The 56,705-nt window shown below is 71.0% G+C and carries 53 protein-coding genes; 27 read left to right on the top strand and 26 right to left on the bottom strand.

Annotation, left to right across the window (positions count from 1 at the left end; translation table 11 throughout):
* Positions 1-44: 44 nt before the first annotated feature.
* Together OO014_RS11015 and OO014_RS11010 are read right to left on the bottom strand one after the other, a co-directional pair.
* The gene (locus tag OO014_RS11015; protein ID WP_272462363.1) at positions 45-1,628 is read right to left on the bottom strand and encodes a substrate-binding domain-containing protein; all 1,584 of its coding nucleotides are present in this window, start codon (positions 1,626-1,628) and stop codon (positions 45-47) included.
* A gap of 222 nt (positions 1,629-1,850) precedes the next feature.
* On the bottom strand, positions 1,851-3,092 hold the full coding sequence (locus tag OO014_RS11010; RefSeq protein WP_272462362.1) for a DNA recombination protein RmuC: 1,242 nt from the start codon (positions 3,090-3,092) through the stop codon (positions 1,851-1,853).
* 82 nt (positions 3,093-3,174) lie between these two features.
* Between OO014_RS11010 and OO014_RS11005 the strand changes: the two genes are divergently transcribed.
* Positions 3,175-4,014 (top strand): thioesterase family protein, encoded by an 840-nt coding sequence (locus OO014_RS11005; RefSeq protein WP_272462361.1) that lies wholly within the window; start codon positions 3,175-3,177, stop codon positions 4,012-4,014.
* A gap of 97 nt (positions 4,015-4,111) precedes the next feature.
* Positions 4,112-5,197: a redox-regulated ATPase YchF gene (gene ychF / locus OO014_RS11000; protein WP_272462360.1), complete on the top strand. Its 1,086-nt coding sequence runs from the start codon at positions 4,112-4,114 to the stop codon at positions 5,195-5,197.
* Positions 5,198-5,259: 62 nt separating this feature from the next.
* On the opposite strand, the gene OO014_RS10995 is transcribed toward ychF, so the two are convergent.
* On the bottom strand, positions 5,260-5,727 hold the full coding sequence (locus tag OO014_RS10995) for a phage tail protein (protein ID WP_272462359.1): 468 nt from the start codon (positions 5,725-5,727) through the stop codon (positions 5,260-5,262).
* 170 nt (positions 5,728-5,897) lie between these two features.
* Here OO014_RS10995 and OO014_RS10990 point away from each other — a divergent pair, with 170 nt between their 5' ends.
* Complete coding sequence (locus OO014_RS10990; RefSeq protein WP_272462358.1) at positions 5,898-6,452, top strand: GNAT family N-acetyltransferase; 555 nt, start codon at positions 5,898-5,900, stop codon at positions 6,450-6,452.
* Between the two features lie 441 nt (positions 6,453-6,893).
* Here OO014_RS10990 and OO014_RS10985 read toward each other — a convergent pair whose 3' ends face one another.
* From OO014_RS10985 to OO014_RS10965, 5 genes are all read right to left on the bottom strand, one after another.
* Entirely contained in the window at positions 6,894-8,216 is a 1,323-nt protein-coding gene (locus tag OO014_RS10985; RefSeq protein ID WP_272462357.1) for a PP2C family protein-serine/threonine phosphatase, read from the bottom strand.
* Positions 8,217-8,329: 113 nt separating this feature from the next.
* Positions 8,330-9,007 carry a cation diffusion facilitator family transporter gene (locus OO014_RS10980; protein ID WP_272462356.1) on the bottom strand — a complete coding sequence of 226 codons (678 nt, stop codon included), beginning with the start codon at positions 9,005-9,007 and terminating at the stop codon, positions 8,330-8,332.
* Complete coding sequence (locus OO014_RS10975) at positions 9,004-9,363, bottom strand: ArsR/SmtB family transcription factor (protein WP_420485501.1); 360 nt, start codon at positions 9,361-9,363, stop codon at positions 9,004-9,006. Before OO014_RS10975 ends, OO014_RS10980 begins: the two co-directional genes overlap by 4 nt.
* A 92-nt stretch (positions 9,364-9,455) precedes the next feature.
* Positions 9,456-11,033: a serine/threonine-protein kinase gene (locus OO014_RS10970; RefSeq protein ID WP_272462355.1), complete on the bottom strand. Its 1,578-nt coding sequence runs from the start codon at positions 11,031-11,033 to the stop codon at positions 9,456-9,458.
* A 150-nt stretch (positions 11,034-11,183) separates the two neighbouring features.
* Complete coding sequence (locus OO014_RS10965; RefSeq protein WP_272462354.1) at positions 11,184-11,471, bottom strand: hypothetical protein; 288 nt, start codon at positions 11,469-11,471, stop codon at positions 11,184-11,186.
* Positions 11,472-11,728: 257 nt separating this feature from the next.
* Between OO014_RS10965 and OO014_RS10960 the strand changes: the two genes are divergently transcribed.
* The gene (locus OO014_RS10960) at positions 11,729-12,268 is read left to right on the top strand and encodes an ester cyclase (RefSeq protein WP_272462353.1); all 540 of its coding nucleotides are present in this window, start codon (positions 11,729-11,731) and stop codon (positions 12,266-12,268) included.
* 21 nt (positions 12,269-12,289) lie between these two features.
* Here the strand turns inward: OO014_RS10960 and OO014_RS10955 are convergent, their stop codons facing one another.
* From OO014_RS10955 to OO014_RS10925, 7 genes are all read right to left on the bottom strand, one after another.
* Positions 12,290-13,255: an alpha/beta fold hydrolase gene (locus tag OO014_RS10955; protein ID WP_272462352.1), complete on the bottom strand. Its 966-nt coding sequence runs from the start codon at positions 13,253-13,255 to the stop codon at positions 12,290-12,292.
* A 118-nt stretch (positions 13,256-13,373) separates the two neighbouring features.
* A complete protein-coding gene (locus tag OO014_RS10950) occupies positions 13,374-14,084 on the bottom strand; it encodes a DsbA family oxidoreductase (protein WP_272462351.1) in 711 nt (236 codons plus the stop codon).
* Between the two features lie 271 nt (positions 14,085-14,355).
* On the bottom strand, positions 14,356-15,546 hold the full coding sequence (locus tag OO014_RS10945; RefSeq protein WP_272462350.1) for an ABC transporter ATP-binding protein: 1,191 nt from the start codon (positions 15,544-15,546) through the stop codon (positions 14,356-14,358).
* A complete protein-coding gene (locus OO014_RS10940; protein ID WP_272462349.1) occupies positions 15,543-16,571 on the bottom strand; it encodes an ABC transporter ATP-binding protein in 1,029 nt (342 codons plus the stop codon). The genes OO014_RS10945 and OO014_RS10940 overlap by 4 nt, the downstream gene beginning before the upstream one ends.
* A 5-nt stretch (positions 16,572-16,576) precedes the next feature.
* The gene (locus tag OO014_RS10935) at positions 16,577-17,596 is read right to left on the bottom strand and encodes an ABC transporter permease (RefSeq protein WP_272462348.1); all 1,020 of its coding nucleotides are present in this window, start codon (positions 17,594-17,596) and stop codon (positions 16,577-16,579) included.
* A 7-nt stretch (positions 17,597-17,603) separates the two neighbouring features.
* Complete coding sequence (locus OO014_RS10930) at positions 17,604-18,614, bottom strand: ABC transporter permease (protein WP_272462347.1); 1,011 nt, start codon at positions 18,612-18,614, stop codon at positions 17,604-17,606.
* A gap of 104 nt (positions 18,615-18,718) precedes the next feature.
* Positions 18,719-20,401: an ABC transporter substrate-binding protein gene (locus tag OO014_RS10925; protein WP_272462346.1), complete on the bottom strand. Its 1,683-nt coding sequence runs from the start codon at positions 20,399-20,401 to the stop codon at positions 18,719-18,721.
* Between the two features lie 274 nt (positions 20,402-20,675).
* Here OO014_RS10925 and OO014_RS10920 point away from each other — a divergent pair, with 274 nt between their 5' ends.
* The 5 genes from OO014_RS10920 (at position 20,676) to OO014_RS10900 (ending at position 27,671) form a co-directional block, all read left to right on the top strand.
* Positions 20,676-21,137 carry a (deoxy)nucleoside triphosphate pyrophosphohydrolase gene (locus OO014_RS10920; RefSeq protein ID WP_272462345.1) on the top strand — a complete coding sequence of 154 codons (462 nt, stop codon included), beginning with the start codon at positions 20,676-20,678 and terminating at the stop codon, positions 21,135-21,137.
* 13 nt (positions 21,138-21,150) lie between these two features.
* Entirely contained in the window at positions 21,151-23,049 is a 1,899-nt protein-coding gene (gene typA, locus OO014_RS10915; protein ID WP_272462344.1) for a translational GTPase TypA, read from the top strand.
* A gap of 7 nt (positions 23,050-23,056) precedes the next feature.
* Positions 23,057-24,880, top strand: coding sequence for an ABC transporter substrate-binding protein (locus OO014_RS10910; RefSeq protein ID WP_272462343.1), 1,824 nt, complete (start codon positions 23,057-23,059; stop codon positions 24,878-24,880).
* Positions 24,881-24,954: 74 nt separating this feature from the next.
* Positions 24,955-25,839 (top strand): N-acetyl-1-D-myo-inositol-2-amino-2-deoxy-alpha-D-glucopyranoside deacetylase, encoded by an 885-nt coding sequence (gene mshB, locus OO014_RS10905; RefSeq protein WP_272462342.1) that lies wholly within the window; start codon positions 24,955-24,957, stop codon positions 25,837-25,839.
* Between the two features lie 134 nt (positions 25,840-25,973).
* Positions 25,974-27,671, top strand: coding sequence for a VanW family protein (locus tag OO014_RS10900; RefSeq protein ID WP_272462341.1), 1,698 nt, complete (start codon positions 25,974-25,976; stop codon positions 27,669-27,671).
* Between the two features lie 167 nt (positions 27,672-27,838).
* On the opposite strand, the gene OO014_RS10895 is transcribed toward OO014_RS10900, so the two are convergent.
* Entirely contained in the window at positions 27,839-28,879 is a 1,041-nt protein-coding gene (locus OO014_RS10895) for a GNAT family N-acetyltransferase (RefSeq protein WP_272462340.1), read from the bottom strand.
* A gap of 64 nt (positions 28,880-28,943) precedes the next feature.
* Between OO014_RS10895 and fdxA the strand changes: the two genes are divergently transcribed.
* From fdxA to OO014_RS10880, 3 genes are all read left to right on the top strand, one after another.
* The gene (gene fdxA, locus OO014_RS10890) at positions 28,944-29,270 is read left to right on the top strand and encodes a ferredoxin (protein WP_272462339.1); all 327 of its coding nucleotides are present in this window, start codon (positions 28,944-28,946) and stop codon (positions 29,268-29,270) included.
* The gene (gene dapC, locus OO014_RS10885) at positions 29,267-30,379 is read left to right on the top strand and encodes a succinyldiaminopimelate transaminase (protein ID WP_272462338.1); all 1,113 of its coding nucleotides are present in this window, start codon (positions 29,267-29,269) and stop codon (positions 30,377-30,379) included. Before fdxA ends, dapC begins: the two co-directional genes overlap by 4 nt.
* A gap of 361 nt (positions 30,380-30,740) precedes the next feature.
* Positions 30,741-32,021 carry a citrate synthase gene (locus OO014_RS10880; RefSeq protein WP_272462337.1) on the top strand — a complete coding sequence of 427 codons (1,281 nt, stop codon included), beginning with the start codon at positions 30,741-30,743 and terminating at the stop codon, positions 32,019-32,021.
* Positions 32,022-32,153: 132 nt separating this feature from the next.
* Here the strand turns inward: OO014_RS10880 and OO014_RS10875 are convergent, their stop codons facing one another.
* Both OO014_RS10875 and dapD read right to left on the bottom strand, forming a co-directional pair.
* Positions 32,154-33,032 (bottom strand): hypothetical protein, encoded by an 879-nt coding sequence (locus OO014_RS10875; protein WP_272462336.1) that lies wholly within the window; start codon positions 33,030-33,032, stop codon positions 32,154-32,156.
* A gap of 84 nt (positions 33,033-33,116) precedes the next feature.
* Entirely contained in the window at positions 33,117-34,046 is a 930-nt protein-coding gene (gene dapD, locus OO014_RS10870; protein ID WP_272462335.1) for a 2,3,4,5-tetrahydropyridine-2,6-dicarboxylate N-succinyltransferase, read from the bottom strand.
* A 90-nt stretch (positions 34,047-34,136) separates the two neighbouring features.
* Here dapD and dapE point away from each other — a divergent pair, with 90 nt between their 5' ends.
* Genes dapE through OO014_RS10850 form a run of 4 tightly spaced genes read left to right on the top strand, consistent with a single transcriptional unit; the run spans position 34,137 to position 37,682 of the window.
* Complete coding sequence (gene dapE / locus OO014_RS10865; protein ID WP_272462334.1) at positions 34,137-35,228, top strand: succinyl-diaminopimelate desuccinylase; 1,092 nt, start codon at positions 34,137-34,139, stop codon at positions 35,226-35,228.
* An 8-nt stretch (positions 35,229-35,236) separates the two neighbouring features.
* Complete coding sequence (locus tag OO014_RS10860; protein ID WP_420485500.1) at positions 35,237-36,097, top strand: TIGR00730 family Rossman fold protein; 861 nt, start codon at positions 35,237-35,239, stop codon at positions 36,095-36,097.
* Positions 36,094-36,465, top strand: a complete 372-nt coding sequence (locus tag OO014_RS10855) for a DivIVA domain-containing protein (RefSeq protein ID WP_272462333.1) — start codon at positions 36,094-36,096, stop codon at positions 36,463-36,465. The genes OO014_RS10860 and OO014_RS10855 overlap by 4 nt, the downstream gene beginning before the upstream one ends.
* Positions 36,462-37,682 carry a hypothetical protein gene (locus OO014_RS10850; protein WP_272462332.1) on the top strand — a complete coding sequence of 407 codons (1,221 nt, stop codon included), beginning with the start codon at positions 36,462-36,464 and terminating at the stop codon, positions 37,680-37,682. Before OO014_RS10855 ends, OO014_RS10850 begins: the two co-directional genes overlap by 4 nt.
* A gap of 82 nt (positions 37,683-37,764) precedes the next feature.
* On the opposite strand, the gene OO014_RS10845 is transcribed toward OO014_RS10850, so the two are convergent.
* Positions 37,765-38,577, bottom strand: a complete 813-nt coding sequence (locus tag OO014_RS10845) for an enoyl-CoA hydratase/isomerase family protein (RefSeq protein WP_420485502.1) — start codon at positions 38,575-38,577, stop codon at positions 37,765-37,767.
* A 162-nt stretch (positions 38,578-38,739) separates the two neighbouring features.
* Here OO014_RS10845 and OO014_RS10840 point away from each other — a divergent pair, with 162 nt between their 5' ends.
* Positions 38,740-38,913 carry a DUF3117 domain-containing protein gene (locus OO014_RS10840; protein ID WP_013493416.1) on the top strand — a complete coding sequence of 58 codons (174 nt, stop codon included), beginning with the start codon at positions 38,740-38,742 and terminating at the stop codon, positions 38,911-38,913.
* Positions 38,914-39,008: 95 nt separating this feature from the next.
* Here the strand turns inward: OO014_RS10840 and OO014_RS10835 are convergent, their stop codons facing one another.
* A complete protein-coding gene (locus tag OO014_RS10835; RefSeq protein WP_272462330.1) occupies positions 39,009-39,632 on the bottom strand; it encodes an O-methyltransferase in 624 nt (207 codons plus the stop codon).
* 217 nt (positions 39,633-39,849) lie between these two features.
* Here OO014_RS10835 and sigE point away from each other — a divergent pair, with 217 nt between their 5' ends.
* From sigE to tatB, 4 genes are all read left to right on the top strand, one after another.
* The gene (gene sigE / locus OO014_RS10830) at positions 39,850-40,479 is read left to right on the top strand and encodes an RNA polymerase sigma factor SigE (protein ID WP_272462372.1); all 630 of its coding nucleotides are present in this window, start codon (positions 39,850-39,852) and stop codon (positions 40,477-40,479) included.
* Between the two features lie 37 nt (positions 40,480-40,516).
* The gene (locus OO014_RS10825) at positions 40,517-41,233 is read left to right on the top strand and encodes an anti-sigma factor family protein (RefSeq protein ID WP_272462329.1); all 717 of its coding nucleotides are present in this window, start codon (positions 40,517-40,519) and stop codon (positions 41,231-41,233) included.
* Complete coding sequence (locus OO014_RS10820) at positions 41,230-42,774, top strand: S1C family serine protease (RefSeq protein WP_272462328.1); 1,545 nt, start codon at positions 41,230-41,232, stop codon at positions 42,772-42,774. Before OO014_RS10825 ends, OO014_RS10820 begins: the two co-directional genes overlap by 4 nt.
* Positions 42,775-42,844: 70 nt before the next feature.
* On the top strand, positions 42,845-43,192 hold the full coding sequence (tatB, locus tag OO014_RS10815; RefSeq protein WP_272462327.1) for a Sec-independent protein translocase protein TatB: 348 nt from the start codon (positions 42,845-42,847) through the stop codon (positions 43,190-43,192).
* Between the two features lie 100 nt (positions 43,193-43,292).
* On the opposite strand, the gene OO014_RS10810 is transcribed toward tatB, so the two are convergent.
* The 4 genes from OO014_RS10810 to OO014_RS10795 form a co-directional block, all read right to left on the bottom strand.
* Entirely contained in the window at positions 43,293-44,435 is a 1,143-nt protein-coding gene (locus tag OO014_RS10810) for an Mrp/NBP35 family ATP-binding protein (RefSeq protein WP_272462326.1), read from the bottom strand.
* A gap of 174 nt (positions 44,436-44,609) precedes the next feature.
* A complete protein-coding gene (locus tag OO014_RS10805; RefSeq protein WP_272462325.1) occupies positions 44,610-45,188 on the bottom strand; it encodes a DUF1003 domain-containing protein in 579 nt (192 codons plus the stop codon).
* Positions 45,185-46,489: a magnesium transporter MgtE N-terminal domain-containing protein gene (locus tag OO014_RS10800; RefSeq protein ID WP_272462324.1), complete on the bottom strand. Its 1,305-nt coding sequence runs from the start codon at positions 46,487-46,489 to the stop codon at positions 45,185-45,187. Before OO014_RS10800 ends, OO014_RS10805 begins: the two co-directional genes overlap by 4 nt.
* Before the next feature lie 73 nt (positions 46,490-46,562).
* Positions 46,563-47,099 (bottom strand): hypothetical protein, encoded by a 537-nt coding sequence (locus tag OO014_RS10795; protein ID WP_272462323.1) that lies wholly within the window; start codon positions 47,097-47,099, stop codon positions 46,563-46,565.
* A gap of 96 nt (positions 47,100-47,195) precedes the next feature.
* On the opposite strand from OO014_RS10795, the gene OO014_RS10790 reads away from it, so the two are divergent.
* Together OO014_RS10790 and OO014_RS10785 are read left to right on the top strand one after the other, a co-directional pair.
* Positions 47,196-48,278: an HpcH/HpaI aldolase/citrate lyase family protein gene (locus tag OO014_RS10790; RefSeq protein ID WP_272462322.1), complete on the top strand. Its 1,083-nt coding sequence runs from the start codon at positions 47,196-47,198 to the stop codon at positions 48,276-48,278.
* Positions 48,275-49,174: an HpcH/HpaI aldolase/citrate lyase family protein gene (locus OO014_RS10785; RefSeq protein WP_272462321.1), complete on the top strand. Its 900-nt coding sequence runs from the start codon at positions 48,275-48,277 to the stop codon at positions 49,172-49,174. The genes OO014_RS10790 and OO014_RS10785 overlap by 4 nt, the downstream gene beginning before the upstream one ends.
* Positions 49,175-49,240: 66 nt before the next feature.
* On the opposite strand, the gene OO014_RS10780 is transcribed toward OO014_RS10785, so the two are convergent.
* The gene (locus OO014_RS10780) at positions 49,241-49,666 is read right to left on the bottom strand and encodes a hypothetical protein (protein WP_272462320.1); all 426 of its coding nucleotides are present in this window, start codon (positions 49,664-49,666) and stop codon (positions 49,241-49,243) included.
* A 138-nt stretch (positions 49,667-49,804) separates the two neighbouring features.
* Between OO014_RS10780 and OO014_RS10775 the strand changes: the two genes are divergently transcribed.
* A complete protein-coding gene (locus OO014_RS10775) occupies positions 49,805-50,719 on the top strand; it encodes an extensin family protein (protein WP_272462319.1) in 915 nt (304 codons plus the stop codon).
* A 123-nt stretch (positions 50,720-50,842) separates the two neighbouring features.
* A complete protein-coding gene (locus OO014_RS10770; protein ID WP_272462318.1) occupies positions 50,843-51,199 on the top strand; it encodes a hypothetical protein in 357 nt (118 codons plus the stop codon).
* Positions 51,200-51,294: 95 nt separating this feature from the next.
* Here the strand turns inward: OO014_RS10770 and OO014_RS10765 are convergent, their stop codons facing one another.
* Positions 51,295-52,158, bottom strand: a complete 864-nt coding sequence (locus OO014_RS10765; RefSeq protein WP_272462317.1) for a serine protein kinase RIO — start codon at positions 52,156-52,158, stop codon at positions 51,295-51,297.
* A 230-nt stretch (positions 52,159-52,388) separates the two neighbouring features.
* Here OO014_RS10765 and OO014_RS10760 point away from each other — a divergent pair, with 230 nt between their 5' ends.
* Together OO014_RS10760 and OO014_RS10755 are read left to right on the top strand one after the other, a co-directional pair.
* The gene (locus OO014_RS10760; RefSeq protein WP_272462316.1) at positions 52,389-55,736 is read left to right on the top strand and encodes a DUF7379 domain-containing protein; all 3,348 of its coding nucleotides are present in this window, start codon (positions 52,389-52,391) and stop codon (positions 55,734-55,736) included.
* A 46-nt stretch (positions 55,737-55,782) separates the two neighbouring features.
* Entirely contained in the window at positions 55,783-56,655 is an 873-nt protein-coding gene (locus OO014_RS10755) for a caspase family protein (RefSeq protein WP_272462315.1), read from the top strand.
* Positions 56,656-56,705 lie beyond the last annotated feature (50 nt).

Raw genomic sequence — 56,705 nt, 5'->3', positions numbered from 1 at the left:
GTTCACCCGCTGGTCAACCGGCGTTCTGCAGCCCTGGGGGCGTCTCAGCCGCCCAGGGCCGCCCGCAGCGCCGGCAGGAGATCCCCGGGCTCGGCGGCGCTGCGGTATCGCCCGCCGGTCATCGTGGCGAAGGACTCCAGCGCCTCGGCCTTCGGCTCACTGCCAAAACCGATGATCTCCATCCGGATCGGGTTGCGGGCGTCGACCAACCGCTTGAGCTTGGCGCGAGCGTCGTTGAGCGAGGCGCCGTAGTCGTCGTCGTTGGGCCCGTCGGCGATCACCACGACGGTGTTCTGCTGGCCCGGGGCATAGATCGACCGCGCGCGCTGGTAGCTCGCCACGATGGTGTCGTAGAGTCCGCGGCCACCGCCCACGACGCGCGTGAGACCGGCCATCTGCTTGCGCACGTCACGCAGGTGCTCCGTGTCGCCGATGGGCGCAGCGCCCAGCAGCTGGCGGAAGTCGTCGCCCTTGTTGCCGATGTGCAACGAGTAGGCCCACAGGCCCACCCGGTTGGTGGGCGGCAGCGAAGCGACTGATTCGAGGGCGGCGGCCTGAATGACCTCGAGGCGCGTGCCCTGGTCCGTGCGCCGGAGCATCGAGCCGGAGACGTCGAGCACGAGGAGCGTCTGGCGCTTCGGGCTGGCGGCCGCCCACGTCGACCGGACCGTCTTGAGGGCCTGTGCATCGGGAGCCGATGCCTCGACGACCTGGCCATAGAGCGGCGAGGGCAGCTCTGGATCAGGGCCTCCGGGTGTCGTGAAGCCGGCCGTCGAGAGGGCCGACTTGGCGTCCTCGGTGCCGAGGTAGGCAGCCAGGTCGGCGATGAGCCCGGCCACCTTCGGCTCGTCGGTCACGGTGATGAGGCGGTAGTTGAGGGATGGTGCGCCGTCGACGGGAGCGACGGCCGCGAGGGCCCGCCCGCCGTTGGACTCGTTGAAGGCGAGCAGCTGCGCGGCGGAGACGACCACCCCGAGGGGCGTCTGCGAGTCGGCCACCGCGGCCAGGCCCGGGGCGGGGGAGGCCGCGCTGGCCCGGATCACCTCGGTGAGCCGGTCGGCCGGCAGACCCGCAGCGGCCGCCCCGAGCGCCCAGGCGCCCGCGGCAGAGCGCGTCGGGTCCGGCACGCGGACGGGGGTCCCAGCTGTGAGCGCCGAGGCCCACTTCGCCTCGGCGCCGACCTGCTCGGCGCCGGCGCGCGGCATGGCCACCACGATGCCGGTCGACGCGAAGGGCTCAGCCACCGTGAGCTGCCCACCGGCGAGCGAACCGGCTCGCGCGACCCACTCGGTCGAGTCCGTAACCCACGCATCCGGAGCGGCCGCCGTGCCGATCGTGCCCGAGACGGCGAAGGGCTCCACCGACTGGATCGTGAACGCCGCACAGGGCCCGGTCTCCTCGGTGCTCAGTGTCTCGGCGAGCGCCGCGAGCACCGGCGCGACGGCAGGTGCCGCAGCCACGGTGACCGCTGTGGCGTCGGAGCAGGAGATCGGGGAGGCCGCAGTCGACGGGACGGAGGTGGGCGGCGCGGCAGGAGTGAGCAGGCGCCAGCTGACGAAGCCGGCCGCGGCCACCGCCACTGCTGTGACCGCCGAGATGACGACACGGCGGCGACGTGCTGCCTGCACTCTCGCGCGGTGAGTGGCCTCGGCCTGGCTGGCCGACTCACGCAGTGATGCCTCGTAGGGGCCGATGCGTCGCTCCGGCCTCGTTGGTCCCTCTTCCGGGGTGGGGCCCCCACCCACCGTCACTGCGCACCACCTGTCACGGGGGCAATTCTCGGGGGCGACGAGGTGGAAGTCCACCGTATCGGGCGCGCGTCAAATGTGCAGTTCGCCGCTTCCACGACGTCAGGCGCTCTCCTCGCGTTCACCCACGCGCCCCTCGCCGTGCACGGGGTCCACGACGCGCTCGCGGGCGAGGTGAACTTCGTCACGTGCCGCGCGGCCGACATCGCCGAGCCCGGCCTCATCGCCGAGCAGCTCGGGCGCGCTCAGCGTCCTCGGCGCTGCCTCGAGCGGCAGGGTCTCCGGCTGCTCGTCCTGCTGGGCGATCCCCAGCTCCCGCAGCCGGCGCGCCGTGACGAACACGCGAGACTCGAGCGTGCCGACGAACCGGTTGTAGTTCTCCACGCTGCGGGCGAGTGACTGGCCCATCGCCGAGACGTGGCCGCCGAGGGTCGAGAGCCGGGCGTGCAGCTCCTGGCCGAGGGCGAGGAGGTCTCGGGCGTTCTGCTCCAGCGCGTCCTGCTGCCAGACTGCGCCGATCGTGCGCAGCACGGCGAAGAGCGTGCCGGGGGAGGCGAGGACGACCTTGCGGTTCAGCGCGTGCTCATAGAGCCCCGGGTCGTCGGCGAGCGCCGCGCCGAGGATGGCCTCCCCGGGGACGAAGCACACGACGACCTCGGGCGAGCGGCTGAAGGCGCTCCAGTAGGCCTTGCCCGCCAGCGCGTCGACGTGCCGGCGCAGGGACGTCGCGTGGGCGCCCAGCAGCTCCGTGCGCTCCTGGGCGCTGACCGACTCGCCCTGTGCCTGGAGGAAGTGGGACATCGGCGCCTTGCTGTCGATGACGACGTGCCGCCCGCCGGGCAGGTTGACGACGGCGTCGGGTCGGATCGTCGCGCCGTGGCTCGACGTCCGGGTCACCTGCTCGTCGAAGTCGCAGCGGGCGAGCAGCCCCGACAGCTCGAGCACCCGACGCAGCTGCACCTCGCCCCAGGCGCCCCGGACCGAGGAGGCGCTGAGGGCGCTCGCCAGGGTCGCAGTCTCGGAGCGCAGGGACTCGGTCGACCGGCTGACGGAGTTGAGGCGCTCACCGAGCTCGCCGAACTGCTCGACGCGGTCGCGCTCCAGAGCCCCCACCTGCCGCTCCACGCGGCCGATGGTGTCGCGCAGCGGCGCGAGCAGGGCTGCCGTGTCGGCCGACTCGGCCCGCGCCAGCTCGAGGTCGTCGAGCCGTTGGCGCAGGACGTCACGCTCGGCCTCGGCGGCGGTCGCCCGGGACAGGAGCGACCCACGCACCCAGAGGAAGCCGAGCAGGCCACCGAGGAGCAGGCCGGTGACGAGACCGGTGAGCAGTGCGGCTGAGTCCATGCCGCAACCGTGGCAGAGGCCACTGACAGCGTCCGGCAGGGCACGCCGTTGGGGGCGGCGTCGGGGCAGTCTGCTAGACACCGTGGTTGTGAGTGAGTACGACGACGTGATCCGGCTCGAGCCGACCGACCAGCCCGCGACCCGGCGGGGCGCCTTCACGCAGGACTGGATGATCGGCAACGCCGTCAACGGTGGTGTCGTGATGGCTGCGGCCCTCAACGCCCTGCGCGAGCACCTCGCGGCCGACCCCGACGAGGTGACCGAGCACCTCGACCCCGTCGTCGTCAGCGCCTACTTCATGACGGCCTCGGCACCCGGGGCGTTCACCGCCTCGACGGAGCTCATGCGCGCCGGCCGCCGGCTCACGACCGGACAGGTGAGTGTCCACCAGGAGGTCGACGGCGGGCAGGTCGAGCGGATGCGCGCCATCGCCTCCTTCGGCAACCTCGACGGCACCGACACCTACCGCCAGTCGGCCGCGCCCGACCTCCCCCCGCCGGACGAGTGCGTCTCCGCACAGCAGGCGCCGCCGGACTTCCTGCGCCACAACCACTTCCTCGACCGGGTCGACATCCGCCTCGACCCGGCGACCGCGGGCTGGGCCGTCGGCAAGCCCTCGATGCGCGGGCTCATCCAGGGCTGGCTCCGGCTCCGCGACCAGAGAGAGCCCGACACGACGATGCTCGCGCTCGCCCTCGATGCCTTCCCGCCCGTGGCGTTCGACCTGGGCCTCTACGGCTGGACGCCCACCCTCGAGTTCACCGGCCACATCCGGCGTCGTCCCGCACCCGGTTGGCTCCGGGTCATGCTGACCACCCAGAACGTCGGCGGCGGACTCCTCGAGGAGGACGCGCAGATCTGGGACTCGACCGGAGCACTCGTCGCCCAGTCGCGCCAGCTCTGCGGTGTCCGGCCTGCCTGAGCGCGGGAGGGCTGGGGCTGCGGGTGCGCTGGGAGCGAGCTCAGCGGCATACGGGATGGTCGGGAGCCGGCCACGCGGCCACTAGACTCTTGACCCCGTGGCACTCACCATCGGAATCGTCGGGCTCCCCAACGTCGGCAAGTCGACGCTCTTCAACGCCCTGACCAAGAACAGCGTCCTCGCCGCGAACTACCCGTTCGCGACGATCGAGCCCAACATCGGTGTCGTGCCGCTGCCCGACGGGAGGCTCAACACGCTCGCCGAGATCTTCGGCTCGGAGCGGATCCTGCCGGCCACGGTGAGCTTCGTCGACATCGCCGGCCTCGTCCGCGGCGCCAGCGAGGGGGAGGGGCTCGGCAACAAGTTCCTCGCCAACATCCGCGAGTCCGACGCGATCTGCCAGGTCGTGCGCGTCTTCACCGACGACGACGTCGTCCACGTCGACGGCAAGGTCGACCCGCGCGGCGACATCGAGACCATCGAGACCGAGCTCGTCCTCGCTGACCTCCAGACCCTCGAGAAGGCCGTCGCCCGCCTCGAGAAGGAGTCGCGCGTCAACAAGGACCGCAAGGGTGCCCTCGACAACGCGCTCGCCGCGCAGAAGGTGCTCGAAGAAGGCAAGACGCTGTATGCCGCTGGGCCGGCTTCCGGGGTCGACCTGGCCGAGGCGAAGGGGCTGGGTCTGCTGACCACCAAGCCCTTCATCTACGTGTTCAACCTCGACGAGGACCAGCTCGCCGACGAGGAGCTCAAGACGACGCTGGCCGCCTCGGTGGCCCCTGCCGACGCGGTCTTCCTCAACGCGAAGCTCGAGATGGACCTGATGGACATGGAGCCCGAGGAGGCGCTCGAGCTGCTCCAGTCGTTCGGTGCTGAGGAGTCGGGGATGAACCAGCTCGCACGGCAGGGCTTCCACACGCTGGGCCTGCAGACCTACCTGACCGCCGGGCCCAAGGAGACGCGCGCCTGGACGATCGGCAAGGGCTGGACCGCGCCGCAGGCCGCCGGGGTCATCCACACGGACTTCCAGCGTGGCTTCATCAAGGCCGAGGTCGTGTCCTTCGACGACCTCGTCGCGGCGGGGTCAATGGCTGCGGCCAAGGCGGCCGGCAAGGTGCGCATCGAGGGCAAGGACTACGTCATGCAGGACGGCGACGTCGTGGAGTTCCGCTTCAACGTCTGATCGGGGCTGCGCCGACAGGTGGGGACCACGGTCCGCAGCTTTGGCGTGGCGGGCCACATCGGTTAGTACGGGTAGTCGCCCTTGATCACGAAGAAGGACCCCCGAATCGTCCCGGCGAGCTTCGACTTCTGCCGGGCGAACTTGAAGGCCGCAAGCTCCTCAGGCACGTCCATCCCTTCGCACAGCTTGAAACCGACGGCGCGCTTGCCACCGTCCGCGATCGTCCACAGGACGTTGAGCGCCAGCCCGGACTCGTAGAAGACGTGGACCCAGTGGATGCCGTCAACGTCGTTGATGCTGATCTGCAACGGACGGGCGGCGAACTTGATGCCGCGGTCCTCTTCCAGGATGCGCTCCACCCAGGCCAGCGTCGCAGCCTCATCGGTTGCGGGAGAGACCTCGAAGGTGTGCCCGTACTTCGTGGAGAAGTAGCGGGCCTCGTTGGCTCTCAGGCCAGCCAGTGCATCAGCGTGGGGGGAGGACTCCACGCCATCGGTGGAGACGTTCGTGAAGTCGACAGGGACACCCATGGCGGACATCTTGCCCAAGAGGACCGGCCGTCGCAGTGCCCGGGGCGTCGCGAGATCGAGAGCCCGGGCAGGGACCACGTGGCGGGATCACGCGCTCGAAGAGGGCGAGCCAGCCGAGCCAGCCGTTTTCTCGGTGGCGAAGGCCTGGTCTTCCGTGCAAGGTGGCCGTCGTGACCCTCGAGACGCCGACCCTGGAGACGGAGCGACTGCTCCTGCGTCCCTTCGCCGACAGCGATGCAGACGACATCTTCGCCCTGCAGAGCAACGCGCACGTGCTGCGCTACTGGGACTCCCCGCCGTGGGTGGACAGGGCCTCGGTCGAGCGCTTCCTGGCCAGGTGCCAGGAGATGGCCGACGAGGGAAGCGGCACGCGCCTCGTGATCGAGCGCCGGGCCGATCAGGTCTTCGTCGGCTGGATCAGCCTCAACAGCTGGAACCCGGACTTCCGCAGTGCCTCCCTCGGTTACTGCCTCACCGAGCGGGCGTGGGGCCACGGTTTCGCCACAGAGGCGGCGCGCGCCCTGCTCCGGTGGGCCTTCGACACGCTGGATCTCAACCGGGTGCAGGCAGAGGCCGACACGCGCAACGTCGCGTCGGCGCGAGTGCTGGAGAAGCTGGGCTTCGTGCGTGAGGGGACTCTGCGCGAGGACTGCATCGTCAATGGTGACGTGTCCGACTCATGGGTCTACGGCCTGCTGAGGCGCGAATGGGTGGCCAACGCGTGAGGTGAGTGCAGGACCGTCGACTGCGTGCTGCAGCTGTCGACGGCGGCGAGCGGCCGTGGTCTCGAGGCCGGTGCTGAGACGTGCATCACATGGCCGTGCCTTACGGCACCGTGGGAGTCCCGGGATCGCTAGCGTTTTGCTACCCCCGAAACGTTCGGCCGTTTCCCTGTCTGCCGAACGCGAAGCACCCCCGGACGCATCGTCCGGGGGTGCTGTCGTTTCGCTGGGCGCGCGCAGGGTCGGCCAACCCGCCCTCAGGAAAACCTGCATGCGTCGCCTGAACCCGACGCATCCAGGCCCAACCGGACCATGGCTCCGACGCAGGCAGCCGAGCCCGACGCATCGAGGTCAACCCACACACAACGCGCCTCGACCCCAGAGCGCCCGGCGGAACCCGAGAGCCACGACACCGTCAACAACCTCCAGTCAGGTTCGACGACCTCACCGGCGAGCGCGGTCAGCGCTGGTGCGCCACTGCTCGGCGCCGGCGATCGTCCGCCGGGGCGTGCCGTGCCCGCCGTGCCAGTCGACGACCAGGATCGTGGCGTCGTCGGCGAGCGACTGGCCGCAGAGGCGCAGCACCATCTCGGTCAGGCTGCGGGTGGCCTCGCGTGGATGGAGGTGCCGCGTCCCGACGATCGCCTCCATCAGGTCAAGATTCGAGGCTTCCCGCTCGAGCATCCCGTCGGTCACCATCACGAGTCGGTCGCCGGCCTGCAGCGCGACCTCGGTGGCCTCGAATGTGGTGTCGGCGAAAAGCCCCAGCGGAAGGTTGACGGGCAGGGTGATCGCCGCAGCGACGCCGTCGCGCCAAAGATAGGGAGCGACGTGGCCGGCGTTGACCATGGCGAGCGTGCCGGTGCTGAGGTCGAGCCGGCCCAGCATGCCGGTGACGAAGCGGTCCGCCCCGCTCGCTGCGGCGTGCTCGAAGAGGGCGAGGTTGGCTGTGTGCGCCTGCTCGGTGAGCGACGCGCCCATGCGCCGGCTGTTGCGGATGCTGCTGACGCAGAGCGTGGCGGTGAGGGCGCTCGCGACGCCGTGCCCCATCGCGTCGGTCAGGGACAGGTGCAGCACGTCGCGCCCGAGGGAGTAGTCGAAGGTGTCCCCGCCGACGGAGGCGGCTGGCTCGAGCCAGCCGGCGAGAGCAAAGGCGCCCGCTTCGCAGGTGAACGATGCAGGCAGCAGCCGGTGCTGGATCTCCGCGGGCAGCGAGAAGCGGGTCCCCCGCTCGGCCCGGTCGAAGACGTCGGTGTGGCGCCGGTTGGCGATGACGACGAAGGCGAGCATGTGACCGACGCGCCCGATCCGCTCGAGGGTCTCGGCGTCGGGCGCCACCGGGAGCGATAGCTGGAGCAGCCCGAGGACCTCGCCCCGCTGGGTCACGGGAGCGAGGACGACCCAGCGGGCTCCGTCCGTGCCCCGCCCCCAGGACGAGGAAGGCGGGACGACCTGCGGCGTCTGCGTCCGCAGCGCGACCTCGACGAGGCCCTCGATCGGCACGGACACGGACTGCTCGCCGTCGTCGAGCCGGGTCAGCCCCTCGAGACCACCGAGGCCCTGCGCCACCAGTGCCTCTGCTGAAGCGCCGTGGGACATCCGGACGAGCTGGCCACCGGCCGTGTCGGCGATGAGGAAGTACGCGCCCGAGGCCCGGAGCTCTGCCGCCAATGACGCCGTGACCGCTTCGACGGCGTCGAGCGGTGAGGCGTTCTCTGCGGCATCAAACACCGCGCTGAGGAGCTGGTCAGTCTGGACGACGCCCACAGAGCGACATTACGACGCGGGACGTCACGATGCCGTGAGCATCGAACAAAAGGCCAGAGTCGCCGATCACACAGCCGAGACAGCATCGCCATGAGCTCGCCGGCACGCCCGTCTCAGTCGTCGTCCTCGTCGTCATCGTCGTCACACACCAGCTCGCCCTCCCACGCCTCACGCCCCTCGTTGATGGCGAACAGCGCGATGACGAAGCCGGCCACCGGGTCGAGCCAGGCCGCGCCCGTGAGGGCATAGAGGCCGAGCCCCAGCAGGGTCGAGACGCTGAGCAGCACGCAGATCTTCGTCTCGGCGGCGTCGGCGAGGATCAGGCGGTCGCCGCCGAGCTGCTCGCCGACCCGTTGCTTCGCGGCGGCCAGCAGCGGCATGACGATGAGCGAGGTCGACAGCAGGACGACCCCGACGATCGACTGGTCGGGCTCTCCACCGCTCAGCAGCGAGCGCACGCCCTCGACGACCACATAGCCGGCGAGGAGGAAGAAGGTGATCGCCACGCCGCGCAGCGCCCGCTTCTCCTTGCGCTCGTCGGCCTCCCCGTGGCGCAGCCGCGCGGCGAGCCGCAGCCCGACGAGGATCGCGGCGGTCGACTCGATGCCGGAGTCGAGGCCAAAGCCGATGAGCGACACGAGCCCCGCCATGACTCCAGCGGTGACGCCGACGACTCCTTCGATGACGTTGTAGCCGACCGTGAACTGGGCCAGCCGCAGCGCTCGCCGGGTCAGCCGCTCGGTCTCGGCGGCGCTGGTCGCGGTGCGGGAGGCTGCGGGCCGGGTGGTCATGAGGCCGACTCCGTCCGGGCGGTGCCGTATCTCGGGCACAGGGTCACTGCGTCGCCGGTCAGCGCGAGGAGTCGCTCGGCCGCCGCGAGCAGGTCGAGGAGGGCTTCGGAGTGGTTGAGGGAGAAGACGGAGGCGCGGCCCTCGGGTCGGCTGTCGACGAGCCCGCAGTCCTTGAGGCAGGCCAGGTGCTTGGAGACGGTGCTCTGGGCCAGCCCGAGGTGCGCCGTGAGGTCGACGACGCGGTGCTCACCCAGCGCGAGGTGCTGGAGGATCGCGAGGCGGGAGGGGTCGGAGAAGCCGTGGAAGAGACAGGAGGCGGCCTTGAGGGCCGACGTCTCACGGGTCAGCATCGTCATGTGTCGATGCTATCGCTAACCCGTGTCGTATGCCGCTGGGCCCGCCCCCGCACGCCAGCACCGTCCCGCTGTGGCTGGCCAAACCGTCAGGGTCACAGCTCGCGACTGGAGAGCACCTCGCTGCCATCGATCTTGAGTACGCCGCCGTCCTCGACGAGACCGAAGGCGGTGCGCTCCTGGATCACCCGGCCGTCCTCGAACGTGTAGGTCAGCGTGGCCTCGACGCTCCCGGGCGGCGTGGCGTCGAGGTCCCGGACGGTGACCTTGTCGATGCCGTCCCAGAAGGCCTCGTAGTTGTCCTGGGTGCCCGACGTCGCACTCCGGTAGCGCTCGGTCAGCAAGGCGTAGCCCGCATCCGTGTCGTCGGGCAGCAGTGCGTAGTAGCCGCGCACCGCCTTGCTGAGTTGCGCTGCCGTGGGCGCAGTCGGTTCGGACGGCGCCGGCGTGGTCTCGGCCGGCGTCGACGGCGCTGCGGATGTTGGAGCCTCCGACGTGGTCGTCTCCCGGCTCGCGGACGGGGAGGGCGAGTTCGAGGTGACCGACGAGGTCTCCGGGGGTGCAGCGGCCGGCGTCCTCGGCTCATCTCCGCGCAGCGCCTGCCATGCGAGGAGGCCCACGACCGCGAGCGCCGCGATGGCCAGGACAACCGCGAGGCCCCGCCTGGATCGCCGCTGCTGCGGAGCCGGCCGCGCCGGCGGCACCTGCGACACCTGCGACACCTGCGTCATCGGCGTCGCCCGCGTCACGGGCCCGGGAGCCGACGGAGCAGGCTGCGCAACCGGCACCGGCCGCATCGGTTGAGTCGCCGCCGCGGTCGGCAGCGCGACCGTCGGGTCAGCACCGGCAGCCGCGCTCAGGTCGAGCCGCTCCAAGGCCTCGACCGCCGCGCTCATGGACGGCCGCTCGTCTGGCTGTGCGCCCAGCATGGCGAGCAGCACCGGCGCCAGGGCACCTGCCCGAGCGGGAGGCGCCGGCGACGTCGACGCAACGCGGTGCAGCAGGGCCATCGGGTTGTCGTCGAGGCCGAACGGCGGGACACCCTCCACGGCGGCATAGAGCGTCGCACCGAGCGAGAAGACGTCGGTCGCCGGGGTCGACTCCTCGCCTCGGGCCACCTCGGGCGCCAGGTAGGCAGGGGTGCCGGTGACCATGCCGGCGGCCGTCAAGGTCGCGTCGCCGAGCGCCCGCGAGATGCCGAAGTCAGTGATCGTGGCCGAGCCGTCATCGAGGATGAGGATGTTGGCCGGCTTGATGTCGCGGTGGACGATCCCGGCGGCATGCGCGGCCGCGAGCGCCGACCCCACCTCGGCCCCGATGAGCGCCACCTCGTCCGGTGGCAGCGGCCCGTCCTGCTGGAGCACCTGCTGGAGTGTCCTCGAGGGGAGGTACTGCATGATCAGGCACGGCTGCCCGTCGTGCTCGACGACGTCGAAGACCGGCACCGCGTGCGGATGGTGGAGCTGCGCGGTGATGCGGGCCTCGCGCATCGCGCGGTTCTTCGCCGTCTCGGCGTCCTCGGCGCTCGCACCGGGCGGCAGGTGCAGGAGCTTGGCGGCGACGGTCCGCTGCAGTCGCTCGTCGCTGGCCTCCCAGACCGATCCCATCCCGCCGACGCCCACTCGCCTCAGCAGCCGGTATCGCCCGGCGATGACGACGTCGGGCTGGGTCATGGTTCGCGGCTCCGTCCGGTGGGGGCTGGGGTGACCCTGACAACGTACCCACCCGCGAAGCTCGATGCCGTATGCCGCTGGGCTGGGTGAGCGCCCAGGCCAGCACCCAGCTCAGTGCCCCAGCTCAGTGCCCCAGCTCAGTGCCCCAGCTCAGTGCCCGACGTCGGTGACGCGCCGGAGCAGGCGCAGCTCGTCGCGGAGGCGGGGCGGGACCGGGAGGCGGAAGACCGCGAGGGCCTGCTGGTAGGCGACCATGGCGCGCAGGTAGTCGCTCCGGGCCCGCTCGAGGTCGGTGCGGCCGCTCGTCGCGCGTCGGGCTGCCATGAGGGCGGTGTGGGCCCGGTCCATGCTCTGCCGGAGGGATCCGAGCAGGTTGGCTGCATCGGGTCCCATCGCGCCGCTGACGGCGTGCCCGGCTGCTGACTGGTCCGTGGTCATGGGTCTGTGGTCATGGGTCTGTGGTCATTGCGGAGTTGGGCCGCTCATGCTTCACAACCTGCTTCCCACCGCGCCCTCGTGGACGCGATCACCTTCACCCTACGCTCGCGGAGCCGCGAGGCGGCCTTTGACGTGGTCCGGACCACGTGGAACCGGGACGTTCGCCTCTGGTGTGCGGCGCGTGCCGATCCGAGAGTGGCACCGCGGTCGCCGACCGCCGAGGTGCGGCGTCCCCGGCACCGCAGGAGGAGGACACCATGGAGTCCACCAGCAAGCCGATCACCGAAGCGCAGATGCGCACCTTCACCAAGAAGCACTTCGAAGCCTGGAACGCCCACGACGTCGACGCCATCGTCGCCCTCATCGCCGATGACGCCGTCTACGAGGACCCGGGCTTCGACAAGCCGGCCTACGGCAAGACGGAGATCGCGAGCCGCCTGCATGCAGTGTTCGCGGCTTTCCCCGACATCCACTTCCCGGACGAGCTGGCCCACGTCCACACCAACGTCGACCACTCCGAGTGCGTCCTCACGTGGACGTTCACGGCGACGATGACGGGCGACCTGATCGCGCCGGAGGGCCGGATGCCCGCGACGGGCAAGAAGGTGCAGGTCAGCGGGGCCACGTTCAACCGCTTCCGCGGCGACCTGCTCAGCCACTTCACGATGTACTACGACAGCCTCGACATGCTCCAGCAGCTCGGCTTCCTGCCGCAGAGCACCGGCGTCGGCATGCGGGCCGTGATGTTCGCGGACTACCTGACGGGCAAGGCGAAGAAGGCCCTGCACCTCGTCTGAGCCAGAGACCCGAAGGGAACCTCAGGCGGTCTTGTCCCGCTTGGGTGCGGCCGGGAGAGCGCGCTTCCGGACTGGCGCCCGGCGGGACCGAGCCCGCGTGGGTGGCTTCGTCGCGGCCCTCGCCGGCAGGCCCTCGGCCCGCTCGGTCGTGGCCATGAAGTCGCGCAGCACGTCGGCGAAGCGGTTGGGCTGGTCGAGGTGCGGGAAGTGCCCGGCACCCTCGAAGAGCTCGACCCGGCAGGTCGGGGCGAGCTCGGCGGCGCGTTGGGCGTGCTCGACGGGGATCACCATGTCGTTGGTGCCCCACACGATGAGCACGGGCACGCCGACGAGCTCGGTGAGGTATTCGAGCGCCTGGATGCGCTGACCACCGGAGTTCATGACGGACCGGGTCGTGGCGAGGAATGCGCGTCGGGCATCGGCGTCGTTCAGCTCGGTGAACCCCTCCCAGGCGGCGCGCATGTCGTGACTCGCGCGCCAGCCGAAGACGGACAGGCTGCGGCCGACGAACTCGGCTCCGACGCGGACCCAGGGGGAGGCGATCACTGGGAGCACGACGTCGGCCACGGGGAGCGTCGCCGCCCGCAGGAAGGGGCTGACCTCACGACCGAGGCCGCCCGTGCCGACGAGCACGAGGCGCTCGACGCGCTCGGGGAAGAGGTAGGAGAAGGCGAGGGAGATGCCGCCGCCCAGCGAGTGGCCGACGATGGTGACGCGCTCGAGCCCGAGCTGGTCCATCAGGTCGCGCAGGGTGCCGGCCTGGGCGGCGGGGGAGTAGTCGCCCTCGTGCTTCTCGGAGGCGCCGTGGCCGAAGAGGTCGGGGACGACGACGCGGTTGGTGTTGTCGAGCCGGTCGACGAGGTAGCGCCAGTTGCGGTGCGAGCCGAGCAGCCCGTGGACGAAGAGGATGGCCTCGCCGGTGCCGCTGTCGACATAGGACAGGGTGTGGCCGTACAGGCGTGTCTGCCGTGGGCTGAGCGGACTCACGACACCTCCTCGGGTCTGTGCTTACTTGAGAGTAACCCGAGCATGGGGGACATCCCGGCAGAAGCGGGAGGTCTCACACGTGTCGTGACCGGATCCTTACCGAACCGGCGTCGCAGGCTCAGATCGCGCAGCCGTCGGGCCCGCAGACCGGCGCGTCTGCTGCGGCGGTGTCGCTCTGGACCATGACGAGCGGGTTGGCCTCGCGCCACGCCTGCTCGAGGGCCTGGGTGAACAGCTCGGCGGGCTGGGCGCCTGAGACGCCCCACTTGTTCTCGATGACGAAGAAGGGCACCCCCTGGATCCCCAGCGAGCGGGCCTGCTGGATGTCGTCCTGGACGGCCTTGCGGAAGCGGCGCATCTCGAGGGAGTCGCGGATCTCGTCGGCGTCGAGGCCGGCGGCGACGCCGATCCGGACGAGGACGTCGCGGTCGCCGATGTCCTCACCGTGCTCGAAGTGCGCGGAGAGCAGGCTTTCCTTCACCGCGTCGCCGACGCCGTGCTCCTTGGCGAGGTGGAGCAGCTCGTGCGCGGAGAAGCTGTTGGCGACAACGAGCCGGTCGAAGTCGTAGTCGAGGCCCTCGCCCGCGGCGACCGTGGTCACGTGGTCGAGCATCTGGCGCACCTGGGCCGGGTCCATCTGCTTGACGGTGGCGAGGTAGTCGAGCTCGCTCCCGTCGTAGTGCTCGGGGATCGTCGGGTCGAGCTGGTAGCTGTGCCACGTCACCGTCACCTGGTCACGGTGCGGGAAGTCGGCCAGGGCGGTCTCGAAGCGGCGCTTGCCGATGAAGCACCACGGGCAGGCGATGTCGGACCAGATGTCGACGTTCATGCAACATTCAACTGTGAGGCCGTGCGGCTGCTTCCCGGCGCGCGAAAAAAAGTTCTGGACAGGTGTAACGGTCTGCGTGCGTCGTGCGCTGTAGGGGGTGAAAGAGGCGCCACTCGGACCCCCGAGCGAGTGGCGCCTCTTCCTTTTCCCCACGCTCGGCCAGCCCCTGCCGTATGCCGCTGGGCTCGCTCCCGACGGGCGGGACGAGTAGCGGGCTGACCTGGGTGCAGGCCACCGTGGGCACCCCTCGAGGGGTGCCCCCCAGCGTGGGTCAGCCGATCTCGCCGATCGAGGTCGGGCCGATGATCGGGGAGTCGGGCGCAAGGACCCCGGCTGTCTGCTCGACGGCGATTGCTTCGACCTCGTGCGGGCGGAGCTCGCCCGACTCGATCTGCTCGGCCCAGTGGCACGCGACCCGGTGGTCCTTGGGCACGCCGGGCAGCTCGACGGTGCGCAGCACGGGCCGCTCGGTGTCGCAGCGGGTCGGCTGGCGCCACGGGCATCGGGTGTGGAAGCGGCAGCCGGTGGGCGGGTTGGCGGGGGAGGGCAGGTCGCCGGTGAGCAGGATGCGCTCGCGCTGGTCCTCGATGACCGGGTCCGGCACCGGCACCGCGGAGAGCAGTGCTCGGGTGTAGGGGTGCAGCGGGCGGGCGTAGAGGTCCGCGGCCGGCGCCTCCTCCGCCAGGGCGCCGAGGTACATGACGCCGACCCGGTCGCTGATGTGCCGGACGACGGCGAGGTCGTGGGCGACGACGAGATACGTGAGGCCGAACTCCTCCTGCAGGTCCTCGAGCAGGTTGATCACCTGGGCCTGGACCGACACGTCCAGGGCTGAGACCGGCTCGTCGGCGACGATGAGCTTCGGGTTGACCGACAGTGCCCGGGCGATGCCGATGCGCTGGCGCTGGCCTCCGGAGAACTCGTGCGGATACTTCTTCAGGGCGGCCGGCGGTAGGCCGACGGCGGCGAGCAGCTCCCGCAGGCGCTGGTTCGCCGCGGCGTCGTTCTCGATGAGGCCGTGCGCCTTGAGGCCCTCGAGGAGCAGGGACTCGACCGACTGGCGCGGGTCGAGGCTGCTCATCGGGTCCTGGAAGACCATCTGGATGTCCTGCCGCTTGCGCCGCAGCTCCTCGCCCTTGAGGCTCGCGATGTCGACGCCGTCGAAGGTCACCGAGCCCTCGGTCGGCGGCTCGAGGTTGAGGATCGCCCGGCCGAGGGTCGACTTGCCGCAGCCGGACTCGCCCACGAGGCCGTAGGTCTCGCCGCGGCGGATCTGCAGGTCGACGCCGTCGACGGCATAGACGTAGCCGATCGTCTTGTCGAAGATGACGCCCTTCCTGATCGGGAAGTGCACCTTGACGCCGCGGACGTCGACGAGGACGTCGCGGTGGTCGGCGTCAGCTGGAACCGCGGAGTCGGCCGAGCCGGTCACGTCGTGGTCAGCGTTTGCGGTCGAGGTCATCGAGCCACCTCCACGGGGTTGAAGCAGCGCAGGGCGCGGCCGAAGTCCATCTCGAGCTGGGGCGTCTGCTCCCGGCACACCTCCAGGGCGTTCAGGCAGCGGGGCGCGAAGGCACAGGCGCTCGTCCACGGCAGGTTGTCGGCGACCGAGCCCGGGATCGGGTTGAGTCGCTCACCCCGGCCGACCTCCAGCTTGGGGATCGACTCGAGCAGGCCGTTCGTGTAGGGATGCCGCGGCTGCTCGAAGAGCGGGTGGCGCTCGGCGCGCTCGACGATGCGACCGGCATAGAGGACGTTGACCTCGTCGCACAGGCCAGCGACGACGCCGAGGTCGTGCGTGATCATGATGAGCGCCGTGCCGGTCTCCCGGACGAGGTCCTTGAGCAGGGTGAGGATCTGCGCCTGGATCGTCACGTCGAGAGCCGTCGTCGGCTCGTCGGCGATGAGCAGGCGCGGCTCGCAGGCCAGGGCGATGGCGATCAGGGCCCGCTGGCGCATCCCGCCCGACATCTGGTGCGGGTAGTCCTTGAGGCGCCGGTCCGGGTCCGGGATGCCGACCTTGTCGAGCATCTCGCGGGCGACGACCATGGCCGCCTTGCGGGACATGCCCTTGTGCCGCTCGAGGACCTCGGCGACCTGCAGACCCACCGGGACGACCGGGTTGAGCGAGCTCAGCGGGTCCTGGAAGATCATCGCGAGCTCCTGGCCGCGACGGTCGCGCATGTCCGAGTCGGACAGCTTGAGCAGGTCGGTGCCGTTGAAGAGGACCTCGCCCTCGACCCGGTTGCCCCGCTTGGGCAGCAGGCCCATGATCGCGAGCGACGTGACGGACTTGCCGCAACCGGACTCGCCGACGAGGCCCACGGTCTGGCCGGGCCGGACGTCGAAGTCGATGCCGTCGACGGCCACGAAGGGCTCCTCGCCCTGCCGCTTGAACGTGACCTTGAGGTCACGCACCTGCAGCAGCGGCTCGTCACCGTGGCGTGCGGCGTCGCTGGTCGACGCGTAAGAGGTGGTCTGGGACACCCCGGTCACCTCCTGCTCTTGGGGTCGAGGGCCTCGCGCAGGGACTCTCCCATGAGCGTGAAGCCAAGGGCGACGACGATGATGCACAGCGCCGGGTAGATGGCCAGGTGCGGGTAGTCGCTGACGTAGTTCTGCGCCTGGCCGAGCATCTGGCCCCACTCCGGCTGCCGGTCATCGGGGTTGCCGAGGCCGAGGAAGGACAGGCCGGCCGCCTCGATGATCGCCGTCGCGAGCACGAGCGTCGCCTGGACGATGACCGGGCCGAGCGAGTTGGGCAGCATGTGCCGGAAGACGATCGCATGCGGCTTGACCCCGAGGGCCCGCGCCGCGAGCACGTGGTCGCTGGCGCGCTGCGCGAGCATGGAGCCGCGCAGCAGCCGAGCGAAGATGGGGATCTGCACGACGGCGATGGCGATGATGACCGTGGTCTGGCTCGGGCTCGCGGCGATCGCGGCGATCGACACGGCAAGGATGAGGCCGGGGATCGAGAGCATGACGTCGACGATCCGCATCACCAGGGAGTCGACCCAGCCACCGATCGCGCCGGCGAGGGTGCCGAGCGTCAGGCCACCGAAGAGACCGCCGAGCGTGGCGAGCACGCCGACGATCAGCGTCTGACGGCCGCCGACCAGCAGGCGGGAGAGCAGGTCACGGCCCACGTCGTCGCCGCCGAGCGGGAAGCCCGGCTGTGGCCCGGGAACCGGGTTGGTCTGGCGCCGCACCTGGCTGAGGAGCGGCTGGGCGACCGGGTCGTAGGGCGCGATCCACGGGCCGATGATCGCGAGGACGATGAAGACGAAGGTGATCGCCGCGCCGGTGAGGAAGACGGGGTTGCGGCGCAGGCGCTTCCAGGCGCTGGCGATGAGGGACTGGCCCTCGCCACCGGACACGCGGCCCGCGTCGGCGACCGTCATGACGGTCCCGCCCTGCGCACCACCGGCGGTGCTGCCCGCGGTCTGCGCGAGGGCGTCGATGCGGTCCTTCTTGCTGTCGCCGAAGCGGCGCCGATCAGGGGATGGGGTCATCGCTGGGTCACCTCGTCCGGATGCGGGGGTCGATGATGGCATAGGTGATGTCCACGAGCAGGTTGACCACGACGTAGACGGCGGCCGCGGCCATGATCAGGACCTGGAGGACCGGGTAGTCCTTGACCTCGATCGCGATGGCGAGCGCCTGGCCGATACCGGTGTAGCTGAAGACGCGCTCGGTGAGGACGGCGCCCGCGAGCAGGGCGCCGGTCTGCAGGCCGATCGTCGTCACGACGGGCAGCAGTGCATTGCGCAGGATGTGCCGGCCGCGGATGATCCGCGAGGTGAGGCCCTTGGCGTTGGCGGTGCGGACGTAGTCCTCCTCGACGACGTCGAGCACCGACGCGCGGGTGATCCGGAAGATCACGGCGAAGGGGATCGAGGCGAGGGCCAGGGCCGGGAGGATGAGGTGCTTGAGGGCGTCCCACGCGGCGTCCCACTCCTGGGTGAGGATGCCGTCGAGGACGAAGAAGCCGGTCACGCGCGTCGCGTCCATCGTCGGGTCCTGGCGGCCGGAGACGGGCAACCAGTTCAGCTCGACGGCGAACCAGTGCTTGAGCATGAAGGCCAGGAAGAAGACGGGGACGGCGACGCCGACCAGGGAGCCCATGACCGACAGGTTGTCGATCCAGCTGTCCCGCCGGCGGGCCGCGAAGTAGCCCAGCGGGATGCCGATGAGGACGGCGATGAGGATGGCCAGCGTGGCCAGCTCGATGGTCGCCGGGAAGCGGGACAAGAAGACCTCGAAGGCGTCCCGGCCGGGGAGGACCCCGTTGGACGGGCCGAAGTTCCCGGTCGCGACGCGCTTGATGTAGTTCCAGTACTGCACCCACAACGGCTGGTCGAGGCCCAGGGCCTGCTCGAGCTCGCGGCGGCGCTCTGGGGTGGCGCGCTCACCGAGCATCGCCGAGACGGTGCCACCCGGCAGCGCCTTGAACCAGAGGAACAGCAGCAGGGAGAGAACCACGACCACGCCCGCCATCTGGATCAGGCGGCGCACGATGAATCTCAGCATGGCCAGGTGCCATCCTTTCTCACGACCAGGGGCCGTCCCACCTGGATGGGACGGCCCCCGGCTGTTGTGACAGTGTCCGGGCCTGAGGTGGCCTCAGGCAAGGATCACTTGCCTCCGACAGAGGCGGTGTTGAACTCCTCGGCGGTCATCGGCGAGGCAACGATGCCCTCGACGTCCGGGCCGACGACCAGCGCGGGCGGCGAGTGCGTCAGCGCGAGACCCGGGAGGTACTCCTCCATGATCTGCTGGTTGAGCTTCTCGTAGGCCGCGGTGCGCTCCGCCTCGTCCGGGATGCTGTCAGCGGCGACGAGGTCGTCGTTGAGCGTCTTGCCCCAGTCCTGGACGTAGGTGTGGAAGTCGTTGTTCTCGCCCTTGAAGAACGTGCCGATGAAGTTGTCGGCCGCGTTGTAGTCACCGGTCCAGCCGATGATCCACGCGTCGAACGAGCCGGCGTCGATGCCGTCGAGGTAGCCACCGTTCCACGGCTTGGCCGTGAAGTTGACCTTGATGCCAGCGGCCTCGAAGTCGGTGCGCAGCGCCTCGGCGATCTTCTGCGGGTTCGGCATGTACGGACGCGAGACCTCGGTCGGGTAGGCGAAGTTGAGCGTCATGCCCTCGGCGCCGGCCTCCTTGAGGAGCGACTTGGCCTTCTCGACGTCGTACGCGTACGGCTGCAGGTCCTTGTTGTAGCCGGCGACGGTGTCGGGCATGAACTGCGTCGCCACCGCGGCACCCTCGGGCAGCTGCGTCTGGACGAGCTGCTCACGGTTGAGGGCGTGGTAGAGGGCCTGACGGACCTTGAGGTCCTTCAGCTTCGGGTTCTTCTCCGGGTTGAGGCCCATGTAGAGGATGTTGAACGCCGGGCGCACGAGCACCTGGTTGCCCTCGTCCTCGAGACCCTTCCAGTCGACCGGGTTGGGCAGGTCGTAGCCCTGGATGCTGCCGGCCTTGAGCTCCTGGCGGCGGGTCGACTCGTCCGGGACGATCTTGAAGACGAGCTTGTCGAGCTTGGCCTTGGCGCCCCAGTAGTCGTCGTTGCGCGCGAGCGTCACGGTGCCATTGGCCTGGTCGTACTTCTCGAACTTGAAGGGACCCGTGCCGACCGGGTTCTGGGAGTTCGCCGGGTAGACGAAGCCCTCACCCTGAGCCTTGACGTCGTTGGCCTTGCCCTCGGTCAGGGCCTTCGGGCTCTGCATCGAGAAGGACGGGAGAGCCAGCATCGCCGGCCACGCCGAGCTGACGCGGTTGAGCGCGATGACGACGGTCGTCTCGTCCTTCGCCTCACAGCTCTTGTAGAGGGAGTCGGCAGCCTTGTCCTTGAACGCGCCCATCGTGTAGGACCAGTAGTCGGCCGGGCCCTTCTGGGCGTCGGCGTTCTGGTCGAACATGCGCTCGAAGTTGCTGCAGACGGCGGCCGCGTTGAAGGCCTCGCCGTCGGAGAACTTGACGCCCTCGCGGAGCTTGAACTCCCACGTGGTGCCGTCGGACGACGTCGGCATGTCGGTGGCGAGCGCCGGCTCGAGGTCGGCCGTGCCCGGCTTGAGCTGGAGCAGGCCGTCGAACATCTGCCGCGTCACGCGGAAGGTCTCGCCGTCAGTGGCGTAGAAGGGGTCGAACAGCTTCGGGGCTCCGGCGGCACCAAAGGTGAGGGTGCCACCGCTGGCCGCGCCGCCGCCGTTGGTGGCTCCGGGCGTGCCGGCGTCACGTTCGGACTGGGCACACGCCCCGAGGGTCAGCGCGACCGTCGCGAGCATCGCGACCGGTGCAGCCTTCCGGAAGAACTTCATGAGTTACCTCGCTCTAGTGCGAAGGCCGCCCGGGAATGGGCCGACCAAGAGGAGACCTTTCACGGCGGCGGGCATCGTCGCCACGATCGGTTGGGGAGCAACCTAGTCCGGATCGACCGGTGATATCCCAGATGGCGGACAATGTTTATCCGTCCGATACTCAAGGCGCGCCCCCGGGGCGGCAGGAGCGGCACCGTGCCGACGTGCGGGAGCGAGCTCAGCGGCATACGCCATGATCGACGTTGGACCGCACACCAGATGGACAGGGGACCCCATGACGACTGACCCGCGCGAAGGGCTGCGGCTCGTCGTCGGCGCCGCCATCGTCGACGACCTCGAGCACCCCACGCGGCTGCTCGCCGCCCGACGGACCGAGCCCCCTGCGCTCGCCGGCGGCTGGGAGCTGCCCGGTGGGAAGGTCGACGCGGGGGAGTCGCCCCTGTCCGCGCTCCACCGGGAGGTCCTGGAGGAGCTCGGCGTCACCATCCGCCTCGGCCCCCACTTGCCCGGCCCGCTGCCCGGCGCCACGTGGGCGGTGGGCGAGCGCTACGAGATGCTCGTCTGGATCGCCGAGGTCCGCGACGGCGTCCCCGCCCCCATCGAGGACCACGACGCCGTCCGCTGGCTCGGCGTGACCGAGCTGCGGGACGTGCCCTGGCTCCCGGCCGACCTGCCCATCGTCGACGCCCTGGAGGCCCGCCTCGGCGGCGCGTTCGGAGGCTCCGCAAAATCCTGAGAGACTGTCCCTCATGCCCCTGAAGACCCGCGCGGACATCCGCAACGTCGCCATCGTCGCTCACGTCGACCACGGCAAGACCACCCTCGTCGACAAGATGCTCTGGCAGTCCGGTGCGTTCGGCGAGCACCAGCACGTCGACGAGCGCGCGATGGACTCCGGCGACCTCGAGCGGGAGAAGGGCATCACCATCCTCGCGAAGAACACCGCGGTCCACTACCGGGGCGCCTCCGCCCAGGAGCGGGGCCTCGAGGACGGCGTGACGATCAACATCATCGACACCCCCGGCCACGCCGACTTCGGCGGCGAGGTCGAGCGCGGCCTGTCCATGGTCGACGGCGTCGTCCTGCTCGTCGACGCCTCCGAGGGCCCGCTGCCGCAGACCCGCTTCGTGCTGCGCAAGGCGCTCGCCGCGAAGATGCCCGTCATCCTCTGCATCAACAAGGTCGACCGTCCCGACTCGCGCATCGCCGAGGTCGTCGACGAGGCCTACGAGCTCTTCCTCGACCTCGACGCGACCGAGGAGCAGATCGACTTCCCGATCGTCTACGCCTCGGCCAAGGCCGGCCGCGCCTCGCTCAACCGCCCCGAGAACGGCGAGCTGCCCGACGGCGACGACCTCGAGGCGCTCTTCGCGACGATCCTCGAGACGATCCCCGCGCCGACCTACGACGACGAGGCTCCGCTGCAGGCGCACGTCACCAACCTCGACGCCTCCAACTTCCTCGGCCGCCTCGCCCTGCTCCGCGTCCACAACGGCACGATCAGCAAGGGCCAGCAGGTCATGTGGTGCCGCCACGACGGCTCCCAGCAGCGGGTCAAGATCACCGAGCTGCTCATGACCGAGGCCCTCGAGCGCAAGCCGGCCGAGAGCGCGGGCCCCGGCGACATCATCGCCGTCGCCGGCATCCCCGACATCACCATCGGCGAGACCCTCGCCGACGCCGACAACCCCATGCCGCTGCCGCTCATCACGGTCGACGAGCCCGCGATCTCGATGACCATCGGCACCAACACCAGCCCGATGGTCGGCCGGGTCCGCGGCGCCAAGGTGACCGCCCGCATGGTCAAGGACCGCCTCGACCGCGAGCTCATCGGCAACGTGTCGCTGCGCATCCTGCCCACCGAGCGCCCCGACGCGTGGGAGGTCCAGGGCCGCGGCGAGCTCGCTCTCGCCATCCTCGTCGAGCAGATGCGCCGCGAGGGCTACGAGCTGACCGTCGGCAAGCCGCAGGTCGTGACGCGCGAGGTCGATGGCAAGGTCCACGAGCCGGTCGAGCGCCTCACCATCGACACCCCCGAGGAGTTCCTCGGCCCCATCACGCAGATCCTGGCCGCCCGCAAGGGCCGCATGGAGCAGATGACCAACCACGGCACCGGCTGGATCCGGATGGAGTTCCTCGTGCCGTCGCGTGGGCTCATCGGCTTCCGCACCGAGTTCCTCACCGAGACGCGCGGCACGGGCATCGCCCACCACGTCTTCGAGGACTACGAGCCGTGGTTCGGCCCGATCGTCACCCGGATCAGCGGGTCGCTGGTGTCCGACCGCAGCGGCGTCGTCACCGCCTACGCGATGGTCAACCTCCAGGAGCGCGGCACGCTCTTCGTCGAGCCGACCACCGAGGTCTACGAGGGCATGATCGTCGGCGAGAACTCCCGCTCCGACGACATGGACGTCAACATCACCAAGGAGAAGAAGCTCACGAACGTGCGCTCCTCCACGTCCGACAACTTCGAGAAGATCGTCCCGCCGCGCAAGCTCAGCCTCGAGCAGAGCCTCGAGTTCTGCCGCGAGGACGAGTGCGTCGAGGTCACGCCCGAGGCCGTGCGCATCCGCAAGGTCGTGCTCGACGCCACTGAGCGCTCCCGCACGGCCGCGCGCGCCAGGGCGGCGGCCAAGGCGGAGGGCTGACCCTGCCGTGTCCCTCCTGCCCCGTCCGCGGAGCCTGGCTCGGGTCGGCGCTGCCCTGACGGCAGTGCTGGCCCTGGCCGCGACGGCTGCGTGCAGCCCCGAGGACCTCATGGCGGCCACGTCGGCGGACCCGACCGGGGCGGCCACGGACCGCGCTGCGCCGGCCCAGGCCGGGGGCACCCTCAACGTCCTCGTCGCGGGCAACATCGCCACGTGGGACCCGCAGGTGATGTATCCCGGGCCCGAGGCTTTCTTCGCCCAGCGCACCTTCGTGCGGACTCTGACGACCTACGGCACGGGCGAGAAGGAGCGCGACCTCGTCGGCGACCTCGCCACGACCACGGGCAAGGAGTCCAACGGCGGCAAGACGTGGCAGTTCACCCTGCGTGAAGGCGTCACGTGGCAGGACGGGAAGCCGGTGACCTGCGAAGACATCCGTCGTGGCGTGGCCCGCACCTTCGACCGCACGACCCACGTGGCCGGCACGAACTACGCGAGCTTCCTGCTCAACGTGCCGACCAAGGTGACTGCGGAGGGCCTCGAGAAGCCGGCCTACTCCGGGCCGAAGGACACGAAGAACGAGAAGTCCTTCCTCAAGGCCGTGGTCTGCAAGGGCCGCACCATCACGTTCCACCTGCGCACGGCCGAGCGCGACTTCCCGCACATCGTCGCGCTGCCCGAGTTCGCGCCGCGCCAGGCGGGGGCTGACGCCGACGTCAAGCCGGCCGGCCAGGGCGGCGACGACAAGAAGGCCGAGTCGACCGAGATGCAGGCCTCCCTCGACGTCTTCTCGTCCGGGCCCTACCGGCTCGACGGCACCTGGCAGCCCGGCAAGGGCGGCACCTTCGTGCGCAACGAGCACTGGGACGCCGACACCGACCCCGTCCGCAAGGCCTACCCCGACCAGATCGTCGTGACGACCGGCCTCGACGAGGAGACGGTCATCGAGCGACTGCTCAACCAGCAGGGGAGCGACGCCCAGGCGGTCTCGTGGGTCCAGGCGTCGCCGACGCTGCGCAACCACGCCGGCACGGCCCTGCAGGCCCGGCTCACCTTCCCCTACACCGGCAGCGTCGACTACCTCGCCCTCAACATGCGCAGCAAGGTCATGTCCAAGGAGGTCGTCCGCAAGGCCTTCGCCCTGTCGACCAACCGGGCCACCTACGTCACCGCCACCGGCGGCGAGGGAGCCGGCTCGCCGACCTGGTCGATCCTCGGCCCGACCATCAGCGAGGCCGGCCTCCGGCCGCCCAAGGGTGCCCGCTTGGAGGGCGACCCCGAGGCGGCCCGCAAGCTCTTGGAGGACGCCGGCGTCGAGCTTCCCGTCAAGGTGCGCGTCGTCCACGCGCAGTCCCTGCTCATCGACAAGGCCTACGCCGCGCTCGAGGCCGGCTGGGAGCGGGCCGGCTTCGAGGTCGAGCGCACCTCCGTCAAGCCCGAGGACTACTACAAGACGATCGAGAAGCCGTCCTCGGTCAAGGACTACGACGTCTTCCGCGGGTCCTGGCAGCCGGACGTCCCCTCGGCCAGCGGCGTCCTGCCCGCCCTCTTCGACGCCCGGATCAACATCGACTCGACTGGCCCCGGCCAGGACGTCGGCTACTTCGACGACAAGGCCGTTGCCAAGCTGATGGACCGGGCCCAGGGCACCTCCGGCCCACGGGAGCGGGCCGCGATCTGGGCCGACACCGACACCTTGATCCGGGAGCGTGGCGGCTACGTCGCGCTCGCCGCGACCAAGGTGCTGCACATCCACGGGGCCGGCGTGCTCCACTACGACGACCACGCGGTCGGCGGCATCGTCGACGTCGCCACCGTCGCCGTCCGTTGACCCGCCCTGACACCCGCTGACCCGCTGACACCCGCTGACACCCGCTGACACCCGCTGACATCACGGAGGAGCAGATGGCCCGCCGACTCGTCCTCGTCCACGCCCACCCGGACGACGAGACCCTGACGTGCGGGACGACCATGGCCCACCACGTCGCCCGTGGCGACGAGGTGCACGTCGTCACCTGCACCCTGGGTGAGGAGGGCGAGGTCATCCCGGCCCACCTGAGCGAGCTCGAGGGGCACCCCGACGACCTGCTCGCCGAGCACCGCCGGGGCGAGCTGGCCGCGGCCCTCGACGCGCTCGGCGCCACCGGCCACCTGCTCGGCCACGACGGCCTGGGCCGCCGCCGCTACCGCGACTCGGGCATGGCCGGCTCAGCCGCCGCCGTCCGCCGCGACGCCTTCGTCAACGCCGACCTCACCGAGGCGGGCGCCGCCCTCGCCGGTCTCCTGCGCGAGCTGCGGCCCGACGTGGTCGTCACCTACGACCCCCAGGGCGGCTACAGCCACCCCGACCACATCCAGGCGCACCGCCTCACCCGCGCCGCGCTCGACCAGCTCACGGACGCCGAGCTGCCCGCTCACACCTACGAGATCCTCACCCCGCGGACCTGGGCGCAGGAGGACCGCGCCTGGACCCGGGGAGCGAGCCCAGCGGCATACGGCCTCGTCGTGGCGGGCGAGGACGATCCCTACCCGCCGTCCGTGGTCGACGACGCGCTGGTCACGCACGTCGTCGAGGACGCCGGCACCCGGGCGGCCAAGCTGGCCGCGCTGCGCGCCCACGCGACGCAGGTCATCGTCGCCACCGACGACCTGCACGCCCTGTCGAACCTCATCGCCCGCCGCACCACCGACCGCGAGGGCTTCCGTCGCGTCGACCCGCGCACGTGGGAGCCGTCGCCCGGCGAGGCAGGGGAGCGGACCGAGCGCCCGGCGGCGGGCCTCGTCGACTGACCGATTCCCACCAAACCGGTTGATCATGCAACCATATGCCTGCCTGGGAAACAGGCCGCGCACTGGGGAGCCCGGCGGTCCGTCGGACCGCTGGGCTATCGTGCGCTGACGACCTCGCCCTGCACGGAGAGCCCATGGCACCGAACGACCGCCGCGCCACCATCATCAGACTGCTCGTCGCCGCAGTCGTGCTCATCGGTGGCTACGTCGGCCTCGCCGCCTGGTCGGCGCAGCACCTGCCGTCCACGGTCTCCGTCGGCGGGATCCCCATCGGTGGGCTGACCGAGGCCGAGGCGAAGCAGGCCATCGAGACCAAGTCGAAGCCGCTCCTCGCCACCCCCATCGCGCTCAGCGTCCCCGGCATCGAGGACCCCGTCGAGATCATCCCCGGCGAGGCCGGGTTCTCCGTCCACGCGGAGCGCACGCTCGACGGGCTCACCGGCTTCACCCTCAACCCGGTGACCGTCTGGAACCGTCTCGTCGGGTCCGTCAAGGCGCCCCTGCTCACCCACGTCGACGACGAGGTGCTGACCCAGACCCTCACCAAGCTCGCGCCGTCCGTCGAGACCAAGCCGACCGAGGGCTCGGTCACCTTCCCCGACGGCAAGGTCGAGGTCACGGCGCCGGTCGCCGGTCGCACCCTCGACATCGCGGGCACCAAGCTCGCCCTGCGCAAGGCCTTCCCGCACGCCACGACCGCAACGGCCACCGTGAGCCCCATCGAGCCCCAGGTGACCGGCGAGGCCGTCGCCGCCGCGGCCCGGGACTTCGGCGAGAAGGCGATGTCCGGGCCCATCACCGTCGTCGCGGGCACGAGCAAGGGCAAGATCGATCCCGAGGACTACGCCCCGGCCGTCAAGATGGTGCCGGACGGCAAGGGGGCGCTCGAGCCGAAGTTCGACACGAAGAAGCTCACCGCCGTCGTCTCCAGCAAGGTCAAGGTCTCGACGAAGAAGGCCAAGGACGCCAGCTGGACCTTCGAGGGCGGCCGGCCCAGGATCATCCCCTCCGTCGACGGGACCGCCGTCGACGAGTCCGCGATCGCCGACGGCGTCATCACCGCGATGACCTCCGACGACCGGCGCGTCGAGCTCAAGGTCGTCACGACCAAGCCGAAGTTCACGACCGAGGACGCCAAGAAGGCCGGCGTCAAGGAGCTCGTCGTCGACTTCCAGTCGCCCTTCCCGCCCGAGGACACCACGCGCACCCAGAACCTCATCGTCGCGAGCCGGACCATCAACGGCACCTACATCGCGCCGGGGGAGACCTTCAGCCTCAACGGCATCCTCGGCGAGCGCACCACCGCCAAGGGCTACCGCGACGGCACCGTCATCATCAACGGCCGCCTGACCCGCGGCACCGGCGGCGGCATCTCCCAGGTCTCCACGGTCATCTACAACATGGCCTACTTCGCCGGTGTGCAGATCCTCGAGTTCACCCCGCACGCCTTCTTCATCCCGCGCTACCCCGAGGGGCGCGAGGCGACCGTCTTCTGGCCCTCCGTCGACAACAAGTGGAAGAACGACACCCCCCACGGGATGCTGCTGCAGACCTGGGTCGATGGCGGCTACGTCCACGGGCGCGTCTGGTCCACGAAGACCTGGGACATCAAGTCCATCAAGGGCGAGCGGCGCAACGTCAAGGAGCCCGAGACGATCAAGGACGACTCGCCGACCTGCTACCCGCAGCAGCCGCAGCCCGGCTTCGACGTGACCGTGACGCGGCAGTGGTACCGGCCGGGCTCGTCCACCCTCGTCAAGAGCGAGGCCGTCAACACGCACTACATCCCCGAGCACGAGATCATCTGCACCGACCCCAACGCCAAGCCCTAGCCGGGGACCCCTTTGGCCGTATGCCGCTGGGCTCGCTCCCGCTCCCGGGCGCGGTCCCAGCGGCATACCTCTGGGTGAGCTGAGTCGGCGAGTGCCGCAGCGCGACTTTCCCGCCTGTGCGGGAAAGTGGAGGGCAGCCGCGAGCGCGCGAACTGCTCTTTCGATCGTCAGGGGGTGGGCTGCACCAGGTAGGTGTACTCGTGGTGCACCGTGAAGCCGAGCGCCTCGTAGAAGGTGATGGCCGCGTCGTTGTCGCCCGACACCTGCAGGTAGATGGCCGGACGGCGGTCCTGACGGGCGATCCGGCCGACCGCGGCCATGACCGCCCGGGCCAGGCCACGGCGGCGGTGCTGGGGGTCCACCCAGAGGCCGAAGACGCCGACCCAGCCGGTGTGCAGGGCCAGCCGGACGACCGCGACGACCTCGTCGCTGCTCACGTCGCGGATGGAGAGGAAGAGCTGCCGCTCGCTGCCCGTGAGGACGGCCTCGGTGATGCCGGGAACCGTGGGACGGCCCCCGCTGTAGGCGGCCAGCCACTCGTCGGTCAGCTCGTCGACGACCTCGATCTGCGGGGCCTCAGCCCCCGGAGCGGGAATCCCGGAGGCCGGACCCGTCATGACGAGGACGCGGTCCCAGTCCTGGCGCCCGCCGCCGGCGACGTAGCCGCGCTCGAGAAGCCGCGCCCCGGTCGGGTCTCCGGCGACGGAGAAACCCGTCGGGCCGTTGACCTGGAACATCGCGCGCTGGCCGCGGGCGGCGTACCAGCGCTCGGCCCGGTCGATCGCGGCGTCGAGGTCCTCGGGCGGCGGGCCCACGACGAGAGCCGAGTTGGCCCGGCCCGTGTAGCCCGGCGCCGACCGCAGCAGCCACGTGCCCAGCGGCTCCTCGTCGACGGCGACCCAGCCCTCGGCACCGAGGCGCGCGAGGTCGTCGAGCGAGACGCGCAGGTGCGCCGGGCCGGGTCGGGTCGGGCGCGGCGGGACGGGCTTGGCCGCGACCACCTCACGTCGCGGCACCTCCACGCGCCCCGCCTTGGTCTCGAGGACGAGCACGTCCGCGGTGCGCTCGACGAGTTCGCCGATGACGTCCGTGACCTCGCGGCCACCGAGGCGCTGCCGCACGACGACGCGGCTACCCTCCCGCAAGCGGGCCGTCGGGTCTGTTACTTCCGTCCTATCGGAGGGGCGGTCCCTAGACGCGTCGGCCATGTCCGGCATACTAGGCGCGAGCACGAACCGCTCTCTCATCGCTCCTGTAGGAGGTCCGGTCTTCATGACCTACGTCATCGCCCAGCCTTGTGTCGACGTCAAGGACAAGGCGTGCATCGAGGAGTGTCCGGTCGACTGCATCTATGAGGGCATTCGATCGCTCTACATCCACCCCGACGAGTGCGTCGACTGCGGCGCGTGCGAGCCGGTCTGTCCCGTCGAGGCCATCTACTACGAGGACGACGTCCCCGAGGAGTGGGCCGACTACTACAACGCCAACGTCGAGTTCTTCGACGACCTCGGCAGCCCCGGCGGCGCGGCCAAGATGGGCCAGATCGCCAAGGACCACCCGCTCATCGTGGCGCTGCCACCTCAGGGCAACGCCGAGTGATCGACCGTTCCCTACCGGATTTCCCATGGGACTCGCTCGCGCCCTACCGGGCGCGGGCGAGTGCTCATTCTGAGGGCCTTGTCGACCTCTCCGTCGGCACACCCGTCGACCCCACGCCCGCGTTCGTCCAGCGAGCCCTCGCCGAGGCGGCCGACGCCCACGGCTATCCCCTGACGATCGGGACCGAAGAGGTCCGCGCGGCGATCTGCGACTGGTTCGCCCGCCGCCGCGGCGTCCCCGGGCTCGAGCCGACCCAGGTCCTGCCGACCATCGGCAGCAAGGAGCTCGTCGCCTGGCTGCCGACCTTCCTCGGGCTCGGGCCCGGCGACGTCGTCGGCATCCCGCAGGTCGCCTACCCGACCTACGACGTCGGGGCCCGCCTCGCCGGTGCCACCGCCGTCGTCGTCCAGTCCCTGACCAGCCTCGGGCCGCTCACCCGGGCCACGACGCCCAAGCTGCTCTGGCTCAACAGCCCCGGCAACCCCAACGGCCAGGTCCTCGGCGTCGAGCACCTCGCCAAGGTCGTCTCCTGGGCGCGCGAGCACGGCGTCGTCGTCGCGAGCGACGAGTGCTACGCCGAGCTCGACTGGCGGCCCGGACAGCTCGGCAAGGCGACGCCGAGCATCCTGCACCCCGACGTGTGCGGCGGCGACCACACCGGCCTGCTGTCCGTCTACTCCCTCTCCAAGCAGTCCAACCTCGCTGGCTACCGCGCCGCGTTCCTCGCCGGCGACGCCGACCTGATCGCCCGCATCCGCGAGGTCCGCAAGCACGCCGGCATGATGATGCCCGCGCCGATCCAGCACGCCATGGCCGCGGCCCTGCGCGACGACGAGCACGTCGCCGAGCAGCGCGACACCTACGGCCTGCGCCGCGAGATCCTGCTCGAGGCGGTGCAGCGCGCCGGCCTGCGCGTCGACTACTCCGAGGCGGGCCTCTACCTCTGGGCAACTCGCGAAGAGGACTGCTGGACAACGGTTTCCGACCTGGCCGACCGCGGCATCCTCGTCGCACCCGGCTCGTTCTACGGCCCCGCCGGAGCCCAGCACGTGCGCATCGCCCTCACGGCAACCGACGAACGGATCAGGGCGGCGGCCACCCGGCTCTAGCGCGAGTGAGCGCCCGCCCCACTGGATCGACCCCGTCGCGCGCCCGGTTCCCGGGGCCGGTGCCGGGTCGAGGAGTGCGCACTTCTGGATGACGTGCGCACTTGCCGCTCCCGTGCGTGCTGCACCGCGCACTCCTGCTGCAACTGCGGACGCGGACCAGGAGTGCGCAGTTCTGGCTCGAGACGATCCGACCCGAGAGTGGGGCGGGACCCGGGGAGCGAGCCCAGCGGCATACGGAATCCGCTCAATCCCCCCGTGCAGTCACGGGCCGGACCTCCTTTTCGCGCGGACACCCCGCTGGGGTAACGTCCCTTGCGGACATCCCGGCCCGTCGGTCGGTTCTCGAGGAGGCGAATCAACAGTGACGAACGCAGTGGACGCGACGCTCAAGGTCGGCGACAAGGAACTCACGTTCCCAGGAGTCGCGGCCTCCGAAGGCAGCAACGGGCTGGGGGTCAACTCGCTGCTCAAGGAGACCGGTCTGGTCACCTACGACGTCGGCTTCGTCAACACCGCGTCGTGCAAGAGCGCCGTGACCTACATCGACGGTGACCAGGGCATCCTGCGCTACCGCGGCTACCCGATCGAGGAGCTCGCCCGCGCCTCCAGCTTCGTCGAGGTCTCCTACCTCCTCATCTACGGCGAGCTGCCGACGAGCGACGAGCTGGCCCGGTTCGAGGAGCTGATCAGCCGGCACACGATGCTCCACGAGGACCTGCGCGCCTTCTTCAACGGCTTCCCGCGCGACGCGCACCCGATGCCGGTGCTCTCCTCGGCCGTCTCCGCGCTCGGCACGTTCTACCAGGACAGCCTCGACCCCTTCGACGAGGAGCAGGTCGAGATCAGCACGATCCGCCTCCTTGCCAAGCTGCCGACCATCGCGGCCTACGCCTACAAGAAGTCCGTCGGGCAGGCGTTCATCTATCCCGACAACTCGCTCAACTTCGTCGAGAACTTCCTCCGGATGACCTTCGGCGTGCCGGCCGAGCCCTACGTCGTCGACGAGACCGTCGCCAAGGCGCTCGACCTGCTCTTCATCCTCCACGCCGACCACGAGCAGAACTGCTCCACCTCCACGGTCCGTCTCGTCGGCTCCGCCCACGCCAACCTGTTCAACTCCGTCTCCGCCGGCATCCACGCCCTCTCCGGGCCCCTGCACGGCGGCGCCAACCAGGCCGTCCTCGAGATGCTCGGCGACCTGCGCAGCTCCGGCGAGGACCCCAAGCAGTTCATGCAGCGGGTCAAGAACAAGGAGGACGGCATCCGGCTGATGGGCTTCGGCCACCGGGTCTACAAGAACTACGACCCGCGCGCCGCCCTGATCAAGCAGGCCGCCGACGAGATCCTCGCCAAGCTCGGCAAGAACGACCCGCTGCTCGACATCGCCAAGCAGCTCGAGGAGATCGCGCTCGCCGACGACTACTTCGTCGAGCGTCGCCTCTACCCCAACGTCGACTTCTACACGGGCCTCATCTACAAGGCGATGGGCTTCCCGTCGAAGATGTTCACCGTGCTGTTCGCGATCGGCCGTCTGCCGGGCTGGATCGCCCAGTGGCGCGAGATGATCACCGACCAGGAGACCAAGATCGGCCGTCCGCGCCAGATCTACGTCGGCCAGACGGAGCGTCACTACCAGGGCTGACCGACGCTCGACGCATCTTCCGGCCCCGGCCCGACGCATGTCGGTCCGGGGCCCGATGCGTGGTGGGAGGGTGGCGCGACGGGCGACGCGGTTCGCGCCCGAGCCCGATGCGTGGTGGAGCGCCGTCGCGGCTCAGCCCAGGGTGACCGTCACCGTCGTCGAGGCGGCACCCTCGGACCACCCGTCGTCGCCCGCCTCCCGGTCCCACGCACGCTCGCCGATGGTGACGCGCGTCGCCCCGAACTGGGCGGCCCGCGCCACGGACCAGTGGGCGACGGCCCAGGCGGTCTGCTGGTCGGGAGCCGTCACGGTGAGGACGTCGCCGGTCGCCTCGGCCTGCTTCACGCCCATCTCGGTGGCGAGCGCCTTCGCGACCGCCGCGGGCTTCGCCGCGCCGGTGGCCTCGGCGAGCCGGCAGGTCAGACCTGCGGGGGAGTGGCCGCTCAGGGCCGACGCGAGCACCCGCCCCTGGCCCTCGTGGTCCCGGTAGGCCTCCGGGTAGCCGCTGCGCTGCACCTTCTGCGCGATCTCGGTGATGTCTGCGTGCTCGTAGTCCTCGACCTTGAGCAGGGCGTCGTAGAACTTGTTCGTCGAGTAGACGGGGTCGAGGATCTGCTCCTTGGTGCCCCAGCCCTGGCTCGGCCGCTGCTGGAAGAGCCCCAGCGAGTCCCGGTCGCCGTAGGTGATGTTGAGGATCTTCGACTCCTGGTAGGCCGTCGTCAGCGCGATCGTCGCCGCGCGCGGGGGCAGGTCCCGCTTGATCGACAGCGCGGTGATGAGCGCGGCGTTGCCCGTCTGCTCGGGGTCGAAGCTCTCGGTCATCCCGGCGGCCGTGATCGTGCACCGGGGCGTGCGGAGGCTGTCGTAGAGGAACCGCGAGGCCAGCCAGCCGCCGCCGGCGACGAGCGCGACGACGAGGAGCAGCGCGATGCGACCGCGGCGTCGGCGGCGTGGCGGGTGGGACGTGACGCCGGACTCGTCCATCACGAGGCCGAGGCGTTCATGGGGCATGGGTCCTGTCCGTCGTCGGTGGTTCGCGTCGGTGGTTCGCGTGGCTGGTTCGCGTGGCTGGGTCGCGTGGCTGGATCGTCGGGCTCAGTCGTTGGCGTGCAGTGCCTCGTTGAGCGTGATGCCCGTTCCCTTGCGGGAGCGGGCCTCGACGGCACCGGTCTCGCTGTTGCGGACGAAGAGCACGTTGTTGGACCCCGAGAGCTCCTTGGCCTTGACCACGGACCCGTCGGGCAGCGTCACCTTCGTCCCGGCGGTCACGTAGAGACCGGCCTCGACGACACAGTCGTCGCCGAGTGCGATGCCGATCCCGGAGTTCGCGCCGAGCAGACAACGCTCGCCGATGCTGACGCGTTCCTTGCCGCCGCCGGAGAGGGTGCCCATGATCGATGAGCCGCCGCCGATGTCGGAGCCGTCGCCCACGGTGACCCCCGCCACGATGCGGCCCTCGACCATCGAGGTGCCGAGGGTGCCGGCGTTGAAGTTGCAGAAGCCCTCGTGCATGACGGTCGTGCCGGGGGACAGGTGGGCTCCGAGGCGGACGCGGTCGGCATCGGCGATCCGCACGCCGGGGGGCACGACGTAGTCCGTCATCCGGGGGAACTTGTCCACGCCGAAGACCTGGACCGGGCCGCTGGCCCGCAGGCGCAGCCGGGTCTGCTCGAAGTCCTCGACCGCGCACGGGCCGTGGTTGGTCCAGACGACGTTGGCGAGGGCGCCGAAGATGCCGTCGAGGTTGATCGTGTTGGGCTGCACGAGGCAGTGGGAGAGCAGGTGGAGGCGCAGGTAGGCGTCGGACGCGCCGGCCGGGGCGGCGTCGAGGTCGATCTCGACGAGGACGACCTCGGTGCGCACGCGGCGCTGCTCGTCGGTCCGGACGAGCGCCTCGAGCCCCTCGGGGGCGGTGGCGTCGTCGGGTCGGCTCCCGAGGGCGGGTGCCGGGAACCACGTGTCGAGGACCTGCCCCCCGTCGGTGATGGTGGCGAGTCCGTATCCCCATGCGCTGCGCTCAGACATGGGCCCAAGGGTATTGGGGTCGCGGGCCGCGCGGGAACGGGGCCCGAGGCGCGGGCGGGCCCTTCGGGCCTGAACGACTAGCCTTCCCGTATGCCGCCGAGCTCAGTCCCCGGGACCAGCCTCCTTCTCGACCTGTCCAGTGACGTCGTCACCCTGACCGCAGCCGTGTGCGACATCCAGTCGGTGAGCTGGGAGGAGGCGCCGCTCGCGGATGCCGTCGAGGCGGCGCTGCGGGCGCTCGGGCACCTCGAGGTCCTCCGTGACGGCAACTCCGTCATCGCGCGGACCAACCTCGGCCGGGACGAGCGGGTCATCCTCGCCGGCCACCTCGACACGGTGCCGCTGGCGGCGGAGCCCAACCTGCCGACCCGTCGCGAGGCGGGCGTGCTGTGGGGCCGGGGCACCGTCGACATGAAGGGCGGCGTCGCCGTCATGCTCAAGCTCGCGGCAGGGGTGCCGGAGCCGTCGCGCGACATCACCTTCGTCTTCTACGACTGCGAGGAGATCGAGGGCAAGTACAACGGCCTCGGCCGCGTCGCCGCCAACCGCCCGGACGTGCTCGCCGCCGACTTCGCGGTCCTGCTCGAGCCGACCGACGGCGCCATCGAGGGCGGCTGCAAGGGCACCCTGCGCGTCGACGTGACGACCAAGGGCGTCGCCGCGCACTCGGCCCGCCCGTGGAAGGGTCACAACGCCATCCACGACGCGGCCCAGGTGCTGGGCCGCCTCTCCGCCTACCAGGCCGAGCAGATCGAGGTCGACGGGCTGGTCTTCAACGAGGCGCTGCAGGCCGTGGGGATCAGCGGCGGGATCGCGGGCAACGTCATCCCCGACCGGTGCACGGTCACGGTCAACTACCGCTTCGCCCCGGACAAGAACGTCGAGGCGGCCTACGCCCACGTGCAGCAGGTCTTCGACGGGTTCGAGTGCGAGCTCGGCGACGCCGTGGACGGCGCCCGCCCCGGTCTGCACCTGCCGGCGGCGCGCGACTTCGTGGCCGCGCTCGGGCTGCCGGTCAACCCGAAGGAGGGGTGGACCGACGTCGCGCGCTTCTCGGCGCTCGGCATCCCGGCCGTCAACTTCGGGCCCGGCGACCCGAACCTCGCGCACATGGACGACGAGCGCTGCCCGGTCACGCAGTACGAGGAGGCCGAGCGGGCCCTGCTGCGCTGGCTCGGCTGAGGCTTAGGGTGGTGCCCGTGAGCGATCACGACACCGACGAGCAGACAGCCGACGCGCGGGAGGTCGCCCGCGACCCCGAGATCCGGCCGGACGAGAAGCCGGCCGACCGCGTGCCAGAGACCGAGCGCCGCTCCGGGCCGCTGATGATGCGCCGCGGCAAGGTCCCCCCGACGACGACCGACCAGCGCCTGCTCGACCGGGGACAGCGCACCGACTGGCTGCACGCCGACCCGTGGCGGGTCATGCGGATCCAGTCGGAGTTCGTCGAGGGCTTCGGTGCCCTGGCCGAGCTCGGACCGGCCGTCAGCGTCTTCGGGTCGGCCCGCACGCAGCCGGGCGACCCGCACTACGCGATGGGCACCGAGGTCGGGCGTCTCCTTGCAGAGGCGGGCTACGCCGTCATCACCGGCGGCGGTCCGGGCGCGATGGAGGCAGCCAACAAGGGCGCCCTGCTCGGCGGCGGCACGTCGGTCGGGCTCGGCATCGAGCTGCCCTTCGAGACGGGCCTCAACGAGTACGTCGACCTCGGCGTCAACTTCCGCTACTTCTTCGCCCGCAAGACGATGTTCCTCAAGTACTCCCACGGCTTCATCGTCCTGCCCGGCGGCTTCGGCACCCTCGACGAGCTCTTCGAGGCCGTCACCCTCGCGCAGACCCGCAAGGTGACGCAGTTCCCGGTCGTCCTCATGGGCACCGGCTACTGGAAGGGCCTGATGGACTGGCTGCGCGACGCCGCGCTGGCCGGCGGGATGATCGGCGAGGACGACATCGACCGGCTCGTGCTCACGGACGAGCCGGCCGAGGCGGTGGCCGCGGTCCAGGCACATGAGGAGCCGGCCGGCGCGACCGAGGCGGAGCGGCCCGAGTGAAGTGGTTCATCCTCCTCGTCGGGATCGTCGTCCTGTGCTTCGCTGTCGCGCTGATGCTGGGATGGGCCGGCGGAGCCGTCGGTCTCGGCCGAGCCACGTCCTCGCTCAGCCACGAGCCGCTGCCGGAGGGTGAGCTGCACGACGCAGACATCGACGAGCTGCGGTTCGACGTCACCTTCCGGGGCTATCGGATGAGCCAGGTCGACGGGGTGCTCGAGCGGCTCCGTCGCGAGCTGCGCGAGAAGGACGAGCAGATCGCCTTCCTCCGCGCGGGCTCAGAGCCGGTCGCCGAGCCGGTCGCCGAGCCGGTCGCCGAGCCGCTCCCGGCTCCGGAGCGCGCTGAGCATTACGACGCGCCGCAGGCATGAGGAGCGAGGCCCGGACCCGGCCGCTGAGGACGTTCCTCCTCACCGTGCTCGCGGTCTATGTCGCGTGCCGGGTGGTCACCACGGCGATCCTGCTCGCCGTCATGGCCGGCCAGGTCCCGAGCGGCATGACCGGCGGCGACGACGTCCCCGTCACGTACTTCCCGTTCACCGCGCTCTGGGACGGGCAGTGGTACGAGATCATCGCGAACGACGGCTACCCCGACCACGTCCCGCGCGGGGCTGACGGCGGCGCACAGCAGAACCCGTGGGCGTTCTACCCGCTCTTCCCGTTCCTGTCCCGGGCGCTGATGGCCGTCACCGGGATGGACTTCCCGGCGGCCGGCTCGACCGTCGCCCTGCTGTCCGGCTTCGGCGCCGCCCTGCTCATGGCTGTGCTCCTGCGCGAGCGCATCGGCGAACGGGCGGCCCTGGTCGTCGTCGTGCTCTGGGCCTCGTTCCCGGCCTCGGTCGTGCTCCAACTCGCCTACACCGAGTCGCTCGCGATGCTCCTCCTGCTCGCCTCCCTCTACGCCCTCGCGCGCGAACGCTGGCTCGTCGCCGCGGCGGTCGCGGTGCTCCTGGGCCTGGCCCGGCCCATCGCCGTGCCGCTCGGGGTCGTCACGCTCGTCGCGCTGTGGCTGCGCTGGCGGGCCCGCGGCCTCCGGCCGATCACCACCAAGGAGTATGCCGCTGGGCTGGCTTCGCTGGTCGGGTGCGGTATCGCCGGCCTCCTCTGGCCCGCCATCGCCTGGTGGGGCACGGGCGAGCGGAGTGCCTACACCGACACGATGGCCGCCTGGCGTGGCTCCGGAGTGGTGGAGCCGTTCACTCCCTGGTTGGGGATGTCGAAGTACGCCTTCGGCGACACCTGGGGGCCGGTGTGGCTCGTCGTCGTCCCCGTGGTCATCGTCGCCATGGTGGCCGGTCCGTGGGCGCGGGGCCTGGGCGCCGAGCTGCGCACCTGGACCGTGGCCTATCCCGCCTATCTCGCGGCAGTCCTCGACCCCTTCACGAGCATCTTCCGCTACCTCATCCCGCTCTTCCCGCTGCTCGCCGTCGCCGTGGGCGCGGGCTGGAGCGACCGTCGCGGCTCGACGTGGCCCCGGCTGCTCCTGCGCGCGGTGCCGCTGCTCGTCGCCTTCGTCATCGGGCAGTACTTCTGGACCGACATCCTCTGGCGCTACATCCCGTCACCGACGGGCGACTACCCGCCGTGACGCCGCACCGCCGTCCCGGCTCGGGAGGGCTGGGACGGCGGTCGGGCTGGGAGCGAGCTCAGCGGCATACGGCCGGATGGGGTCAGCGACCGGCGAAGGTCGGCTTCTCCTTCGCGAGGAACGCGTCGACGGCGGTCTGGTGGTCGGCGCTGCGGCCGGTGAGGCCCATCAGCTCGGCCTCGTGGGCCAGCGCGGTCGCGAGATCGGTGCCGGCGCTCGTCGCGACCGCCCGCCGGATGGAGCCGTAGGCCAAGGTCGGCCCGGCGGCCAGCGTCGTCGCGAGCTCGGTGACGACCCGCTCGAAGTCGTCGGCCGTGACGACCCGGGACACGAGGCCCAGCGACAGCGCCTCGTCCGCGGGGATCGTGCGGGGGAACATGAGCAGGTCCTTGGCGCGCGCCGGCCCGACCAGGCGGGGCAGCGACCACGAGGCGCCCGAGTCGCACGAGAGGGCGATGCCCGCGAAGGCCGTGTTGAGGCCGGCACTGTCGACGATGACCCGCACGTCACACGCGAGCGCAAAGCTCAGCCCGGCCCCGGCGGCGACCCCGTTGACCGCGGCGACGACCGGCTTGTTCATCGTGGCGAGCAGCGTGACGATCGGGTTGTAGTGCTCGGTGACCGTGGTGGCCAGCGTCGTGTCACCCGAGCGGAGGTCGGCCACGTGCTCCTTGAGGTCCTGGCCGACGCAGAACGCGCGCCCGTTGCCCGTCAGCACGACACAGCGGATCGCCGGGTCGTCCGCGGCCGTGCGCAGGGCGTCGAGGAGCGCCACCTTGAGCGCCCGGTCCAGCGCGTTCATCGCGTCGGGCCGGTTGAGCCGGACCCAGGCAACCCCGTCCGTCACGGTCAGGTCGAGCGGAGTGTCGGCGACGGAGTCTGGGGGAGGGGACATCTCGGGGTTCGGCACAGTCATGCCGCCCACTCTCTCCCAAACCGCTGGTGCGGGAAAGTGCTGGCCGGGTGACGTGCTCGTCCTCACACCCCGGATTAGGTCACGCCCAGCGGACACGGGATAATGGCTCCAGACCACCCGATTTCCTGTGGAAGGGGCACCATGGCAGCAATGAAGCCGAGGACCGGCGACGGACCGCTCGAGGTCGTCAAGGAGGGTCGCGGCATTGTGCTGCGCATGCCTCTTGAGGGCGGCGGCCGCCTCGTCGTCGAGATGACCCCGGACGAGGCTGCGGCCCTGCGGGACGCCATCCAGGGGTGTGACGGCGTCAACTGAGCAGCCTGCGCGCACACGGCTCCCGACAGTCAGGTCGGGGGCCGTTGTCGTCGTGGTGCGGGCGCGCGGGGTCGTTGTGCGGGCGCGCGGGCGCCTCAGCGCTTGACCGCGAGGAGCAGCCCGTCGCCGATCGGGACGAGCGAGACGGTGAACCGCGCGTCGTCACGCAGCGCCCGCCCGACGTCCCGCAGGGTGCGCGTCTCCGGGTCACGCATCGCCGGGTCGGACTCCTTGTCCGTCCACGTCAGGACCAGCGTCCCGCCGGACCGGAGCAGCCGGGTGGCCTGCTCGACATAGTCCGGGTACTCCTCCTTGTCGGCGTCGACGACCACGAGGTCATAGGCGCCGTCCGTCATGCGGGGCAGCACGTCGAGCGCCCGGCCCGCGATCACCCTGGTGCGCTGGTGGGCCACCCCCGCCGCGGCGAACGCCTCACGCGCCGCGTGCTGGTGCTCGACCTCGAGGTCGATCGTCGTGAGGATCCCGTCCGCGGGCATGCCGGCCAGCAACCAGAGCCCGGACACCCCCGCGCCCGTGCCGACCTCCATGACCGCCTTCGCGCCGGTCGCGGCAGCGAGCATGCTGAGGAAGGCCCCGACGCCGTTGCCGACGGCCTCCACCCCGAGCTCCTCCGCTCGCCCCTGCGCCTCCTCGACGTGGTCGCTCGGGGGGACGAACTCCTCGGCATGCGACCAGGCAGCCACTTTGTGCGTGCTCATGGTCGTCACCATAGTGCCCGCCGTCCGCGTCGGCCCGACGTCACACAGGTGATCCACAGGATGATGACAGTGAAAATCGTGACGGCCGGGGAAGGGTAGAGGGGAACGAAAGCGGCCGGCGTGGCGTTGTGCTGGTCAAGAGTCCCGAAAGGTGTCTGATCGCGTGAGTGCGACCGTCCTGTCCAAGGCCCCCGGCTCCGCCGGCGAGCCGCCGCTCGTGGCTGCCCCGGGCAGCGCCGAGACGACGACCGAGCCCGGCTGGACCCCCCCGACGTGGGAGGAGGTCGTCGAGCAGCACTCGGCACGGGTCTACCGCCTCGCCTACCGCCTGACCGGCAACCCCCACGACGCCGAGGACCTGACGCACGACGTCTTCGTCCGGGTCTTCCGCTCCCTGCACTCCTACCAGCCCGGCACGTTCGAGGGCTGGCTGCACCGCATCACGACCAACGTCTTCCTCGACAAGATGCGCCGCAAGCAGCGGATCCGCTTCGACGCGCTGCCCGAGGATGCCGCCGGCCGCCTGGCCAGCGCCGAGAAGGGCCCCGAGCAGACCTACCACGACGCGCGTTTCGACGACGACGTGCAGCGGGCGCTCGATGCCCTCGCGCCGGAGTTCCGCGCCGCCGTCGTGCTCTGCGACATCGAGGGCCTCTCCTACGAGGAGATCAGCGCGACGCTCGGCGTCAAGCTCGGCACCGTCCGTTCCCGGATCCACCGCGGCCGCGCGCAGCTTCGCGAGGCGCTGGCGCACCGCGCCCCCGAGGCGACCAAGAAGCCCGAGACCCGCACGTCCCGCCCGGGCCTGCGGCTGCCGGGCCGACGAGTGGCCGCAGGCGCCAGATGAGCCGCGCCGCACTGGCCATCGATGGGGTGGGTGAGTCGTGACTCCCCATCTCGGTGGGCATGTTCGGGCCTATGTCGACAGGGCGCTTCCCCCTGCGATCCTGCATCTCTACGACCGGCACCTCGTCGCCTGCATGGTGTGTCGCGCCGCGGCCGACCAGGAGCGCCGGATCATGGCTGCGCTGCGCAGCGACAGCTGCGGTCTGCCGGGCTCGTTGCGCAGCTCGCTGATGAGCCTCGCCGCCTCGCCGGTGCCCGAGCCTCCCGCCCCGATGGGTCCGCGCATCCCGCTCGGACCGCTCAGCCCCCTCGCCGTCCGCGGCCTTCGCTCGTGGGAGGGCGCGGCCATGCCGTCGAGCGCCCCCGGAGTCAGCCGTGGCGGGTCGTTGACGACGGTCGCTCCCTCGGCCCCACCGCTGCACCGGTCGCCCATGCGGGCCGCAGTGGTCGCCTCCCTCGCCGCCGGCGCCTCGGTCGCCGCAGCCTGGGGCCTCGCCGTCGCACCGCTGCCCGGAGGGACCCGACCCCCGGCCGTTCGACTCCCGTCAGGCGTGGCGAGCGTCGGTGCCGTCAACTACGGCGCCGTCATGCCGTCCCTCCCGTCATCGACCACCACCGGGGCCTCCCGATCGGCGTCGGGGGCTCGCCCGTCGCCCCTGTCGGTCCTCTCCTCGTCCCGGGGAGTCCTCCCGACGCCCAGCCCGTCGACCCCGGTTCGTATCTCGCTCGTCTCTTCGGCACAATCGGGGCCATGAACGACGACCCCACCGAGCGGCGGCCGAGCGACACAGGACTGGACCGCCCCGGCGAGGTCGAGCACACCGGTGCCATCGAGCACCCGATCACCCAGCCGATCCCCGGCGCTCCCCCGGAGACCGAGGAGCATGGGTGGTTCCGCCGGTTCGCGGCCGAGCACCCGACGGAGGGGCCGGTCGTCCCCGCGCGCGCCGATTCCGCCTGGGGCTCTGACCGGGCCGATGCGCTCGCCGAGGAGTCTCATCGAGCCCGGCACGCTGCGTCGTCCCAGGACTACCCCGTCGGGGTGCCCTACGCCTATCCGGGTGGGTCCGCTGCGTCGCGTGCCGCCGGGGGCGACGTCGTGCCGCCGGGGCCCGGCCAGGCGCCTCTCCTGCCGCCCCCGTCCGGCGCGCCGGTCGCGACGCTGCCGCCGCCGACCGGACCCGGGGAAGGGATGCCCACCTCCCCGGGCGCACGGCGTCGCGGACGGCGCGCCCTGCTCGTGACCGGCATCATCGCTCTGTGCCTCGCCTCCGGCGTCGTCGGCGGCATCGCCGGCCAGGTGATCGAGGACCGGGTCGTCCTGAGCGGTCGCACGCTGCCCGAGCCCGGGCCGGGCGTCACTGATCGGCCCGCGGGTTCGGTCGCCAACATCGCGGCCCAGGCGCTGCCCAGCGTGGTCACCATCAAGGTCGACGCCGGCGCCGAGGGGGCCGGCACCGGCTCCGGCTTCGTCATCGACAACCGCGGCCACATCCTGACCAACAACCACGTCGTCGCCGCCGGCGCCAAGAACGGCGTCATCGAGGTCGTCCTCAGCAACGGTGAGACCGAGAGGGCCACGATCGTCGGCCGTGACGTCAGCTACGACCTCGCCGTGCTGCGCATCGAGCGCACCGACCTGACGCCGCTGCGGCTGGGGGCGTCCGACAAGGTCGTCGTCGGCGACTCGGTCATCGCCGTCGGGGCGCCGCTCGGCCTCGACCAGACCGTCACCTCCGGCATCGTCAGCGCACTCAACCGGCCCGTGGCGCCGGGCGCAGGTGACGACCTGTCGTTCATCAACGCCATCCAGACCGACGCGGCCATCAACCCGGGCAACTCCGGTGGTCCGCTGCTCGACCTGTCCGGCCAGGTCATCGGCGTCAACTCCGCGATCGCGCGGGTCCCGGGCGCCGGTGCGTCCGCCTCGGGCAACATCGGCCTGGGTTTCGCCATCCCGAGCGATCAGGCCCGACGCACCGCCGACCAGCTCATCTCGACGGGCAAGGCGACCCACCCGATCATCGGCGTCATGCTCGACCGGACCTACTCCGGCGAGGGCGCGCTGGTCCAGGATGACTCCGACGCGGTGACCCCCGACGCACCGGCGGACAAGGCCGGAGTGCAGCCCGGCGACGTCATCGTGGGCTTCGAGGGTGAGCCGATCCGCACCCCGGACCAGCTCATCGTGTCGATCCGGTCGAGGGCCGTGGGAGAGACCGTCACGCTGACGATCGAGCGCGACGGCGAGCAGATTGACCTGGAGATGACCCTCGAGGCTGATCCAGAGAAGTGACACCCGGCAACGGGTCCGTATGATGGCGCCGGCGGCACGCCGGTGCCGAGGCCGCGGAGGGTGAGCAAGAGTGTTCGACATCAACGGGTGGGAGTTCCTGCTGCTCGGTGTCCTGGCCATCCTCGTGCTCGGCCCGGAGCGCCTGCCGGACTACGCCGCCAAGCTGGGCCGCTTCGTGCGCCAGGCGCGGGGCATGGCCGACCGGGCCAAGCAGCAGCTCAAGGAGGAGATGGGGCCGGAGTTCTCCGACGTCGACTGGCGGGCCTACGACCCGCGTCAGTACGACCCGCGCCGCATCGTGCGCGATGCCCTGAGCGCAGCGCCGGAGGAGGACGTGGCGCCGGCCCCGAAGCCGGTCAGCACCCCGAAGTCCCATGACCCGGCGCTGCCGACTCCCTGGGACACCGAGGCCACCTGACCCGGACCCCAACGCAACACACCCCCTTACTGCGTGCTCACCCCGCTGCAGCAGGGGGAAGCATGAGATAAGGGGGTGTGTTGCGTCGTGAAGCGGTCGGTCAGCGGCCGGCGGGCGTCAGGCCGAGCGACCGGCCCGCCAGGCCACGCGCGCGCGTCGCCAGACCACGGGCGATGCCGCGCAGGGCGACACCGGCGGCCGAGTCGGGGGCACTGAGGACCACGGGGTTGCCGGCGTCCCCACCCTCGCGCAGGGTGGCGTCGAGCGGGATCTGGCCGAGCAGCGGCACGGTCGCGCCGATGCTCCGGCTGAGCGAGTCGGCGACAGCCTGGCCGCCGCCCGAGCCGAAGATCTCCTGGCGCGTGCCGTCGGGCAGCTCGAGCCACGACATGTTCTCGATGACGCCGGCGATGCGCTGGTGCGTCTGGAGGGCGATCGAGCCGGCCCGCTCGGCGACCTCGGCCGCGGCCTGCTGCGGCGTCGTGACGACGAGGATCTCGGCCGTCGGGATGAGCTGCGCCACGGAGATGGCGATGTCGCCGGTGCCGGGCGGCAGGTCGAGCAGGAGGACGTCGAGGTCGCCCCAGAAGACGTCGCCGAGGAACTGCTGCAGCGCGCGGTGCAGCATCGGGCCGCGCCAGACGACGGGCTGGTTGCCCGGGACGAACATGCCGATCGAGATGACCTTCACGTCGTGCGAGATGGGCGGCAGGATCATGTCGTCGACCTGGGTGGGCCGCTGCTCGACGCCGAGCATGCGCGGCACGGAGAAGCCGTAGACGTCCGCGTCCACCACGCCGACCCGCAGGCCCTGCTCGGCCATCGCGGCCGCGAGGTTGACCGTGACCGAGGACTTGCCGACGCCACCCTTGCCCGACGCGACGGCGTAGACGCGGGTCAGCGAGTTGGGCTGGGCGAAGGGGATCTCCTTCTCCGGGGTGCCGCCGCGCAGCTGCTGGCGCAGGGCGGTGCGCTGCTCGTCGCTCATCACGTCGAGGGTGACGTTGACCGAGGTGACTCCGGGGACGCCCTGCAGGGCTGCGGTGGAGTCCTTCGTCAGGGTGTCCTTCATCGGACAGCCGGAGACGGTGAGATAGATGGAGAGCTCGACGTGCCCGGCTTCATCGACGTCGACCGACTTGACCATGCCGAGCTCGGTGATCGGCTTGCGGATCTCGGGGTCGTTGACCTTCGACAGTGCCGTGAGCAGGGCGTCGCGGCTGGGCAGGGCGGGGGCAGACATGTCACCCATCGTATGCCGCCGGGCTGGGCCACCCGACCACGGTGGCCTCCCGTGGGGGTGGCCTCCCTCACCCCGGGCCCCGTCCCAGCCCGCCTACCGCAACACACCCTCGTGTCGACGGCCTGCCCCCGCTGCAACCGGCACCAGCACGCGCTACGGGGGTGGGCTGCGGTGTCAGTCGAGGGGTGGCTGCTTCGGTGCGTGCGTGGGTACTGCCTCGTCGGCCGGGCGGATCAGGCCGCGCTCCTCGAGCTCGCCGAGCAGGTCGCGCAGCTCGGAGCGGACGAAGTCGCGGGTCGCCTGCTCCCGGAGGGCCAGGCGCAGCGACGCCACCTCACGGGTGAGGAACTCCGTGTCGGCCAGGTTGCGCTCGTCGCGGGACCGGTCCTGCTCCAGGGCGACCCGGTCGCGGTCGGCCTGACGGTTCTGCGCCAGGAGGATGAGCGGCGCGGCATACGACGCCTGGAGGGAGAGGATCAGCGTGAGGAGCGTGTAGTTCGTCTCGCGGGGGTCGAACTGCTGCGCCCTGGGCATGAAGGTGTTCCAGGCCAGCCAGATCGCGACGAAGATCGTCATCCCGATGATGAAGCCCGGGGTCCCCATGAAGCGGGCGAACTTCTCGGACAGGACGCCGAAGGCCTCCTGGGTCAGCGACAGGCGCGGCAGGAACGAGGCCCGCAGCTCGCGTGGCTGGTCGAGCCGGTCACTGGGTGCCCCCGCCCGGGTCAGGCGCCGGCTGGACTGCTCCGTCACGGCTTGACCTCCAGCTCGTGCCGCTCCTCACGCCAGTCCTCGGGCAGGATGTGGTCGAGGACGTCGTCGACGGTCACGGCGCCGATGAGGCGGCTGTCGTCGTCGACGACGGGCAGCGACACGAGGTTGTAGGTCGCGAGGGTCCTGGTCACCCGCTCGAGCGAGGCGTGGGCCGGGAGGGGCTCGAGCTCCTTGTCGATGATCGAGCCGACCGGGGCGTGCGGCGGCTCGCGCAGCAGGCGCTGGATGTGGACGAGGCCGAGATAGCGCCCGGTCGGCGCCTCGAGCGGTGGCCGGCACACGTAGACCATCGTCGCGAGCGCGGGCGCGAGCTCCTCGCGGCGCACCATCGCCAGTGCCTCGGCGATGGTCGCCTCCGGCCCGAGGATGACCGGCTCGGTCGTCATCATGCCGCCGGCCGTCTTCTCGTCGTAGGAGAGCAGGCGCCGCAGCGGCGCGGCCTCGTCGGGCTCCATGAGCTGGAGGAGCCGCTCCGCCTGCTCCGGCGGCAGGTCGGCGAGCAGGTCGGCCGCGTCGTCGGGCTCCATGGCCTCGAGGACGTCAGCCGCGCGCTCGTTGTCGAGCCCGGCGATGATCTCGACCTGGTCGTCCTCGGGCAGCTCCTCGAGGATGTCAGCGAGCCGGTCGTCGTCGAGCGCGGCCGCCACCTCCGCGCGGCGCTTCGGGTTGAGGTCGTGGATCACCTCGGCGAGGTCGGCGACCTTGAGGTCGTCGTAGGTCTCGAGGAGCCGCTCGGCGCTCTGGGCCGGGGCGTCGTCGTGCAGCCCGACAACATCGCGGATCTCGACGAGCATCGTCTTGCCGGAGCGCCGCCGCGTCAGGCGCGACATGGCCCGGGAGGCGGATGAGACCCCGTCGGCCTGCCGGACGAAGACCTTGACGGCATACCAGTCCCGGCGCGGCGACTGCTCGATGGCGATGTCCTCGACGATCGCCTGCGCGAAGCCGGCGCCCTCTGCCTCCGGCGTGGCCACCTGCACGGTGCGGTCGAACAGCTCTGCGGCGACGAGGGTCTCGTTGGTCCGCTGCTCGAAGCGGCGCATGTTGACCAGGCCCGTCGTGATGACGGCGCCGGCGTCGATCGAGGTGACCCGGGTCATCGGCACGAACACCCGGCGCCGCCCCGGCACCTCGACGACGAGGCCGATGACGCGCGGCTCGGGCCTGGCCCGGGAGAAGACGAGGACGACGTCGCGGACGCGACCGACCTGGTCACCGAGCGGATCGAAGACGCTCAGGCCGGTCAGTCGTGCGACGAAGACACGGGTGCTGGCGCTCATGGGCCAAGGCTATTCGCTCGCGGCCCGAGGTGGCCGCTGCCACGTCGAGCGACTGCCCCGCGGCAGGTCGGCGTCAGCGCTTGCGGGCCTGGCGAGGAGCGTCGTTGGCGCGGCGCGGTCCCCGGCCCTTCCAGTGCCACGGCCGCCACGCCGTCGTCGTCACGGTGGTGCGGGCCGGCTCGGCGCGCAGGTCCAGGGCGGTGTAGGCGCCGGGGGACTCGAGCGGCGACCCGAACGGCATCAGCGCAGTGACCGTGCACTCCTTGGCCCACCGGGTGACGCTGTCGTCGACGGAGTTGAGCCGGGAGGCGCGCAGCAGCTCCGCGGCGTGGTCCCACTCGGGGGTGCCGGGCTCGAGCACGGCTGCGTGGGCTCGGGTCGTGAGGAGCCGCCCGCCCGTGTCCTTGCTCCGGAGGATGAGCCCCACCTCCTTCGGCAGCCAGGGGAGGGGCTGCTCGCCGGGGCCGCTCACGACGAACGCCGTCGTGCCGTCCCAGACGTGCCAGGCCGGCCAGGTGCGGTCGTCCGCCACGTCGATCCACAGCAGGCTGGACTTGTTCATGGCCTCGCCCAGCAGCGCACTGAGGTTGAGGGATGGCTGCTCCGTCACAGCCACCACCCTAGTGATCCGGCTCGTGAGACGGTGGGAGCCGCGAGTGATAGCGGTCATAACGCCCCCGACAGGCCTCGCGCTACGTTGGCGCGCATGCGTAGCGCCAAGGACTTCTTCAAGCCCCTCGCCGTGGGGGCACCGGCACCGATCTCGGAGGTGCCGGCCCGCCCGAGCCGGATGATCCACTTCTTCGACCCGAGCAACGAGAAGATGGCGGCCAAGGTCCCCGGCCTCGTCGGCACGGTCGACGTGCTCCTCGGCAACCTCGAGGACGCCGTCAAGGCCGACCGCAAGGAGGCCGCCCGCAGCGGTCTCGTCGCGATCGCCCGGGCCACCGACTTCGGCGAGCACACCCAGCTGTGGACCCGGGTCAACAGCCTCGACAGCCCGTGGGTCCTCGATGACCTGACGACGCTCGTCACCGAGATCGGCGACAAGCTCGACGTGATCATGGTGCCCAAGGTGCAGGGCGCCGAGGACATCCACTACGTCGACCGCCTGCTCGCCCAGCTCGAGGCCCGCGCCGGCCTGACCCGGCCGATCCTCGTCCACGCGATCCTCGAGACGGCCCGCGGCATGGCCAGCGTCGAGGAGATCGCGGGGGCGAGTCCGCGCATGCAGGGCATCTCGCTCGGACCCGCTGACCTCGCGGCCGACCGTCGGATGAAGACGACCCGCGTCGGCGGTGGCCACCCCGGCTACCTGGTCCGGCAGGACCCGGTCGGTGGCGACGTCACCGCGGACCGCACGATCCACCAGCAGGACCTGTGGCACTACACGATCGCGCGAATGGTCGACGCCTGCGCGATGCACGGGATCTTCCCGTACTACGGCCCCTTCGGCGACATCAAGGACGTTGTCGCGTGCGAGGACCAGTTCCGCAACGCGTTCCTCCTCGGCTGCGTCGGCGCGTGGTCGCTGCACCCGGTCCAGATCGACATCGCCAAGCGGGTCTTCAGCCCCTCGGTCGAGGACGTCGCGCACGCCCGCCGTGTCAAGGAGGCCATGGGCGACGGCACCGGTGCGGTCATGCTCGACGGCAAGATGGAGGACGACGCCAGCCTCAAGCAGTGCCTGGTCATCCTCGAGCTCGCCGACCGCCTCAGCGCCACGGACCCAGAGCTCAAGCAGCTGTATGCCGCCGAGTCCCTCTCCGAGGAAGGTGACCAGAAGTGAGCGTCGAGTCCCAAGCCGGCCCAGCGGCATACGGCAGCTTCCGGCCGCGGCGGTCCGTCCTCTACCTGCCCAGCTCCAACGAGCGCGCGCTGGAGAAGGCCAAGACCCTCCCCGTCGACGCGCTGATCCTCGATCTCGAGGACGCCGTGGCGCCCGACGCCAAGGCGACAGCGCGCGAAAATGCCTGCGCCGCAGTGCGGTCCGGCGAGTATGGCCGCACCGAGCTGACGATCCGCGTCAACGGGATCGGGTCCGAGTGGCACGACGCCGACATCGCCGCCGCGGCGGCGGCCGGACCGGACGCCATCGTCGTGCCCAAAGTGAACTCCGCCGAGGAGGTGCGTCAGCTCGTCGCCGCCATGGAAGCAGCGGGCGCGCCGGACAAGACCAAGCTCTGGGCGATGATCGAGACCCCCGACGCGGTGCTCGACGCCCGCGAGATCGCCTCGGCGTCGGAGCGGCTCACCGCCTTCGTGCTCGGCACCAACGACCTCAACAAGGAGCTGGGTGCGGAGCTCGTCCCCGGCCGTCAGCCGCTCCTGACCGCGCTGTCGCTGACGCTGCTCGGCGCCCGCGCCGCCGGCATCGCCGTCATCGACGGCGTGTGGATGGACGTCAAGGACCTCGACGGGCTGCGCGCCGAGTGCGTCCAGGGCCGCGAGATGGGGTTCGACGGCAAGACCCTGATCCACCCGGGCCAGGTCGAGCCGGCCAACGAGGTGTTCGCGCCGAGCGCCGAGCAGGTCGAGGATGCCCGCGGGCTGATCGAGGCATTCGAGGCCGCGATGGCCGAGGGCAAGGGCGTCGCCACCTACAAGGGCAAGCTCGTCGAGAACCTCCACGTCGACACGGCCAAGAAGGTGCTGGCCACCGACGCCGCGATCCGCGCGCTCTAGCTGCACCGACCCAGCCCAGCGGTGTCGTATGCCGCTGGGCGGGGTCGGTCGGTCAGACCGCCTTGGTCAGCCGGAGACCTTCGCGATGGTGACCGGCCCGACGACCGAGAAGTCATCGTCCTCACCGGGGAAGTCCCAGCGTGAGACGAAGTGGCAGGTCAGGCTGTCGCCGACGAACGCTGCCTTGGTGCCGAAGGTCTGCGTCGGGCCGAGCAGAGCAGCTGTGTCGTACTCGGCAGGTGGCTCGGTCAGCAGGCCGGGGCTGTAGTAGTGGGTCTGCTCGAGGACGACGTAGTGGCCGGCCAGCTCACCAGTCGAGATCCACAGCGTCCCCGTGGTGAGGGCGACCCATTCGTCGGAGCCCAAGGTCGCCGTCGGGCAGTAGAGGTCGGCGTCCGGCAGGCGGGTGATCGGTGCTGCCGAGGCTGCGGTTTCCCCTGCCCCCACGGCGGTCGCCAGGACGGCGGCCACGGCCAGTGCTCGTGTGTTCATGATCCCTCCCGATCGTGATCGTGAGCGGTTGAATGGCGGCACCAGTGTGAGGTGGGTCTCAGCGAAACGGGAGGGTCTTTGGTCCCGACGGTGGGGCCGGTCGGGAAACATCGGGGGAGTGCGGGACGTTGACCGGTCGTGAGTGAGACGCGCGAGCGCCCGACCGTGCCCGCCCCCAGAGGGCCGGCCCGTCGGGACGCGCCGCCCGAGCCCCCGTTGCGCCTCACGCGGCGGGGCTTCATCGTCTTCGGTGCACTCGGGCTGGGCACGGTCGCCGCGGGGACCTACGCCGTCACGAGCGGCCTGTCGAGCGTGCCGGGCCTGCCGCAGATCCCCGGCCTCATCGAGCCGAGCCCGCGCGAGGTGTTCGCCGATCCCGTGCCGGTGGACCGAGCGGCACTGCAGGCGCGGACGAAGCTCGGCCCAGCGGCATACGTCTATGAGGTGACGGGACGCCCGGCGACCTACTACGTCACCCCGGCGTTCGGGGCGCGGCTCGACGCGTGGCTCGCGCTGCATCGGCAGCACACCGGGCAGCGGGCCGACACGGTCCGTTCCTACGGTGCCTGGGTGCGGGGCAGTGGCAGCTCCTGGCACAGCTCCGGCGAGGCGTTCGACCTGGCCCGCCTGCGCGCCGACGGCAAGGACCTCGTGTCGCTGCGCTACGACCAGTGGCGCGATGCTCCGGCGAGCGAGCTGCGCCGGCGCCTGGCCGCCTACTGGCGGGTGGCGGCCGGACTGCACCACGAGTTCGCCGACGTCCTGACCTACCTCTACGACAGCTCCCACTCCAACCACATCCACGTGGACACCGGGCGGTTCGGTGCGGAGCGGCCGCGCCTGATCCGGAGGTCCCGCGTGCAGGCCCAGGCCGTGCAGGCGATGTGCCGCCACGTGTGGGGTCGCACGGACGTCGAGATCACCGGCGAGTGGGACGAAGCGACGCGCTCGGCGACGACGGCGATCCTCGAGCAGGTCGGTGGGCCCGGCGAGCTGGAGGAGAGCCGCGAGGCGTGGCAGGCCTTCATGGTCGCCACCATGCAACGCACGTAGACGGGCAGCATTGCGGTGCAGTCTGTTTCGTCGGACCTCGACGAGCGGTGTCGCGCTGGCTGCGCTAGCCTACGGGCGGCCGCTTCACCGGGGACGCGGTCTCATCCGACACAGGGGGTTTCGGTGCGCAGCGCACGAGACGTCGTGCAGTTCTCGTCCGACCGGGACGTCCGGGCCATCGCGACGGGCTGGGCCCACGAGCACGGTTTCCGCATGCTGCGGATGTCCAGCGCGGCGCTCGTCTTCGGCAAGCGACCGGTCGCCGTGGCGCTGCCCGTCATGGTCGAGCTGGCGAGCCGGGACACGCTCCACACCGTCTCGTGCTGGGGACGCCTCAACCGGATCGTGATGACGAGGGACATCAGCCTCACCGATCCCGCCCGCACCGGCCGCCGCCACCGTCTGCGAGCGCAGGGGGAGATCAACGAGCTGCTCTGGGAGCTGGGCGCGCCCCCGCTCGAGGGCACGCACCACCTCTGACCAGCCCCCGCAACACGCCCGGCGCCTCTCAACTCCCTGCGTTGCAGCACGGGTGAGTTGCTGGGCGCCGGGCGTGTTGCGGGGTTGGGGCCGGGTCACCAGCGGACGGTCGCCGCCGCCATCAGGTCCCCGAAGAGATGCCCGGCATCGACCTCGAGCCCCCGCCGGGTGAACCAGTCGGCCATGTTGCGTGCGTCCCGCTCGAGGAACTCCGGCCCGTGGGGGTTGCCGATGACGTCGACGACCTGGGGCCAGTCGATGATGACGAGCCGAGGGTCGCCGCCGGTGGGTGGGGCCTCGTCGAGGAGGACGTTGTAGGGCGACAGGTCGCCGTGCGCCCAGCCGAGCTCGGCCAGCCGCAGCATGGCGTCACGCAGCTGCTCGAAGAGGACCGGGAGCAGCACGGGGTCCGGTCGCGTCTGGGCGAGCCGTGGCGCGGCCTGCCCGTCCGGTGTGCCGATGAACTCCATGAGCATCTCGTCGGAGTCCATCTGCACCGGATAGGGGACCGGCAGGCCCTCGCCCCACAGCCGAACCAGGGTCTCGAACTCGGCGAAGGCCCAAAGCCCACTGATCAGCTCCTTGCCGAACGAGGTGCGGGTCGCGATGGCGCGTGTCTCGCGGGACTTCCGGACGCGGCGGCCCTCGAGATAGCCGGAGTCCCGATGGAAGAGGCGGTGCTTGCTCGACCGGTAGCGCTTGCTCGCCATGAGCACGTCGCGGTCCGGGCTGCTCGGCACCCAGCGGCGGACGAGATGGACGTCCGCCTCCTTGCCGGTCTTGAGGACGCCGAGGTCCTCGTCGACGGCCGCGAACTCCGTCACCACCCAGGGTGGACGGGGTTTGGGGCCGTGCGTGGAGCCGTCCCAGCTCGACCAGCGGTCGCCGGCAGGCGGCGCGTCCGGGCGGGTGTCTACGGCAAAGGGTGAGTCGTCGTCGTGGAAACGATTGAAGGACAAGAGAGCTCCAAGGAAGAGGTGGAAGTGGGCAGGTGTGCCCGGACCGTGATGGACATGTCACCCCTCCTTGAGCTCGGGCAGCGGCGTCGGCTCCGCTGCATGCCGTACGAGCGTGACGCCCCGTCGGGCCGCCCCGCAACCCGTTTTGTGTCATTCCGGGTCACCGGGCGCGGTCGCACCTCTACCGTGAACAGAGAGCCACTGTGGCCCAGCACCAAGGGGGGAGTCGTATGCCGCCCACCTCCTTCGCGAGTGGAGGCGTCCGAGCCGTCGTGCCGGAGTCCTACGACGTGCGCGAGGCCGCCCGGGAGCGAGCGCTCCCGGGCGAGCCCGGGTTCGAGCAGGCGGCTGCCAGGGAGGCGATGCTCACCGCGCTGGAGGAGAGCGGGCTCGAGACGGCCGAACGGCTCGAGCTCGCACCTCGCCGGGCGCGCGACCTGCCCGCCCCATCCCCAGACTCGAGTGGCCCCGCCGTCCCCAGCGAAGGTGTGGACAGCGGGGCCACTCGACGTGGCTCGGGAGCTGCGACGGCAACGCTCGAGGTCGACGTCGGCCCCGAGGAGGACGCGGTCGTGCTCCTCGAGCGGGACGGCGTCTACTCGTGGCAGCTACCGACGGATGCGGGGGAGCGCACCCGGTCCATCGACCTCAGTCCCCGGACCGCCCGGTTCGAGATCGACCTGGACGGCACGACCGACCGCGCGGGCGCTGGGAGCGAGCCCAGCGGCATACGGCCTCGTGGGCTGCTCGGCGACGCAGTAAAGGGCGCCGTCCAGGCCCTCGTCCTGCGGTTCGCGGCGCCGCTCGTCGACCACGCCATCGAACGGATGGAGGACCACGTCCGCACCGGACTCGTCCACCTCACCGGGACCGACGTCACGGCTTGGCGCCGCTTCGAGCGGCTGGACGAGCTCGGCCTCCCGACGGACCGGCCCGTGCGGCTGCTGCTCCTCATCCACGGGACCTTCTCCTCCACCGCCGGTGGCTTCGCAGCCTTCGGCTCCGACGAGAACGCCATGGGGCTGCTGCGCACGGCGCTCGGCGCCTACGACGCGGTCATCGGCTATGACCACCGGACCTTGAGCATCGATCCGCGCCAGAACGCCAAGGACCTGCTGGAGCGGCTGAGCGCCCACCACCCGCAGGCCGACCTCGTCATCGACGTCATCACCCACAGCCGTGGGGGCCTGACGACCCGCAGCCTCGTGGAGTACGAACTGCCCCAGTCGGACTGGCCGGGACGGGTCGACCGGGTGGTCTTCGTCGGGGCGACGAACGGTGGCACCCACCTCGCCGACCCCGAGCGCTGGCGCGACCTCGTCGACCTCTACACCAACCTCGTCAGCGTGGGCGCCGGGGCGGTGGCAGCGCTCCCCGGCGGGGCGCCGGCAGCGGCTGTCGTCGCAGGGGTGGTCCGGGGGATCGGGGCGCTCGTCAAGTACCTCGTGTCCTACGCCGCCGAGGGCGACGGCGTGCCGGGCCTCGCGGCGATGGTGCCGGACGGGGCGTTCGTCACGGATCTCAACACCCTGCAGGCGGGCCAGCCGGGGCCGGGGACGCAGTGGTTCGTGATCGCCTCGAACTTCCATGTCGACCTCGCCGACGACTCGCACCGGCCCCCGGAGTTCCCACGGGAGCTCGTCGTCCGGCTCGCCGAAGGCTTCGTCGACGGGCTGTTCGACGGCGACAACGACCTCGTGGTCGACACGGCGTCGATGAGCGCGATCGGGCTGCCCGACGGCGGCTTCGTCGCCGACGCGCGGGTCCTGGCGTCGAACGACCGGGTCTATCACACCAACTACTTCGCCCAGGTCGACGTCATCGAGGCCATCGCGGGCTGGCTTCCGCTGGGCATGGGAGCGAGCGAGCCGGTGGGCGTCGGGGCGGAGCCCGAGCCGGAACCTCGAGAGCGGGACCTGCCGATGGCGCCGCTGCCCCCGCCCAGTCGGGACCTGCCGATGGCGCCAGCGCCGGCGCCCCCGCCCAGTCGGGACCTGCCCATGGCACCCCCTCCACCATCGCCGTCACCCGAGACGCCGCTCCCGGATGAACCGGCGTCCGGGGGGCCGCCCACCGAGGCGACCGTCGCGGCCGAGATGCCGGCCGTGGTCTCCGTCGAGGATCCGTTTGACGTGCGGATCCTGCTGTCGCGCAAGGACATCAAGGCGGATGATGACATGGTTCACGTCTCCACCGTGGTGGCCGTGCAGGCGGAGCGGCCGGTCTCCGTGCAGGTCGTCGGCAAGTCGAACGCCGAGGTGGTCGGCACGGACTCCGACATCCTGGGGCTGCCACTCGGCGGCGGCGAGTCGTCCGTCTCCTTCCAGGTGCGCGCCCTCGCCGTCGGGCCCGTCGTCGTCAACGCGATCGTCCGCCAGGGGCGGGTGCCGCTCGCCACGCTCTCCCTGGAGGCGACCGCGGTCACCGAGCTCGCGCTGGGGGCCCCCGATCCGCCGGCCCGGGCCGAGATCCACACGGGCATCGACGCCCCCGAGCTCGACGGCCTGCCCTGCCTCGACATCATCGAGAGTGCCCGACCGGACGGGTCGGTCGTCTACAAGTACGCGGTGCGGATCGAGCAGGACGGCCCGGGCGTCGCCTTCCAGTCCCTGCCCATCCAGGACCGAGCCCGGACGATGGCTGGATTCCTCGAGGAGGTGCAGGAGCTCGTCGGCGCCGACCTCAGCGAGGCGCAGCTGCTGCGCAAGCTGCAGGACCTCGGGACGCGGCTCTACGACGCGCTCTTCCCCGAGGAGATGCAGGCCTACCTGTGGAAGCACCGCCACGAGATCGGGGACCTCATCGTCTATGCCGACGAGCCCTATGTGCCCTGGGAGCTGGTGCACCTCAAGCCGCCCAAGGGCCAGCGGGGGCAGGAGCCGCGCTTCCTGGCCCAGGGGGGGCTGGTCCGCTGGCGCCTCGGCAGCTTCCCGCCCAAGGAGATCCGAGTCCGGGAGGGCCGGGCTCGGTCGCTGATCCCCGACTACCGCGACCCGCAGTACGTCCTGTCGGAACCGGTCCACGAGGCCACCTACCTCGCCGGGCACTTCGGTGCCACGCCGGTCCGCGCGACGCCCACCGGGGTCGTCCAGCTCCTGCGCAGTGGCCGCTTCGACCTGCTCCACTTCTCGGGCCACGGTGCCGCCGACGTCGAGGACATCCTCGGCGCGCGCATCCTCCTGCAGGGCCGCAAACGGGGCCGCACCGTGGAGCCGCAGTTCCTCAGCGCCACCGAGGTGAGCGAGAACGCCCGGTGGGTCCCTGCCCACGAGGCCGGACCGATCGTGGTGCTCAACGCCTGCCAGACCGGCCGGGAGGGGATCCTGCTGACGACCGCCGGCGGCTTCGCCGACGCGTTCCTGGACGCCGGCGCGTCGGCGTTCGTCTCGTGCCTGTGGTCGGTCCACCAGCAGCCTTCGCGGACCTTCGTCGAGACGCTCTACGACGAGCTGCTCGCCGGGACCCCGATGGCCCGGGCCACCGCGCGGGCCCGTCAGGCAGCCCGCGACAAGGGGGACGCGACGTGGCTCGCGTTCGTCGTCTACGCCCGCCCCGACGCCGTCCTCACCCGAACCTGACTGAGGGTGAGTCCCGAACACCGCATCCACCAAGGAGGAACAGGTCATGGCCCGAAGCGCGGTCTGTGTCGGCATCAACGAGTTCGAACACCTCCCGATGAGCAGCTGGCTCGCCGGGTGCGTCAACGACGCCGAGGACATCTCGGCGGCACTGAAGAGGCTGGGTTTCACCTCGCGCACGACCACGGTGCTGCGAGACTCCGAGGCGACGAAGCGCGCCGTCATGGCCGCCCTCACGGCGATGGTCGACAAGGCCAAGCCGGGGGACCACCTCGTCTTCTCCTTCTCCAGCCACGGCACCCAGGTCCCCAACCGCCCGGGCGACAAGGACGAGCCGGACGGGCTCGACGAGGTCTTCGCCTGCTATGACATCAAGCGTGCCGGCGACCAGTGGGACCGGGACACGGTCATCTCCGACGACGAGCTGCGCGAGCTCTTCCAGCGGGTTCCCGAGGGCGCCCTCGTCGAGGTGCTGCTGGACACCTGCCACAGCGGCACCGGCCTGAAGGACCTCGAGGAGATCCAGCTGGCCATGACCCTCGGACGCAAGCCGCGCTTCCTGCCCCCGCCGACCCCCAGGGGCCTCGACCGCGCCCGATCGATCCGGGAGCTGGCGCCCACGCGCACCGTCGACCACAAGGGCCTCGTCGAGCTGACCAAGCGCGGCAAGGGCGCCAGGCCGGTGCTCTTCGCAGCCTGCCGCCCGCACCAGACGGCGTCCGACGCGACCTTCGACGGCCGCCCCAACGGTGCCTTCACGCACCTCTTCCTCCGTTCGCTCAAGGACCGACCCGAGGCCACCCGCGCCGAGCACCTCAAGGCCATCCACGCCGGGCTGAAGGCCGAACGCTTCGAGCAGCGCTCGACGCTGGAGGGCGCCCTCAAGGCGAAGAAGGTCGGCTTCGGCAGCCTCTGGTGACACCCACCAACTCGAGTGGCCCCGTCCTCCACAGACCAGGTGTGGAGGAC

Origin of the sequence: Intrasporangium calvum (assembly GCF_028446585.1) — a bacterium.
In the GTDB taxonomy this organism is placed as follows: Bacteria; Actinomycetota; Actinomycetes; order Actinomycetales; family Dermatophilaceae; genus Intrasporangium; species Intrasporangium calvum_A.
Note: the sequence above shows the minus strand (reverse complement) of the source record. Positions and strands in the feature narration are given on the sequence as shown.

Bases quoted from the DNA above. Each gene is read 5' to 3' on its own strand.
- OO014_RS11010 (WP_272462362.1), bottom strand. From the start codon at position 3,092: ATGGACTCAGCCGCACTGCTCACCGGTCTCGTCACCGGCCTGCTCCTC.
- OO014_RS10995 (WP_272462359.1), bottom strand. From the start codon at position 5,727: ATGGGTGTCCCTGTCGACTTCACGAACGTCTCCACCGATGGCGTGGAG.
- OO014_RS10980 (WP_272462356.1), bottom strand. From the start codon at position 9,007: ATGACCACCCGGCCCGCAGCCTCCCGCACCGCGACCAGCGCCGCCGAG.
- OO014_RS10975 (WP_420485501.1), bottom strand. From the start codon at position 9,363: ATGACGATGCTGACCCGTGAGACGTCGGCCCTCAAGGCCGCCTCCTGT.
- OO014_RS10970 (WP_272462355.1), bottom strand. From the start codon at position 11,033: ATGACCCAGCCCGACGTCGTCATCGCCGGGCGATACCGGCTGCTGAGG.
- OO014_RS10965 (WP_272462354.1), bottom strand. From the start codon at position 11,471: ATGACCACGGACCAGTCAGCAGCCGGGCACGCCGTCAGCGGCGCGATG.
- OO014_RS10960 (WP_272462353.1), top strand. From the start codon at position 11,729: ATGGAGTCCACCAGCAAGCCGATCACCGAAGCGCAGATGCGCACCTTC.
- OO014_RS10950 (WP_272462351.1), bottom strand. From the start codon at position 14,084: ATGAACGTCGACATCTGGTCCGACATCGCCTGCCCGTGGTGCTTCATC.
- OO014_RS10945 (WP_272462350.1), bottom strand. From the start codon at position 15,546: ATGACCTCGACCGCAAACGCTGACCACGACGTGACCGGCTCGGCCGAC.
- OO014_RS10935 (WP_272462348.1), bottom strand. From the start codon at position 17,596: ATGACCCCATCCCCTGATCGGCGCCGCTTCGGCGACAGCAAGAAGGAC.
- OO014_RS10930 (WP_272462347.1), bottom strand. From the start codon at position 18,614: ATGCTGAGATTCATCGTGCGCCGCCTGATCCAGATGGCGGGCGTGGTC.
- OO014_RS10925 (WP_272462346.1), bottom strand. From the start codon at position 20,401: ATGAAGTTCTTCCGGAAGGCTGCACCGGTCGCGATGCTCGCGACGGTC.
- OO014_RS10920 (WP_272462345.1), top strand. From the start codon at position 20,676: ATGACGACTGACCCGCGCGAAGGGCTGCGGCTCGTCGTCGGCGCCGCC.
- typA (WP_272462344.1), top strand. From the start codon at position 21,151: ATGCCCCTGAAGACCCGCGCGGACATCCGCAACGTCGCCATCGTCGCT.
- mshB (WP_272462342.1), top strand. From the start codon at position 24,955: ATGGCCCGCCGACTCGTCCTCGTCCACGCCCACCCGGACGACGAGACC.
- OO014_RS10900 (WP_272462341.1), top strand. From the start codon at position 25,974: ATGGCACCGAACGACCGCCGCGCCACCATCATCAGACTGCTCGTCGCC.
- OO014_RS10895 (WP_272462340.1), bottom strand. From the start codon at position 28,879: ATGGCCGACGCGTCTAGGGACCGCCCCTCCGATAGGACGGAAGTAACA.
- fdxA (WP_272462339.1), top strand. From the start codon at position 28,944: ATGACCTACGTCATCGCCCAGCCTTGTGTCGACGTCAAGGACAAGGCG.
- OO014_RS10875 (WP_272462336.1), bottom strand. From the start codon at position 33,032: ATGCCCCATGAACGCCTCGGCCTCGTGATGGACGAGTCCGGCGTCACG.
- dapD (WP_272462335.1), bottom strand. From the start codon at position 34,046: ATGTCTGAGCGCAGCGCATGGGGATACGGACTCGCCACCATCACCGAC.
- dapE (WP_272462334.1), top strand. From the start codon at position 34,137: ATGCCGCCGAGCTCAGTCCCCGGGACCAGCCTCCTTCTCGACCTGTCC.
- OO014_RS10850 (WP_272462332.1), top strand. From the start codon at position 36,462: ATGAGGAGCGAGGCCCGGACCCGGCCGCTGAGGACGTTCCTCCTCACC.
- OO014_RS10845 (WP_420485502.1), bottom strand. From the start codon at position 38,577: ATGTCCCCTCCCCCAGACTCCGTCGCCGACACTCCGCTCGACCTGACC.
- OO014_RS10840 (WP_013493416.1), top strand. From the start codon at position 38,740: ATGGCAGCAATGAAGCCGAGGACCGGCGACGGACCGCTCGAGGTCGTC.
- OO014_RS10835 (WP_272462330.1), bottom strand. From the start codon at position 39,632: ATGAGCACGCACAAAGTGGCTGCCTGGTCGCATGCCGAGGAGTTCGTC.
- OO014_RS10820 (WP_272462328.1), top strand. From the start codon at position 41,230: ATGAACGACGACCCCACCGAGCGGCGGCCGAGCGACACAGGACTGGAC.
- OO014_RS10810 (WP_272462326.1), bottom strand. From the start codon at position 44,435: ATGTCTGCCCCCGCCCTGCCCAGCCGCGACGCCCTGCTCACGGCACTG.
- OO014_RS10800 (WP_272462324.1), bottom strand. From the start codon at position 46,489: ATGAGCGCCAGCACCCGTGTCTTCGTCGCACGACTGACCGGCCTGAGC.
- OO014_RS10790 (WP_272462322.1), top strand. From the start codon at position 47,196: ATGCGTAGCGCCAAGGACTTCTTCAAGCCCCTCGCCGTGGGGGCACCG.
- OO014_RS10780 (WP_272462320.1), bottom strand. From the start codon at position 49,666: ATGAACACACGAGCACTGGCCGTGGCCGCCGTCCTGGCGACCGCCGTG.
- OO014_RS10760 (WP_272462316.1), top strand. From the start codon at position 52,389: ATGCCGCCCACCTCCTTCGCGAGTGGAGGCGTCCGAGCCGTCGTGCCG.
- OO014_RS10755 (WP_272462315.1), top strand. From the start codon at position 55,783: ATGGCCCGAAGCGCGGTCTGTGTCGGCATCAACGAGTTCGAACACCTC.